This is a genomic window from Mycobacterium sp. P4_H6 (assembly GCF_056400845.1).
This window is the reverse complement of sequence record NZ_JBFUKN010000051.1, coordinates 1-43,628: the sequence shown is the minus strand read 5'-3', so window position 1 is coordinate 43,628 and position 43,628 is coordinate 1. Positions and strand designations below refer to the sequence as shown.

General features: G+C 66.8%; 42 protein-coding genes, 1 tRNA gene and 1 other RNA gene. 19 read left to right on the top strand and 25 right to left on the bottom strand.

Annotated elements, in window-relative coordinates; all coding sequences use genetic code 11:
• From egtA to AC1DTF_RS20375, 7 genes are all read right to left on the bottom strand, one after another.
• Positions 1–1,076: ergothioneine biosynthesis glutamate--cysteine ligase EgtA (gene egtA / locus AC1DTF_RS20405; protein WP_477475374.1), on the bottom strand; the 1,076-nt coding region annotated here is incomplete at its 3' end.
• Positions 1,077–1,170: 94 nt separating this feature from the next.
• Complete coding sequence (locus AC1DTF_RS20400) at positions 1,171–1,809, bottom strand: sensor domain-containing protein (RefSeq protein WP_477475373.1); 639 nt, start codon at positions 1,807–1,809, stop codon at positions 1,171–1,173.
• 36 nt (positions 1,810–1,845) lie between these two features.
• Positions 1,846–2,376 (bottom strand): hypothetical protein, encoded by a 531-nt coding sequence (locus tag AC1DTF_RS20395; protein ID WP_477475372.1) that lies wholly within the window; start codon positions 2,374–2,376, stop codon positions 1,846–1,848.
• 85 nt (positions 2,377–2,461) lie between these two features.
• Positions 2,462–2,911 carry a hypothetical protein gene (locus AC1DTF_RS20390; protein ID WP_477475371.1) on the bottom strand — a complete coding sequence of 150 codons (450 nt, stop codon included), beginning with the start codon at positions 2,909–2,911 and terminating at the stop codon, positions 2,462–2,464.
• Between the two features lie 52 nt (positions 2,912–2,963).
• Positions 2,964–3,977, bottom strand: a complete 1,014-nt coding sequence (locus AC1DTF_RS20385) for a DUF4185 domain-containing protein (protein ID WP_477475370.1) — start codon at positions 3,975–3,977, stop codon at positions 2,964–2,966.
• A 112-nt stretch (positions 3,978–4,089) separates the two neighbouring features.
• Complete coding sequence (locus tag AC1DTF_RS20380) at positions 4,090–5,124, bottom strand: aspartate-semialdehyde dehydrogenase (protein WP_477475369.1); 1,035 nt, start codon at positions 5,122–5,124, stop codon at positions 4,090–4,092.
• Complete coding sequence (locus tag AC1DTF_RS20375) at positions 5,124–6,389, bottom strand: aspartate kinase (RefSeq protein WP_057171028.1); 1,266 nt, start codon at positions 6,387–6,389, stop codon at positions 5,124–5,126. The genes AC1DTF_RS20380 and AC1DTF_RS20375 overlap by 1 nt, the downstream gene beginning before the upstream one ends.
• A 215-nt stretch (positions 6,390–6,604) precedes the next feature.
• On the opposite strand from AC1DTF_RS20375, the gene AC1DTF_RS20370 reads away from it, so the two are divergent.
• The 7 genes from AC1DTF_RS20370 (at position 6,605) to AC1DTF_RS20340 (ending at position 14,032) form a co-directional block, all read left to right on the top strand.
• Positions 6,605–7,858 (top strand): ammonium transporter, encoded by a 1,254-nt coding sequence (locus AC1DTF_RS20370; RefSeq protein WP_057171212.1) that lies wholly within the window; start codon positions 6,605–6,607, stop codon positions 7,856–7,858.
• A 127-nt stretch (positions 7,859–7,985) separates the two neighbouring features.
• Complete coding sequence (glnT, locus tag AC1DTF_RS20365; RefSeq protein ID WP_477475368.1) at positions 7,986–9,290, top strand: type III glutamate--ammonia ligase; 1,305 nt, start codon at positions 7,986–7,988, stop codon at positions 9,288–9,290.
• 11 nt (positions 9,291–9,301) lie between these two features.
• Positions 9,302–10,171, top strand: coding sequence for a class II glutamine amidotransferase domain-containing protein (locus tag AC1DTF_RS20360; protein WP_057171031.1), 870 nt, complete (start codon positions 9,302–9,304; stop codon positions 10,169–10,171).
• Positions 10,159–10,842, top strand: coding sequence for a protein glxC (locus AC1DTF_RS20355; protein ID WP_477475367.1), 684 nt, complete (start codon positions 10,159–10,161; stop codon positions 10,840–10,842). The genes AC1DTF_RS20360 and AC1DTF_RS20355 overlap by 13 nt, the downstream gene beginning before the upstream one ends.
• The gene (locus AC1DTF_RS20350) at positions 10,843–12,174 is read left to right on the top strand and encodes an FMN-binding glutamate synthase family protein (RefSeq protein ID WP_057171033.1); all 1,332 of its coding nucleotides are present in this window, start codon (positions 10,843–10,845) and stop codon (positions 12,172–12,174) included.
• Entirely contained in the window at positions 12,171–13,367 is a 1,197-nt protein-coding gene (locus AC1DTF_RS20345) for an NAD(P)/FAD-dependent oxidoreductase (protein WP_057171034.1), read from the top strand. Before AC1DTF_RS20350 ends, AC1DTF_RS20345 begins: the two co-directional genes overlap by 4 nt.
• Positions 13,368–13,384: 17 nt before the next feature.
• Complete coding sequence (locus AC1DTF_RS20340; protein ID WP_057171035.1) at positions 13,385–14,032, top strand: helix-turn-helix domain-containing protein; 648 nt, start codon at positions 13,385–13,387, stop codon at positions 14,030–14,032.
• A 142-nt stretch (positions 14,033–14,174) separates the two neighbouring features.
• Here the strand turns inward: AC1DTF_RS20340 and AC1DTF_RS20335 are convergent, their stop codons facing one another.
• The 6 genes from AC1DTF_RS20335 to AC1DTF_RS20310 all read right to left on the bottom strand — a co-directional run bounded on the left by AC1DTF_RS20335 (position 14,175) and on the right by AC1DTF_RS20310 (position 20,445).
• Complete coding sequence (locus AC1DTF_RS20335; protein ID WP_477475366.1) at positions 14,175–15,032, bottom strand: hypothetical protein; 858 nt, start codon at positions 15,030–15,032, stop codon at positions 14,175–14,177.
• A 349-nt stretch (positions 15,033–15,381) separates the two neighbouring features.
• A complete protein-coding gene (locus tag AC1DTF_RS20330) occupies positions 15,382–15,945 on the bottom strand; it encodes an Imm61 family immunity protein (protein ID WP_477475365.1) in 564 nt (187 codons plus the stop codon).
• A gap of 67 nt (positions 15,946–16,012) precedes the next feature.
• Positions 16,013–16,537, bottom strand: coding sequence for an Imm61 family immunity protein (locus AC1DTF_RS20325; RefSeq protein ID WP_477475364.1), 525 nt, complete (start codon positions 16,535–16,537; stop codon positions 16,013–16,015).
• Complete coding sequence (locus AC1DTF_RS20320; protein WP_477475363.1) at positions 16,534–19,332, bottom strand: glycohydrolase toxin TNT-related protein; 2,799 nt, start codon at positions 19,330–19,332, stop codon at positions 16,534–16,536. The genes AC1DTF_RS20325 and AC1DTF_RS20320 overlap by 4 nt, the downstream gene beginning before the upstream one ends.
• A gap of 4 nt (positions 19,333–19,336) precedes the next feature.
• On the bottom strand, positions 19,337–19,627 hold the full coding sequence (locus tag AC1DTF_RS20315) for a WXG100 family type VII secretion target (RefSeq protein ID WP_477475362.1): 291 nt from the start codon (positions 19,625–19,627) through the stop codon (positions 19,337–19,339).
• A complete protein-coding gene (locus tag AC1DTF_RS20310) occupies positions 19,627–20,445 on the bottom strand; it encodes a WXG100 family type VII secretion target (RefSeq protein WP_477475361.1) in 819 nt (272 codons plus the stop codon). The genes AC1DTF_RS20315 and AC1DTF_RS20310 overlap by 1 nt, the downstream gene beginning before the upstream one ends.
• A 231-nt stretch (positions 20,446–20,676) precedes the next feature.
• On the opposite strand from AC1DTF_RS20310, the gene leuA reads away from it, so the two are divergent.
• On the top strand, positions 20,677–22,482 hold the full coding sequence (leuA, locus tag AC1DTF_RS20305; RefSeq protein ID WP_057171041.1) for a 2-isopropylmalate synthase: 1,806 nt from the start codon (positions 20,677–20,679) through the stop codon (positions 22,480–22,482).
• Here the strand turns inward: leuA and AC1DTF_RS20300 are convergent.
• On the bottom strand, positions 22,368–23,063 hold the full coding sequence (locus AC1DTF_RS20300) for a class I SAM-dependent methyltransferase (RefSeq protein ID WP_082614575.1): 696 nt from the start codon (positions 23,061–23,063) through the stop codon (positions 22,368–22,370). The genes leuA and AC1DTF_RS20300 overlap by 115 nt on opposite strands.
• A gap of 73 nt (positions 23,064–23,136) precedes the next feature.
• Here AC1DTF_RS20300 and AC1DTF_RS20295 point away from each other — a divergent pair, with 73 nt between their 5' ends.
• Entirely contained in the window at positions 23,137–23,997 is an 861-nt protein-coding gene (locus AC1DTF_RS20295; protein WP_057171042.1) for a helix-turn-helix transcriptional regulator, read from the top strand.
• Here the strand turns inward: AC1DTF_RS20295 and AC1DTF_RS20290 are convergent.
• Complete coding sequence (locus AC1DTF_RS20290) at positions 23,984–24,973, bottom strand: DEDDh family exonuclease (RefSeq protein ID WP_057171043.1); 990 nt, start codon at positions 24,971–24,973, stop codon at positions 23,984–23,986. The genes AC1DTF_RS20295 and AC1DTF_RS20290 overlap by 14 nt on opposite strands.
• A 65-nt stretch (positions 24,974–25,038) precedes the next feature.
• The gene (locus AC1DTF_RS20285; protein WP_057171044.1) at positions 25,039–25,626 is read right to left on the bottom strand and encodes a TetR/AcrR family transcriptional regulator; all 588 of its coding nucleotides are present in this window, start codon (positions 25,624–25,626) and stop codon (positions 25,039–25,041) included.
• An 89-nt stretch (positions 25,627–25,715) separates the two neighbouring features.
• On the opposite strand from AC1DTF_RS20285, the gene AC1DTF_RS20280 reads away from it, so the two are divergent.
• The 3 genes from AC1DTF_RS20280 (at position 25,716) to AC1DTF_RS20270 (ending at position 28,756) form a co-directional block, all read left to right on the top strand.
• Entirely contained in the window at positions 25,716–26,753 is a 1,038-nt protein-coding gene (locus tag AC1DTF_RS20280; RefSeq protein ID WP_477475360.1) for an aldo/keto reductase, read from the top strand.
• A 78-nt stretch (positions 26,754–26,831) separates the two neighbouring features.
• Positions 26,832–28,052, top strand: a complete 1,221-nt coding sequence (locus tag AC1DTF_RS20275; protein WP_477475359.1) for a MurT ligase domain-containing protein — start codon at positions 26,832–26,834, stop codon at positions 28,050–28,052.
• Complete coding sequence (locus AC1DTF_RS20270; protein WP_477475358.1) at positions 28,049–28,756, top strand: type 1 glutamine amidotransferase; 708 nt, start codon at positions 28,049–28,051, stop codon at positions 28,754–28,756. The genes AC1DTF_RS20275 and AC1DTF_RS20270 overlap by 4 nt, the downstream gene beginning before the upstream one ends.
• Here AC1DTF_RS20270 and AC1DTF_RS20265 read toward each other — a convergent pair.
• The 3 genes from AC1DTF_RS20265 to AC1DTF_RS20255 all read right to left on the bottom strand — a co-directional run bounded on the left by AC1DTF_RS20265 (position 28,753) and on the right by AC1DTF_RS20255 (position 30,917).
• On the bottom strand, positions 28,753–29,874 hold the full coding sequence (locus AC1DTF_RS20265; protein WP_477475357.1) for a hypothetical protein: 1,122 nt from the start codon (positions 29,872–29,874) through the stop codon (positions 28,753–28,755). The genes AC1DTF_RS20270 and AC1DTF_RS20265 overlap by 4 nt on opposite strands.
• 94 nt (positions 29,875–29,968) lie before the next feature.
• Positions 29,969–30,580: a recombination mediator RecR gene (recR, locus tag AC1DTF_RS20260; protein WP_477475356.1), complete on the bottom strand. Its 612-nt coding sequence runs from the start codon at positions 30,578–30,580 to the stop codon at positions 29,969–29,971.
• Between the two features lies 1 nt (position 30,581).
• Complete coding sequence (locus AC1DTF_RS20255) at positions 30,582–30,917, bottom strand: YbaB/EbfC family nucleoid-associated protein (protein ID WP_057171050.1); 336 nt, start codon at positions 30,915–30,917, stop codon at positions 30,582–30,584.
• A gap of 152 nt (positions 30,918–31,069) precedes the next feature.
• On the opposite strand from AC1DTF_RS20255, the gene AC1DTF_RS20250 reads away from it, so the two are divergent.
• A complete protein-coding gene (locus tag AC1DTF_RS20250; RefSeq protein ID WP_057171215.1) occupies positions 31,070–31,777 on the top strand; it encodes an Rv3717 family N-acetylmuramoyl-L-alanine amidase in 708 nt (235 codons plus the stop codon).
• Here AC1DTF_RS20250 and AC1DTF_RS20245 read toward each other — a convergent pair.
• Positions 31,774–32,217, bottom strand: a complete 444-nt coding sequence (locus AC1DTF_RS20245; protein WP_477475355.1) for an SRPBCC family protein — start codon at positions 32,215–32,217, stop codon at positions 31,774–31,776. The two genes, AC1DTF_RS20250 and AC1DTF_RS20245, sit on opposite strands and share 4 nt — an antisense overlap.
• Before the next feature lie 70 nt (positions 32,218–32,287).
• Between AC1DTF_RS20245 and AC1DTF_RS20240 the strand changes: the two genes are divergently transcribed.
• On the top strand, positions 32,288–33,670 hold the full coding sequence (locus AC1DTF_RS20240) for an FAD-binding oxidoreductase (protein WP_477475354.1): 1,383 nt from the start codon (positions 32,288–32,290) through the stop codon (positions 33,668–33,670).
• Positions 33,667–34,971 (top strand): class I SAM-dependent methyltransferase, encoded by a 1,305-nt coding sequence (locus tag AC1DTF_RS20235; protein WP_477475353.1) that lies wholly within the window; start codon positions 33,667–33,669, stop codon positions 34,969–34,971. The genes AC1DTF_RS20240 and AC1DTF_RS20235 overlap by 4 nt, the downstream gene beginning before the upstream one ends.
• Here the strand turns inward: AC1DTF_RS20235 and AC1DTF_RS20230 are convergent.
• The 4 genes from AC1DTF_RS20230 to ffs all read right to left on the bottom strand — a co-directional run bounded on the left by AC1DTF_RS20230 (position 34,910) and on the right by ffs (position 39,545).
• Positions 34,910–36,016, bottom strand: coding sequence for a GGDEF domain-containing protein (locus tag AC1DTF_RS20230; RefSeq protein ID WP_477475352.1), 1,107 nt, complete (start codon positions 36,014–36,016; stop codon positions 34,910–34,912). The two genes, AC1DTF_RS20235 and AC1DTF_RS20230, sit on opposite strands and share 62 nt — an antisense overlap.
• Before the next feature lie 121 nt (positions 36,017–36,137).
• Complete coding sequence (locus tag AC1DTF_RS20225; protein WP_477475351.1) at positions 36,138–38,075, bottom strand: DNA polymerase III subunits gamma/tau; 1,938 nt, start codon at positions 38,073–38,075, stop codon at positions 36,138–36,140.
• Positions 38,076–38,102: 27 nt separating this feature from the next.
• On the bottom strand, positions 38,103–39,383 hold the full coding sequence (locus tag AC1DTF_RS20220) for an aspartate aminotransferase type Ic (RefSeq protein WP_057171056.1): 1,281 nt from the start codon (positions 39,381–39,383) through the stop codon (positions 38,103–38,105).
• A gap of 67 nt (positions 39,384–39,450) precedes the next feature.
• Positions 39,451–39,545: signal recognition particle sRNA small type (ffs, locus tag AC1DTF_RS20215), an RNA gene on the bottom strand.
• Positions 39,546–39,618: 73 nt separating this feature from the next.
• On the opposite strand from ffs, the gene AC1DTF_RS20210 reads away from it, so the two are divergent.
• From AC1DTF_RS20210 to AC1DTF_RS20195, 4 genes are all read left to right on the top strand, one after another.
• Positions 39,619–39,704 (top strand) — tRNA-Ser (locus tag AC1DTF_RS20210).
• Positions 39,705–39,776: 72 nt separating this feature from the next.
• Entirely contained in the window at positions 39,777–40,499 is a 723-nt protein-coding gene (gene lucA, locus AC1DTF_RS20205) for a lipid uptake coordinator LucA (protein ID WP_477475350.1), read from the top strand.
• Positions 40,500–40,604: 105 nt separating this feature from the next.
• The gene (locus tag AC1DTF_RS20200; RefSeq protein ID WP_477475349.1) at positions 40,605–41,627 is read left to right on the top strand and encodes a S1C family serine protease; all 1,023 of its coding nucleotides are present in this window, start codon (positions 40,605–40,607) and stop codon (positions 41,625–41,627) included.
• Between the two features lie 797 nt (positions 41,628–42,424).
• The gene (locus AC1DTF_RS20195) at positions 42,425–42,688 is read left to right on the top strand and encodes a hypothetical protein (protein WP_156409457.1); all 264 of its coding nucleotides are present in this window, start codon (positions 42,425–42,427) and stop codon (positions 42,686–42,688) included.
• A 6-nt stretch (positions 42,689–42,694) separates the two neighbouring features.
• Here the strand turns inward: AC1DTF_RS20195 and AC1DTF_RS20190 are convergent.
• Positions 42,695–43,628: DNA polymerase domain-containing protein (locus AC1DTF_RS20190; RefSeq protein ID WP_477475348.1), on the bottom strand; the 934-nt coding region annotated here is incomplete at its 5' end.

Here is a 43,628-nt window from a genome sequence, read left to right as displayed (position 1 = left end):
GCCGCGGCCCGCAGGCCCGGGTCCGCGAGCCCGGCCCGGGCCGCGAGGTCCCATTCACCGGAGACCGGTGCGGTGGCACTGGTGGCGATCTCGGCGGCAGCCGGGTTGTCCAACAACGTGGCCAAGGTGAACACCACGGCCGGCCAGATGTCGTCGGGCACGCTGTCCAGGTACCGGATCTCCAGCCAGCGGCGCGGCCGCACCGGCGGGAAGAGCGTGGTCAGGTGATATTCGAGGTCCTCTTCACCGGGAACACGGTCGTCCAGTGGCACCCGGCCGTCAGCCCAGTCGGCGTACGAGACGAACTCGGTCATCGGCACCGCGTCCGGTGTGCGCACCAGCATCACCGGGGCCCGAAGTGCGTAATGGGCCCAGTCGGCGGCCGGATCGTCGCCGTTGTCGCCCAGCACCGGGCCGCACCGCGCCGAGTCCAGCTGGCCCCAGACGCGTTGTCGGGAGCTGCGCCATCCGGTGAAGTGCCCGCCCAGCAGCGGCGAGTTGGCCGACAACGCGATCATGGTCGGCCCCAGGGCGTGTGCCAGCCGGACGCGGTCCGCCCAGCCCGCCCGCGGGCCGGCCTCGATGTTGAGCTGCACCGACGCGGTCGAGGTCATCATGGCTGCGCCGGCCTCGGCGGTTCCCGTCGCGGTGAAGAAGCTCTCCATCGCCTGATAACGCGCGCCGGGGTTGATGCGCTGCGCGGGCCGCAGCGGGTCGGCACCGAGCAGCACCAGGCCGAGGCCGTGTGCGGCGAAATGCTCTTTGAGCACCGTGCGGTCGGCGATCATCCCGACGATCGCGTCGGCGACACTGCCGGCCGGTGGGCCGGACAGTTCGACCGCGCCACCGGGTTCGACGGTGATGGCGCTGCCGCCGGGCAGCGCGGGTGCCGTCGCGATGACCCCGCTGAGCTCATCCCAGCCCGGGCGGCGCAGGGGATCGGTGATGTCGAAACAGTGCGCCTCGATCTCCAGGCCGACCTTGCCGACCGGACCGTCGTGCAGGCAGTTCGCCGCGATCGCGGCGGCCACCTGACCGGAGGCGCACTCCATATCGCGCGCGGCAGCGGTCGTCATGCGAACCACTCCTCCCCCGGATCTGGACGCTACGTGCTTTTGCTATTCAATCTTCCAGACAGGTCTGACATATTCCCAAGGGTTTTGTTCGCCCTTATTGCCCGAGGGTGTTCTGCATRGCCCCGGCCAGCACGTTGACCGCGGGCCCACCGTTGCCGGGTTGGCAGACTTTCGCCTGCAGCAGAACGTTTTCCCGCAAACGGGTCTGGGTGAAACACCTGCGGTCCGTGCCGCCCTCCTGTTTCACCCAGACCGCGTCGGTGGCGGTCGCCGCGCCGCCGGAGAAGGTCCACACCTGGTTGACCAGGTTGTCCAGATGCATCGTGGTGGTCTGCTCGGCGCATCCGGTGGTGCGGTCGGTGACGCGGTGATAGGCGCGGGTGGCCGCATCGTTGGTGGCGAAAACGCCGACCGCCTGTTTGACCAGTCGCGTCGAATCCGTGGCAGAGGTCTGCGCGACGGCGCCGTTGAAGGACGCCAGGTCCGGATCGGCGTACACGTCGGGGAGACCGATATCGGCCCAGTTGTTGCAGGCCGGGTTGTCGACGTAGAAGGTCTGGCCCGGGTTGGTGAGCTCGGCTTCCCACGCCAGCGGCGCTCCCACGATATTGCTGACCGAACCCTTCGGCAGGACCGCGTAACTGACGACGCCGGGATCAGACGGTCGGGCCGAGGCCGGAGCTGCGAGGGCCAGCGCCACTCCCACCCCGGCGGCCAGTGCAGTCAGCCGCATGGCTCGATCATGCCAAAACCGGCTGGCTTGCCAAAGCTAGAAGAGTGTCTGCGTGCAGTACGTCCGGGCCGGCGCGGGATAGGGCCATGCGTAGGAACCGGCGTTCGCCGGGCAGGCGGACTGGTCCTGGACGTCGAGACGCTGGGTGACCTGGACCAGCACACCGTCGTCGCGGTCATCGCAGGAGGCCTTCTCGACCAGCCCGATCGGCATTTCCATCAGGTAGCACTGGTTGGCGACGAGGTTGGGCACCAGGCACAGCCGGGCGGTCGACGGTTCGGCGTAGTCGGTCGGCACGTGCTGGTACTCGTTGGTCGGGCATTCGCCGGCGGCGTTGGTGGTGGCGCCGACGGTGTAGCTCGGGTCCTGGGCGCAGGACACCTCACTTGCGCGCACCGGATCCGGCGTCGGAGCCTCGCCCGCATCGATATCCACGCAATCGCCGACGGCGAAGATCGTCGAGGCGGCCACGTCAGGATCGTCTGCACGCAGGCTGCAGCCGGACAGGCCCAGCGATACCACGAGCACGGCGACAAACGCGGCAATGCGCAGCGGTCGGCGTGTCATGGTTAGCGACACTCTCACGAATGAGGTCAGAGTGCCAAGAGTTACGGATGATTCCTCACGCGCCCGCGAGGGTCCTCTTAGTGTTTTAGGGGCGCGGTGGCGTGGCCGGTGCGTTGCCGGGACCGGGGCTCTGCCCCTGCTGCGGGCCCTGGAAGCCCGGACCGAAGCCGGGGCCGCCTTGCGCTCCCGGTCCAGCGGGTCCGCCCGGTCCGCCCGGGAAGAAGATGTGCGGCGGCCCCATCGGCGGCCCGCCCCGGTGGAACATGCCGGACTCGCGGTCCGGTCCGCCGCGATGATGTCCGCCGCCGTCGGAGTGCTTACCCAGGATGAAACCGGAGAAGAAGATCACCGCGACGACGAAGGTGACGCCCGCGACGATGCCCACCCAGGCGGCGACCTGGGTGACACGGTTGTGCCGGGGTCGCTCCTCGGAGGGCACCACCACCGCCGGTGGCGGTGGTGCAGGCGGCGGGGGTGCTGCAGCGGCTGCCACGGGGGCCGTGGTGCTGGTCGAGTTGTCGGCTTCTTCGCTCATGGATTCATGATGCCGACGGGCGGCAATGTGCCGGCTGGTTAGAGCATGTGAATCAGCTATGAAACGGGTGCACCGCGTACTGGATCACCCGGTAGGGCGTGCCACCGCGGGGCGTGGTGTTCCACTGGCTGACGAATACCCGCAGGTCGTCCAGCGTCGAGGCCGGTGAGATGTAGCCGCCGTACGGCTGAGCCAGCCGGTTGTCCTGCGGTGCCGGCAGGTCCTCGGGCCGATCCGGCCATGGCGACCCGACCACGACCGTCGTCACCGGCGCGGCACCGAGCTGGGTCGGGTCGGAAGCGACCCGGACCTCCATGTTGCCGGTGCCGGCGTTGAAGTAGGACAGCACCGTCTTGCCGTCGATCTGGCGCACGCTCATCTCGCCCACCCGGTCCGGCCACAGCGGGGTCGGCTCCGCGCCCCATCCGTGCACCGACGACCAACCTTGCCAGGCGGCCCGGTCGGTGAAATCCTGCGGTGCAACGCGATACAGCGTCGCCGGCGCGCTGCGGTCGAAGTTGTCGGCCACGATGTACACCCAGCCACGCTCGGATTCCGGTGTGGGGATGGGGTCGTAGTAGCCGCTGATCTGGGACTGCCCGCCTCCGGCGAAATCGGCCGGGCGCTCCGATCCCGCGACCGTCGGCCAGTTGTCCTTCGCGGCATCGGCTTTCACCAGACGCGAGGTCGCCGGGCGGAGATTCTGCGTCGTGGTGACCAGCATGTAGTTCTCGCGGTTGATCGACACGATCCCGGCGGGAAGCTGCGATGCACCCACGGGCGTCGGGTCGGCCAGCAGCCGTGTCGAGGTGCCGGTCACGCCGGTGATGCGGATACCCGCTGGGGCGTCGATCGAGTCGGGGTCCACGTGCAGCGCGATCGGCGAGTACCAGCCGCCGAAGCCGACTCCCTGCCCCGCGAAACTGTCACCGCAGACCTGCAACAGCCGGGTCGGGAACTCCATGAACTCGCACAGGTCCGTGGCACCGATACCGTAATCGCCGGTGGCAGTGCCCGTTCCGGCTACCGGACCGAGCATGACGACCTGGCCGGGGTRCAGGAACATATCCGCGTGCGCGGGTGCCGAAAGGACCAATGCCGATACCACGGCCCCCGAAACTGCGTTCCGGAAGGTGGTTACTCGCACTTTTCCTTCTGGAATACAGTTTCGGCGTCGGTCAGAGCTGGGCGGCGAGCAACTCGGCAATCTGAATGGTGTTCAGCGCGGCACCTTTTCGCAGGTTGTCACCGGACACGAACAGGGCGAGGCCGCGACCTTCCGGCGCACCCGGATCCTGACGGATCCGACCGACCAGCGAATCGTCGGCACCGGCGGCAGCCAGCGGCGTCGGCACGTCCACCAGCGTCACGCCCGGCGCGCCGGCCAGCAGCTCCTGGGCCCGTGCCACCGAAAGCGGTTGCGCGAACTCGGCGTTGATGGACAGCGAGTGCCCGGTGAAGACCGGCACCCGCACGCAGGTACCCGACACCAGCAACTCGGGGATGCCGAGGATCTTGCGGCTCTCGTTGCGCAGCTTCTGGTCTTCGTCGGTCTCTCCGGAGCCGTCGTCGACGAGCGCACCGGCCAGCGGCACCACGTTGAAGGCGATCGGCGCGACGTACTTGACCGGTGCCGGGTAGTTCAGCGCCGAGCCGTCGTGCACCAGCTGCTCGACCCCGTCGATCACGGCACGCGCCTGTGAGGCGAGTTCCTCGACGCCGGCCAGCCCGCTGCCCGAGACCGCCTGGTAGCTCGACACGATGAGCCGGGTCAGGCCCGCCTCGTCGTGCAGCGGCTTGAGCACCGGCATTGCGGCCATGGTGGTGCAGTTCGGGTTGGCGATGATGCCCTTCGGGCGATTGGCCGCATCGCGCGCGAAGTTGACCTCGCTGACGATCAGCGGGACCTCGGGGTCTTTACGCCACGCCGAGGAGTTGTCGACGACGACGGCGCCTGCCGCGGCGAATCGTGGTGCCTGCACCCGCGACATGGTCGCGCCGGCGGAGAACAGCGCGATGTCCAGCCCGGACGGGTCGGCGGTCTCGCTGTTCTCGACCTCGACCTCCTGGCCCCGGAAGGTCAGCTTCTTACCCTCGGAGCGTGCGGAGGCGAAGAACCGCACCGAACTCGCCGGGAAGTTGCGCTCTTCGAGCAGTGCGCGCATCACCTGGCCGACCTGACCGGTCGCGCCGACCACACCGATCGAAACCATTAGATTCCCGTTCCCGCGTAGACGATTGCTTCCTCGTCGCCACCGAGACCGAAGGCCTCATGCAGCACGGCGACGGCGGTGTCGAGCTCAGTGTCCTTGATCAGCACCGAGATCCGGATCTCGGAGGTCGAGATCAGGTCGATGTTGATACCCGCTTCGGCCAGCGTCTCGCAGAACGTGGCGGTGACGCCCGGGTGGCTGCGCATCCCGGCACCGACCAGCGACACCTTGCCGATGTGATCGTCGTAAAGCACCTGGGTGAAACCGATCTCGCCCTGCAGCGAGGCCAGCTTCTGCACCGCGGACGGGCCGTTCTCCCGCGAGCAGGTGAACGTGATGTCGGTCTTGCCGTCCTCGATCTTGCTGATGTTCTGCAACACCATGTCGATGTTCACGTCGGCATCGGCGATCGCACGGAACACCTTGGCGGCGTATCCGGGTACGTCGGGCACACCGACAACGGTGACCTTCGCCTCGCTGCGGTCGTGCGCGACTCCGGTCAGGATTGCGTCTTCCATGGGGATGTCCTCGATCGATCCTTTGACGATGGTGCCTGGCTTATCCGAGTACGACGAGCGGACGTGTATCGGAACGTTGTAGCGACGGGCGTATTCCACGCAGCGCAGCATCAGCACCTTGGCGCCGCATGCCGCCATCTCCAGCATCTCCTCGAAGGAAACGCTGTCGAGGTGCCTGGCGTTGGGGACGATGCGCGGGTCGGCGGTGAAGATGCCGTCCACGTCGGTGTAGATCTCGCAGACGTCGGCGTCCAGCGCGGCGGCCAATGCGACCGCCGTGGTGTCCGAGCCGCCGCGGCCCAGCGTGGTCACGTCCTTGCTGTCCTGGCTGACGCCTTGGAACCCGGCGACCAGCACGATCAGACCCTCGTCCAGCGCCTCGCGCAGCCGGGTGGGGGTGACGTCGATGATCTTGGCGTTGCCGTGGGTGCCGGTGGTGATCACGCCGGCCTGGGAACCGGTGAAGGACCGCGCGTGCGCGCCCAACGACTCGATGGCCATCGCCACGAGCGCATTGGAGATGCGCTCACCCGAGGTGAGCAGCATGTCCATCTCGCGGGCGGGTGGTGCCGGGGAGACCTGGCGAGCGAGATCGAGCAGGTTGTCGGTGGTGTCGCCCATCGCCGAGACGACCACGACGACGTCGTTGCCGGCCTTCTTGGTCTCCACGATTCGCTCGGCGACGCGCCGGATCCGATCGGCGTCCGCCACCGATGATCCGCCGTATTTCTGCACGACGAGCGCCACTGTGAACCTCTCAACCAGCCGGGGATGTCCTGACAAGGATAAAGGGTGCGCGCATCCTCATTTACCCCTCCACCGCGATGACGGCCCCGTCACATGCAGAAACGTCCCAGAAACCGTTTACCCATCCGCAACGCGCTGATGCCATCCAGGTAACAGACGCGGAGGTTACTTCCAGTGGTCGGCCCGCTCGGGCCGCGCATCTGTAGGAGATGTTGATGGATACAGGAACCACGGCCTTCATACTCTGTTGCATCATCGGCCTCACGCTGATGATTCCCGGGCTGGCGCTCTTCTACGGCGGCATGGTCTCGGTCAAGAGTTCGACCAACATGATGATGATGACGTTCGGAGCGGTCGCGATCGTCGGACTGCTCTGGGTGCTCTTCGGCTTCTCGATGGTGTTCGGCACCTCGATGGGCGGCTTCGTCGGCGACATCACCGAATTCGCAGGCATGACGGATCTGCTCGAACCGATGACGACCATCGACGGGCTGCCGATCAGCCTGTTCGCACTGTTCCAGGCCCTGTTCGCGGTGATCACCGTCGCCCTGATCTCCGGCGCGGTCGCCGACCGGATGAAATTCGGCGCATGGATGGTCTTCGCGGCCGTCTGGGCAGTGCTCGTCTACTTCCCGGTCGCGCACTGGGTGTTCGCCTTCGACGGCGTTGTCACCGAGAACTCGGTGGGCGGCTGGATCGCCAACACTCTGGGCGCGGTCGACTTCGCCGGTGGCACCGCGGTGCACATCAACGCCGGTGCCGCCGCCCTCGCGGTGGCCATCGTGCTCGGCAAGTCCGCGATGTTCGGACAGCTGCGCAAGCCGCACAATGTGCCGCTGACGCTGCTGGGCGCGGGCATGCTCTGGGCCGGTTGGTACGCCTTCAACGGTGGATCGGCACTGGCGGCGGGCAATTCGGCGGCGATCGTCATGGTCACCACCTTCGTGGCGACCTGTGCGGCGGTGCTGGCCTGGCTGGCTGTCGAGAAGATCAAGACCGGTCACGTCACCGGCGTGGGCGCGGCATCCGGCGCGATCACCGGCCTGGTCGCCATCACCCCGGCCTGCGGTGCGGTCACGCCGATCGGCGCCATCTTCGTCGGTGGTATCGCCGGCGCCATCTGCGTGTACGCGGTCGGAGTCAAGGACAAGTTCGGTTATGACGATTCGCTGGACGTGGTCGGCGTGCACCTCGTCGGCGGTGTCGTCGGCACCCTGCTGATCGGTTTCTTCGCCAGCGAGGGCATGCCCAACGGCGTGAACGGCCTCCTCTACGGCGGCGGCATCGATCTGCTGTGGCGCCAGGCGGTCGCGGCCGGTGCGGTGATGGCGTACTCGTTCGTCATCGCCTTCGCGATCGCTTTCGCCATCAAGAAGACGATGGGCATCCGCATCTCCCCGGATGAGGAGGAGAAGGGCATCGACGCCAAGTTCCACCGTGATTCGGCATACGAGCTCGAATTCTCCTGATCTACCGATGATTCCCCGGTGGCCTTGGGTCGCCGGGGTTTCCTCGGCTTGCGTGAGTTTCATACCGTGATACTCTGTTTCTTACAAAGAGACGAGTCATAACAAGATGACGAAAGTTCTGGTAACCATGACCACCGATCTCGCCACCCTCGCCGAGCAGTCCGGCACCCGGTTCATCCTCGCCCTCTTCGTCGACCTACGCGGAAAGCCTTGCGCCAAGCTGGTTCCCGTCGAAGCCGTCGAACAGCTGGCCACCGAAGGCGTCGGTTTCGCCGGCTATGCAGTCGGCGCCATGGGCCAGGAGCCCAAGGATCCCGACCTGATCGCCGTACCGGACCCGGCCTCGTTCACCCCCATCCCGTTCATCAAAGAGGGTCTGGCGCTGGTGCACTGTGACCCGCACGTGGAGGGCAAGCCGTGGCCGTACGCGCCACGGATCATCCTGAAGAATCTCGTGCAGYAGGCTGCCGACGCCGGCTTCGAGCCATGGGTCGGGGCCGAGGTGGAGTACTTTCTGTTGCGCCGCAACGCCGATGGCGCTCTGGTCACCGCCGATGCAGCCGACACCGCCGCCCAGCCCTGTTATGACGCCCGCGGCGTCACCCGGATGTATGAGCACCTCACCGCGATCTCGACCGCGATGAATTCGTTGGGCTGGTCCAACTACGCCAATGACCATGAGGACGGCAACGGGCAGTTCGAGCAGAACTTCCAGTTCGCCGAGGCACTGGTGACCGCCGACCGGGTGATCACGCTGCGATACCTGCTGTCCATGATCGCCGCCGAACGCGACATGGTGGCCACCTTCATGCCCAAGCCGTTCGCCGACCGCACCGGCAGCGGCCTGCACTTCCACCTCTCGCTGACCAGCGCGGGCAATCCGGTGTTCCCCACCGACACCGATGAGCGCGGCCTGGGGCTGTCCGACACCGCCTATGCCTTCATCGCCGGGATTCTCGATCACGCCTGCGCGTTGCAGTCCGTCATCGCCCCAACGGTGAACTCCTACAAGCGAACCGGAGCCACCAGTACGACTTCGGGCGCATCGTGGGCGCCCCGCAAACCCAGCTACGGCGGCAACGATCGCACCCACTACATCCGGGTTCCCGACAACCAGCGCGTCGAACTGCGCGGCGGGGACGGTTCCGCCAACCCCTATCTGGCCATCGCCGCCGCCTTGGGTGCCGGGCTGGACGGCATCAAACGCAGTCTCGACCCCGGTGCCGTCGGCGCCCAGGGCCCCGCGAACCTGCCGCCCACACTGCTGCACGCGATCGACGAGTTGGACGCCGACCCGGTGATGACCGGAGTGCTCGACGCCGCCGGCGACGGGGTGGCCACGTATTTCGCCGGCATCAAACGCGAGGAGTTCTTCACCTACCACGGCACCGTCACGCCGTGGGAGGTCGACCAGTACCTGACAGCCTTCTAGAAAGGAACGCTATGTGCGGGATCGTGGGTTTGCACCTGCGCACACCTGAGCTTTATCCCCGACTGGGAGAACTGCTCAGCGGCATGCTCGGTGAAATGTCGGACCGGGGTGCTGATTCGGCCGGTGTCGCGGTGTACGGCGACCCGCTGTGGTCGCCGCCGGGGCGGGGCTGCGTGTCGGTGACCGATGTCGCCGTCGCACCCGACCTCGGACCCGACGTCGAGGTGGTGCAGGTGGATTCGACCTATCTGCTGTCGGCCGGCAGCTCCTCCGAGGAGCTGCTGGAACGGGTACGGCAGTCCTATCCCGAGGCACTGATCGCCGGCTTCGGCGCCGACCTTGCTGTGCTCAAAGGTGTCGGACATCCACGCGCGTTGACCGACGCGTGGGGCCTGTCCAAGGCCCAAGGTTGGCAGGGCGTCGGGCACACCCGCATGGCCACGGAATCGGCGGTGACACCGTCGGGCTGCCACCCCTACACCGTCGGGCCGCAACAGTGCCTGGTGCACAACGGATCCTTCGCCAACCATGCCACCATCCGCCGTGACCTGCGCCGTGCGGGTGTGGTCTTCGACAGTGAGAACGACACCGAGGTGGGTGCGCGGTTCGTCGCGCAGCAGCTGGCCGCCGGCCGTGATGTCGAGACCGCGTTGAAAGAGTTGTGCGCCACGTTCGACGGTTTCTACACCCTGCTGGTCTCCAATCACGATTCGTTCGCCGTGGTCCGTGACGCCATCGCCTGCAAGCCCGCCGTCATCGCCGAGACCACCGAATGGGTGGCCATGGCCAGCGAGTACCGCGCGCTCTCCGAGCTGCCCGGCGTCGAGTCGGCCAAGATCTGGGAACCCGAGCCGGAGGTGGTGTACGCATGGACACGCTAGTGCGATACGACTTGCGCACAACGCCGTTGCGCGAGGTGAACACCGCGCTGCACAAGCCCGGAGTCAAGGGCGAGTTCGTCATCGACCATCCCGACGGCGCGCACAACGTCGCGGTCGGCGTGAACGCGCCGGTGCATGTCACCGTCAACGGTCATGTCGGCTACTACGCGGCTGGGATGAACCAGCAGGCGGAGATCCTCATCAACGGCAACGCCGGCACCGGCGTCGCCGAGAACATGATGAGCGGCAGCGTGCGGGTCAACGGGAACGCCTCGCAGTCCGCGGGCGCCACCGCCCACGGCGGCCTGTTGGTCATCGAGGGAGACGCGGCCGCGCGCTGCGGGATCTCGATGAAGGGCGTCGACATCGTGGTGGGCGGCGACATCGGCCACATGAGCGCCTTCATGGCTCAGGCCGGGCGACTGGTGGTGCGCGGCAACGCCGGTGAGGCACTGGGCGACTCGATCTACGAGGCGCGCMTCTWCGTGCGCGGCKCGGTCGCCTCGCTGGGCGCGGACTGCGTCAAAAAGGACATGCGGCCCGAGCATCATGCCGAACTGGCCGAACTTCTTGCCGCGGCGGGGTTCACCGATGAGACCTCGGAGTACACCCGGTACGGCTCGGCCCGCAACCTCTACCACTTCCACGTCGACAACTCTGCGAGCTACTAGATGACTTCCACCGACGATCGGGCCCGCCGGGGTCTGCGCGAGTCCGCCACCTTCGACCGGCCCACCATCGCCGCGATCCAGCGTGCCGCCGAGACGGGTATCTATGACATCCGCGGCTGGGGCGCCAAGCGGCCGCTTCCGCACTTCGACGACCTGCTGTTCCTGGGTGCGTCGATGTCTCGGTACCCGCTGGAGGGTTACCGCGAGCGGTGCGGCACCGATGTGGTGCTTGGGGATCGGCACGCCAAACATCCTCTGCACCTCGACATCCCGGTCACCATCGCCGGAATGAGCTTCGGCGCGCTGTCCGGGCCGGCCAAGGAGGCCCTCGGTCGCGGCGCGAGCGAGGCGGGAACCTCGACCACCACCGGGGACGGCGGTATGACCCCCGAGGAACGCGGCCAGAGTAAAAACCTGGTCTACCAATACCTTCCGTCGCGATATGGGATGAACCCCGATGATCTGCGCAAGGCGGACGCCATCGAGATCGTGCTCGGCCAGGGCGCCAAACCCGGCGGCGGCGGAATGCTGCTGGGGCAGAAGATCTCTCCGCGTGTCGCCGGGATGCGTACCCTGCCCGAGGGCATCGATCAGCGCAGCGCCTGCCGCCATCCGGACTGGACCGGGCCCGATGACCTCACCATCAAGATCAACGAGTTGCGTGAGATCACCGACTGGGAAAAGCCGATCTATGTCAAGGTCGGCGCCACGCGCACCTATTACGACGTGAAGCTGGCGGTGCACGCCGGGGCCGACGTCGTGGTGGTCGATGGCATGCAGGGCGGCACCGCCGCCACCCAGGACGTCTTCATCGAGCATGTCGGCATCCCCACCTTGGCCGCGGTGCCGCAGGCGGTCCAGGCGCTGCAGGAACTGGATGTCCACCGCAAAGTTCAGTTGATCGTCAGCGGCGGTATCCGCAACGGTGCCGATGTGGCCAAGGCACTGGCGCTCGGCGCCGACGCCGTCGCGATCGGTACCGCGGCGCTGATCGCCCTCGGCGACAATCACCCCCGCTACGCCGCCGAGTACGAAAAGTTGGGCAGCGCAGCCGGTTTCTACGACGACTTCCAGGACGGCCGCGACCCGGCCGGGATCAGCACCCAGGACCCGGAACTTGCGGCCCGCTTCGACCCGATCGAGGGTGGCCGACGGCTGGCCAACTACCTACGCGTGCTCACCATGGAAGCCCAGACCATCGCCCGAGCCTGCGGCAAGGCCCACGTCACCCACCTGGAGCCCGAGGACCTGGTCGCGGTCACCATCGAAGCGGCCGCCATGGCCCGGGTGCCGCTGGCCGGTACGAACTGGATCCCCGGGGCCGGGTTGTGAACGAGACCGCGGACGTCGTCATCGTCGGTGGCGGTCTGGAAGGCGCCGCGGCGGCCTGGGCACTGAGCCAGCGTGGCGTCACCGATGTCTTTGTCGCCGAACGCAATACCGTCGGTTCCGGCATGACCGGCAAGTCCAGCGGCATCGTGCGCTGCCACTACGGGGTCAGCTCGCTGGCCGCGATGGCGGCGTCCAGCCTGGAGGTGTTCGAGAAACCCCAGCAGTTCATGGGCGATCACGCCACCGACATCGGATTCCGCCAGACCGGCTACGTCGTCGGCGTCGGCGCACCCAATGTCGAGGCCATGCGCAAGAGCCTTGCCGCACAACGCGCCGTCGGGGTACAGACCGAGGAGATCGGTGTCGACGAAGTCGCCAAGCTGTGGCCGACCGCCGATCTGAGCCCGTTCGCGGCGTTCGGGTGGGAGGCACGTGGCGGATACGGGGATGCCTACCAGACCGCGCAGGCCTTCGCGGTGTCGGCGCGGGCCGCCGGCGTGCGAATCCGGCAGGGCGCCAACGTCACCGACCTGCTCATCGACGGCGACCGCGTGACGGGGATCCGGCTGGACGACGGCACGGAGGTCTCGGCAGACACCGTTGTGGTCGCCACCGGGGCCTGGACGCAACCATTTCTGGCCCGCTACGGCGTCGACGTACCGATTCGGGTGGTGCGCGAGCAGATCGTCACCATCTCCCCCGGCCTGGATCTCGGTCCGGTGCCGGTGTTCTCCGATCTGGTCTCGCTGCAGTACGTGCGGCCGGAGCTGGGCGGGGAGATCCTGTTCGGCAACAGCGACCTCGCGCACTGCGAGGAGGCCGACCCGGACGATTACCTGAACCGCGCCACCGACGGCTTCGTGGAGATGACGGTCGACAAGGTCGGCACGCGCTTCCCCGGCCTAGCCGACGCGAGGATCACCGGCAGCTACGCCGGCTGCTACGACGTCACCCCGGACTGGAACCCGGTGATCTCCGCGGGCGGGCTGGACGGGTTGATCGTGGCGGCCGGGTTCAGCGGGCACGGCTTCAAGATCGCCCCCGCGGTCGGGCGGCTGGTCGCCGACCTGGTGACCGACGGTCGCAGCGCCGACCCGCGCATTCCGGAGACCGACTTTGCGCTCTCGCGGTTCGCCGATGGCACACTGCTCAAGAGCCCGTATCCATACGTGGGTGCCGGGGAGATGCGTTAGACGACAGGGGGCCGGCCGTGAGTGACGTTCCGCTGCTGCGCAACCAGTCCGGAACGGCTCGCGAGCGGGATCCGCACGAGCCGGTCGAGGAACTGGAGTTCGAGGCGGCGATCGGCCGCAATGTGCGCCAACTGCGCCAGCAGCACGGGCTGACGGTCGCGGAAATGGCGGCCCGGGTCGGCATCTCGAAGGCGATGATGTCCAAGATCGAGAACGCGCAGACCTCGTGCAGCCTGTCCACCCTGGCGCTGCTGGCCCGCGGCCTGGACGTGCCCGTGACCAGCCTGTTCCGGGGTGCGGACGTGGAACGCCCGGCCGCCTTCGTCAAGGCCGGCACCGGCGCGGAGATCGTGCGCAACGGCACCAAGCAGGGCCACGAGTACCAACTGCTGAGCTCATTGCGCGGGGAGCACAAGCGCCTCGAGTGCCTGCACGTCACGCTCACCGAGAAGAGCCAGACCTACCCCTTGTTCCAGCATCCCGGCACCGAGTTCATCTATATGCTCGAAGGGGTGATGGACTACAGCCACAGCCGGTCGGTGTACACCCTGCATGCCGGCGACTCGTTACAGATCGACGGGGAGGGCGCGCACGGGCCGGTGGACCTGGTCGAGCTGCCCATCCGGTTCCTGTCGGTGATCGCGTTCCCGGACTCGCAGGTGTAGGTCAGTCACCCGGGTGTGCCGCGGTTTCATCCGGGCTGCTGGATCAGTCGGTGACCGCGTTCGCGGCGTCGGCAGGACGTCGGGTGGATAGGCCGTTAGTTCGTTTCGGATCAACAGCACGAGCGTCAAGAGACGTCTCGGTTCATTCGCGTCGCACCTCCTCAACGACAATGTCTTCGAAGTCCTCTGGAGCGAACAATCCGGTCCAGCACATGTGTTGATCACCTTTCAGACCGAGTTGTTTGGCCACGTTAGGGGCGCCCACGAAATCGACACTGACCTGCCCATCGGAACGTTGCGACTGGATTGAAACAGAGTGTCCAGCGACTACTCCGGTCACCCGCATATGGACTATTTCGTCGACGGACGTTCTCGGGACTTTGGCCCATGTCTTGTACGTCCGAGTTTCTCGTCGACCGGAGGCCCCTCGCTGAAGAACGTCAGGTATCTCGACTTCGGGATCGGCTTGTAGCGCCACCCAGTCATCGCTGCTGAATGCGATTGGATACCGCTTCGCTCGGTAGACCGCGACCGCCCCGGTTGACGGCACCTCAATGAAGTCGTCCACTTTGGCCGGTTCCGGACCGTACACGGCGAGGACTCCCATGCAAGCTTCGTCGTAGTAGGCGTCGATACAAGATCTGACCCGGCCTAACGGCTTTGCATAGCTCTCCGGCCCGGTCGGAACGAAGGAGACTGGGCCGTCGCACGGCAAGGCCGGACGCGGCGTAGCGAATCTGGTCAGCGCACTCCACTTCTCCGAATCGCCGAGCAGTCCGAATTCATTCGGCGCCTCAGCCGGACCGATCATGCAGCCGATTTCGCCCGCGGCCTCCCACATATAGATCTGGAGCTTGCAGTTCAATCCCCGGAAATAGCAGATTGCGAGATGACGGCCCCCTTCATCAACTCCGTCGAAGACACCATCAAACACGAGGTTGAACTTGGCCAACGTCGCGCCAATTTTACGGTGCACTTCGCCCTCGAATCCTGAAGTCACTGTTACCGTCCCGAGTCGACGGATAATGTCCCAGACAAGAGTTGGCTGTAAGTCAACCGACCAAGTAGATGGAAGCACGCGTCGGATTCAGTCTCCAGGCAGGCAAGGTTGTTTTTCGAACCTCGCTCGTACCAGTAGGTCTCCCACCTGCCATCATCGGCTTGCTCTATACACCAGCAAAATTCCGCGTGCCCGCCTAGCGCCAACACGTCGCCAGCAATCGCAATGGCGTCCAGCGCTTTGGCCAGTTCATTCAGGTCCACGAACATCTCTATTCAGCCATTTGGACTTCATCGTTTTGGTGGAGGCCCGCATGCTCACTCCAGGCGAGCGGGCACAAGCCCACGCCCTAATTCTCTCTGACCGTGAACAACGGTTGCCCAGACGGGTTCAGATACGAGGACTTGACTGCCTCAACGGTCGATGCGAGATAGTAAGAGAGACAAACCAACTCCGCTGTACCGGCTATCCGGCCAGACGTGGTCAGTGCAATTGCCGAGCCCTTGGCATCGACTAGCGCCAGGTTTTCTCGTTCATCAAACGTCGCGGTCCCCAGGCTGTATCCGCCGACCGCGTCATCGGCCGAACGCGGATATTTCAAAACCGGCAATTTGAGTGAACTTCGCAGGGACAAGCCGAACTTTCCGTAGAAGTACAGTTCGATCAAGTGCATGGACTCAGCGGCAAACTCGAGTGTCTCGTCGGACATCCGCTCGGAAGATGTCACGCAGAACCACCCGCTTGCATGGCCGCCGACGAAGTAACGGATCTCGCCGTGGCTAGCCCAGATAACGGTTCTTCCATCGTCGTCCACATTGTCACGCAGAGGGGGCTGCGATCCCTGATTGACCTCGTAGCCAGCCCGAGTTGCCCAGTCCRCCAAGTCATCAGACACCTCTACAACGACAGTCATCGGCGTATCCCTATACTTTTCGCTCAGTTCGCTACAACCCGGCACCGACAAGCGAACTCGGACTATCTCAATGAGTCCTGTACTGCCCTTCACTCAACAACGGCGATCCTTCTTCATCAAGGAAGGCCTGCTCCAGTTCAACGATTGTGAGCTGTAGGTAATGCGACAATGGAACAAGAACCAGCATGCTCAATGTCTTGTCTCGCGCCATCGCTACAGGACCTTCGCCGTCTCGGCTCAGCGTCCGAAAACCATCGGACATCTCGTCGAGGTGATAGCCAGTAGCCAAGTCCGACGATTTGTAGKGCAACCGCAGGAAGGGCAGCGCCGCTTCATCGCGAATTGTCACACCGAACACCTCTACCAAGTGATGCTCCAGAACTTCTCTTGAAGAGGCGCGGAGCATGAAGCGCTCATCCTCGCCGCGGCTCGCAAAGCTGAGTTCCCACCAGCCGTCCTGCCGCTCTCGGACGTAATAGCGATTCTCGCCACCTTCTGAGTACAGAACCAGCGCGTCGGCATCGTCGGTGGAGTGGTACCCCGCACGCTGTGCCCATGCGGTGATTTCGGATGACAATTGAGGAGGTGTCATTGCAGAATCCCTAGTCCCTTCAGACGCGGTATCAGTACCGCGTTGCCGTCAGCGTCGAGAATACGAACCTGCGTGCCTCCGCCGTCGCGACCAAACGCCGGCGCCACTTCTGACACTTCAACCGTCCATCCATCGGGCAGGTCGCCAGACATGCCGAACTGGTGATAAGGCTGCGTCAAGCTGTAGATGGGCAGAGACCTTTGCTCAAATGTTGCAGGAATCCCGTCTGGCATGACGGCTAGATAGTCGCCTTCAAACTTTCCGATCCGGTCGACCTCCAGGTYGCCGTCCGGCGTGCCGAAGTCACGGATAAACGCATCCAATCTGTCGTACACCAGCCTGGTCTCTGGAACCGCGCCTGCATTCGGCGGCCAGTTCTGCCAATGATCGCCATTAGGTCCACTCTTGTTATAGACGGACTCGTATTGATCCTGTGAAAGCGGGCTTCCGTCATCATCTCGGCCCCACGGCGCATCGGGATCAGAGATCAGACCCCGGACCTCCGGCGCGATGACGTCCGGGTAGTCGCCATAGGTCCAATGCTCATCCAACGGGTGGCGCCCATAGTCAACGTCGATCTCGTCGTTGTCTAGACGATGCCACCCGTCGCCACGTAGCGCATCGGAATGGAGCGGGTTCGAATGGCCGCCGACGTCTCCATCCGATGCCGCCGCCTCTGGTGCCGCGCCACTTACACCGGAAGAGTCAGAGGTCCCAGAGTTACCTCCGTCATCCTTCGATTGTCCGCCGCCATCATTCGGCGGATGTCCAGTAGGCGCTTCGTTCGCGGGATCGCTCTGCTTCAGATCAGGTTCGGACAGCGATCCGTCACCGCTGGTGTGGTGCGGTGAACTGTCAGTGTTGGACGATCCACCTGTCGGACTCGATGCCCGATCGTCGGGTGACGGTCCGCCCGACCCACCACCGCTCGCGGAAGACCCGCCACCCGGACCATCCCCGCCGCCCGCGGGACCAGCCCCCGAAGGCGACTGGCTCGGCCCACTCGAACCGGAAGAATCACCAGGCGAGCTCATCGACGGGGACAACGGCGCGCCGCCCGACGGCTTGCTGGGGCCGTCACCACCGCTCGAACTGGGCGAACCACCCGTCGGGACAGGACCGTTGGACGACGGACCCCCGCTGCTGCCGCTCGGACTCGGCGAGCCTCCCGTCGGCGCGGCACCGTTCGACGACGAACTACCCGGCCCAGCACCGCCTCCGGACTGGCTCGGTCCCGAACCGTTGGTTGACGGCCCGGTCGGCGCAGGGCCGCCACCGGAGCCGGACACCGGCGAGGTCGGCGATGTCGGGGTGGGGCTCGACGGACCACCGCCTGGGCTGTTCGGTCCCAGCACCGAGCCTGGAATTCCGGGCGGCGGGGTGAACTCCGGGATGTTGGGCGCGGCAGGCGCATCGGGAAGTTCGGGTGCATCCGGCACCCGGTTGCCACCCAGTCCCGGCAGACGGCCGAGCCCCTCCAGTCCCCCACCGTCGAGCAGACGACGGGTTGCGGCCAGTCCCTTCGCGACCGAACCGCCCTTGGCCAGCGCACCCCCGGGAATGAACAGCGATCCGATGTTGCCGAGAGCCTCACCGACGCCGCGTGCCGGATTGTCGCCGGTGATCTCATCCCAGGCGATGAACTCGCTGCCGGACTGAAGAAGGACGTCGTCGATCATCGTCGGATCCTTGGCGATCATGATCGCGGTGTCCGCCAGGCCCTTCCAGGTGTCGGGATCGGCGAGGGCCACGGTGCCCGAAACGAGGCCGATCACCGCGATCCCTAGGCCCGCCTGCAGGTCGGTGGAGATCTTGACGGCGTCGGCCAGCGCGTTGCCGACATCGTCGCCGAAAGCCCCCACCAGGACGGGTCTTATCCACTTCTGGAAAGAGTCGGCTGCCTCGCCCAGCAAGGTCTGTAGCTCGGAGAGCAACCCGAGGACACCCTGAACCTGATTCTGGAAGTTCTCCAGCACATTGCCGACGTCTTCGGCGATCTCGCGCAGGACCTTGTCACCGTCGCCGCTGAGTAACCCGGTCACGGTGTCCCAGAGGCCGTCGAGCGAAAGCCGGTCCAGCAGGTCGCGGATGGAGTCCTGGGTCTCCTGTACGCCCTTGGCGAAATCGCTTATGGTGGTGGCCATCTGGTCGCCGAAGCTGGCCAGCTTGGTCGCGCCGTCACCCAGATCCTTGAGGGCCTTGTTGATCTGCTCGACCTCGGGGATGTTCTGAGCCCCTGCAGCGGCGGCGGCCCCGGCCAGTGCGGGCTCGAACACTTTCAGACCCCGACCGATGTTGGCCCATTGCGCCGCAGTCAGATTCATCATCGAGGCGTTGCCGGTGGGCCATGTCATTGCGGCCCCGAACAGTGGAATCATGTTCAGGAACGGCTGGATCATCCACCATTTCGACGGCGGAGGAACGATGCTTCCGTTGGGTGCGTAGGGCGCATCGCCCGCCGTGGTCTCCGCCTGCTCACCGCTGACACTGCTCGACGGTCCCGACCCACCGGCGGTCGATGCGGCGTCGGCATTCTTGTAGTTGAAGCCCGTCGCCTCCAGCAGCAGGCCGACGCTCTTGAAGGCGTTGGCCAGCTGCGCCAGTTGCTTCCCGAATTCGTCGGCCTGGCGGCCGTAGGAGATCCCGAAGTTCAGGCCCGCCGGATCCGTGCCGGACGCGATGCCGTCAGACAGTGTCTGCCCCATGGCGTCCGACAGCGCACCGAGTTGGGCGCCAAGAGAGCCGACCTGTTTCCCCGCATCGATGAGCGCCTGCGGTTCTACTTCAATCCGCACGCGATCAGCCCGCCCACATCTTCTCGTTCTTGTCCACGGCGTCGGTGTAGTTCTTGTGCGCGTTTTCGGCGACCTTGCGCAGCGCCTCCAACGACGTCCTCATCTGCTCGGCGCCGTCCTCCCACTGCTGCTGGGACTGCTGCTGAGTTTCGGACGCCTGACCCTCCCAGTTGGCACGCAGAGCGGCCATCGCCCGATCGATCTCCTCCAGCACCTCGTCCACCTCGCGGCCGAACTGCGCCATGTGATCGATGGCACCCTGCAGCTGCGGAAAATCCACCACCAGCTTCGTCATCAGAGGCTCCTACCTGGTGTTGCCTCCGGCCCGRACGTCCCGGCACCCTCGCGGAGTGTCTCGACCGGCGCCGGGCCCGCCGGCGCCTCGCCGCCTTCCGCACCTGCGGGTGCCTCAGCGGGCTCCGCCGCGGACTCGGTCTCCTGAGCTTCCTGTGCCTGCTCGGCCTCCGCGGCGGCCGCTTCGGCCTGTTGCGCCACCTGGGTGGCCAGCTGCACCGCTTGCTGGGCGGCCCCGGCCGCCATCGTCCCGGCCTGCATCAACCCGCCGGCGATCTGACCGGCGAACTGCGCGGGGATACCGGCCGCCTGCGACATCGGTGCCATCGCCTGGCCCAGATTCATCTGATCCGCCAGACCGGACGGTGAGCCGGTCGAACCGCCGGTCTGACCGCCGGCGGCGTTCTGCTCGGCACCGGAATCCCCCGCGGCGGGAGCGGTTGCTCCTGCCGGGGCGCCGCCGCCGGACGGGCTACCACTTCCCCCACCCGTGCCCGATCCGGAGCCGCCACCGCCCTGCATGGTCGACCCGAGCGCGCCGCCGGCCTGCTCATCGGCTGTCTCGTAGTTCTGGGCCGCCGCTTGCAGGGCATCCGACATGGTCTGCAGTGCCCGCACCACCTGGCCCGCGCCGTTGTGCCACTGCTCCCAGTACTTGTCGAAGGCCGTCGCCGCCTCGCCCTTCCAGCCGGACGCGAGCAGGTTGCTGGTCTCCAGGTCGACCGACGAARGCCCATCCTGCAGACGCTGTCCCGCGCCCCGCAAACGGTCCGCTGCCAGGTGCAGCTCCGAGGTGACAACCTCGACCGACTCGCCCATCCGACCCCCGAATTCGTAGCTTCTCTAGCACCCTAAGCCGGGTTCGGGACCCCGACTTGCACCAATTCTGGGCGGCCGTTTTGGCCTTGAACCCACCCGGAGTACAGTTGCCTGCGTGCAGCGGGTGCTCCTTCTCGGACGCCGCGACGGGGTCTGATCCAGACTGGCCTCCCGTCGCGGGTATTCGCGATGCGCCGGTCTGAATCCCCCAATAGACCCGGAGCCAACATCATGACCACCCCAGATATCTCATCTGACGCCTTCTCCTCCGTCCGCGCGATCAGCACCCCGGCCGGACCCCGCAACCCCGGCCAGCCCTCGTGGAACACCCAGCGCGCATCCTCGATGCCGGTGAATCGGTACCGCACCTTCGCCGAAGAGGTCGAGAACGTCACCCTGACCGATCGCACCTGGCCCGACAAGGTCATCGACACCGCCCCGCAGTGGTGCGCGGTGGACCTGCGCGACGGCAACCAGGCCCTGATCGACCCGATGAGCCCCGCGCGCAAGCGCCGCATGTTCGACCTGCTGGTCCGGATGGGCTATAAGGAAATCGAGGTCGGCTTCCCGTCGGCCAGCCAGACCGATTTCGACTTTGTCCGCGAGATCATCGAGCAGGGCGCCATCCCCGACGACGTGACCATCCAGGTGCTGACCCAGTGCCGACCCGAGCTGATCGCGAAGACCTTCGAGGCGTGCGCGGGCGCACCCCAGGCGATCGTGCACTTCTACAACTCGACCTCCATCCTGCAGCGCCGGGTGGTCTTCCGCGCCGATCGCGAAGCGGTGAAGAAGATCGCGACCGATGGCGCCACCATGTGCGTCGAGGAAGCCAAGAAGTACCCGGACACCAAGTGGCGCTACGAGTACAGCCCGGAGTCCTACACGGGTACCGAGCTGGAATACGCGGTGGACGTCTGCAATGCCGTTGCCGAGATCGTGCAGCCGACTCCCGACGTACCGCTGATCGTCAACCTGCCGGCCACCGTCGAGATGGCCACCCCGAACGTGTACGCCGATTCCATCGAATGGATGAACCGGCATCTGGCACCGCGGGACAGCATCATCTTGAGCCTGCACCCGCACAATGACCGTGGAACTGCCGTCGCTGCAGCCGAATTGGGCTATCAGGCCGGGGCGGACCGCATCGAGGGCTGCCTATTCGGCAACGGTGAGCGCACCGGCAATGTCTGTCTGGTGACGCTGGGCCTGAACCTGTTCAGCCGTGGCGTCGACCCGCAGATCGACTTCTCCAACATCGACGAGATCCGCCGAACCGTCGAGTACTGCAACCAGCTGCCCGTGCACGAACGCCACCCCTACGGTGGCGATCTGGTGTACACCGCGTTCTCCGGCAGCCACCAGGACGCCATCAACAAGGGCCTGGATGCGATGAAAGTCGCTGCCGACGAAGCGGATTCCGACGTTGACGACATCCTGTGGCAGGTGCCCTACCTGCCGATCGACCCCAAGGATGTCGGGCGCACCTATGAGGCCGTCATCCGGGTGAACTCGCAGTCCGGCAAGGGCGGGGTCGCCTACATCATCAAGGCCGATCACGGTCTGGCGCTGCCGCGGCGGCTGCAGATCGAGTTCAGCCAGGCCATCCAGCAGATCACCGACGGCGAGGGCGGCGAAGTGTCGCCCAAGGAGATCTGGGACGTCTTCTCCGAGGAGTACCTGAAGCCGATCGTTCCGCTGGAGCGGATTCGGCAGAAGGTCGATGCGGCCGAGGAAGACGGCGGCACCGACACCATCACCGCAGTGGTGAAGGTCAACGGTGAGGAACGCGAGATCGTCGGTGCCGGTAACGGTCCGCTGGCCGCGTTCGTGGACGCGATCGGCGCGGTCGGCTTCCAGGTGAACGTGCTGGACTACTCCGAGCACGCACTGTCGGCCGGCGAGGAGGCGCAGGCCGCGGCTTACGTCGAGGCCTCCATCGGCGGCAAGACGGTGTGGGGTGTCGGTATCGCCACGTCCATCACCACCGCCTCGCTGCGCGCTGTGGTCTCCGCAGTGAACCGCGCGGCGCGGTAGAAGCCCGCCTTCCCCGCGAACCGAAGCTGCCGGGTGCCGAGTTCGGCCACCTCGAAACCGATGCTGCACAACAGTTCCGGTAGACCGTCATCGTGCACGTCAACGATGTGCATGCTGCCGCCCGGACGGAGCACCCGGTAAGCCTCGCGCAGTGCCTCGGCCTTCACGTCGCGGTCGAGGTGATGCAGCATCATCGAGCTCAGGACCCGATCGAACGATTCGTCGGCGTAGGGCAGCCGTTGCGCGTAGACCTGCTCGAAACGAACGTCGGCGGTTCGAGCGATCTTTCGCCGGCCCCGCGCCAGCGCCCGGGGGTCCGGGTCGGTGGCGGTCACGTGCGCGGTGGGCTGCAGCCGCATGATCCTCGTGGTGAGGTTGCCGGTACCACAGCCGATTTCGAGGACCTTCACCTCACCGAACAGTTCGGCCTGCCCGGCCAGCGTGTCATAGCCCGGCGACATACCGAACACCCGGGTCATCAGGTCGTAGAGGGGCAGCAGCAGGTCGTTGCCGGTGGCGGGAAGGTAATCGTGCGTGTTGCCCATCCGCGCGGTGATGAAATGTGGATGATCTTTCGTCATGCCTACCATCGTCTAACCAGCGACGGCAGATGTGTTGACCGATCTTCGGCGCAACTAGGACTATCTTTGGTAGATGGCAGCACCGGCCCGACTCGCCCGCCACCGCGACGGCGTACCGGTCTACGCCTACGCCGTCGGACTCGACACGCCACCGGTATCGCTGATCCGTCTGCGGGCCGGAGAACTGCCCGAGTCCCGGCCGCATATCCACGACTTCCCAGCACTGACCTACTTCCCGGCTTGCGGCACCGTGTTCGTCGCGGCCGCCGGCGAAGCGGTCGACCCCACCCGGGTGGGCTCCCGGTCCGACGCGACCGGGGTCTTCTTCGACCCCGCCGCACTCGGTGCCGGCGCCCGCTCACCCTGGCCGACCTGGCGAGCCCACCCGCTGTTGTTCCCGTTCCAGCATGAGCACCGCGGCGGCATGCTCGAACTGCAGGTGCCTGTCGACCGAAGACCGTTCTGGGACAATGCCATCGAGTCGATCAGCACCGAACTCGGCACCCGCCGGGACGGCTACCGCCAGGCGGCACTGGCACATCTGACCCTGCTGCTGATTGACCTGGCYCGCCTCGCCGACGACGTCGTCGACGATCTGGCTGTGCGCGGCACGTCGGTGGTCGCTGAGGTCCTTGCTGTGATCGAGCGTCGTCTCGCCGAACCACTGTCGCTGCGCGAGGTGGCCGATGAACTCGGCCTCACTCCCGGCCACCTGACCACCGTGGTGCGCCGACGCACCGGGCGCACGGTCGGGGACTGGATCCTCGACCGCAGGATGTCCGAGGCGCGGGTGCTGCTCGCCGAGACGGACCTGCCGATCTCAGAGGTCGCGCGCCGCGTCGGGGTCCCCGACCCCGGGTACTTCGCGCGACTGTTCGGCAGGGAACATGGTGTGACGCCGCGCCGTTGGCGGGCCGGCGTCAGAACAGTGTGAACTGGTCGCCGTCCCCGGTGGTGTCGGTGAACTCCTCGACATCGGTGCCACCGACGGCCTGCCCGATGAGCGCCATGAACTCGGCATCGCCCATCAGCGGGATGCCCTGCTCGACCGCCTGATAGCCCTTGCCCTGTTCTGGTGCGGGGTCATTGCACACCACCAGGGAGGTCTGCTGATCGACGTTCTCCGCATAGGCCAGGCCGGCATCGATGATCCGCTCGATGACCTCTTCGTGGGTGTGCGTCATCTCCGCCGAGAGCGCGATGCGCATGCCCTGTACCAGGGGGCGTCCGGCGACGTAGAGCCCCGGGTTCAGGTGGTCGCAGGGCATCCGTGCCGCCAGCACCTTCAGCGGACGCAGCTCGTCGTGGGTGATCTGACCGTTGGGCCAGATCCGGCGGCTCACCGAGCGGATCGGCAGCCACGATTTGCGCTCCCGCGCCTGCACCAGCGCGGGCTTGAGGATCTGTGCGAGCACCAGGGCATCGTCGAGCGCATCGTGTGGGCGCAGCTGGGTGGCCCCCCAGTGCCGGGCCAACGTCTCCAGACGCAGGTTCTCGGTACCCAGATTGAGCCTGCGGGCCAGTTCGACCGTGCACATGACGGTGTCGACCGGCAGTTGGGCGCCGACGAGTTCGGCCTCGGCGGCCAGGAACGCGTAGTCGAACGCGACATTGTGCGCGACCAGCGTCCGGCCGTGCAGCACCTCCATGAGCTGCGCTGCGATATCGCCGAACGTGGGCTGGCCCTCCAGCATCTCGGCGGTCAGGCCGTGCACATGGGTGGGGCCGGGGTCGACGCCGGGGTTCAGCAGGGAGGAGACGCTGTGCTCGACGCTGCCGTCGTCACCGACAGCCAGTGCGGCAACGCTGACGACACGAGCCTGGCCCGGCCGGAACCCGGTCGTCTCCACATCCACGACGGCCCACCCGGCGCCCGCGTCGGCCGCCGGTCGGCCCCAGCACTGGCTCATAACCCGAGGATGGCACGGTGGTCTGACAACACCGGATCGCAGCGGCGCGTGTCGGCCGCCGAATTTCACCGGGTGAAGACGCCGGCCGCCACCGCAGCCAGCGTGGCAGCGGCTGCGCGATCGGCATCGGCCCGGCGCAGTGGTGCCGTATCGGTCAGTAGGCGGTAGTACAAGGGCGCGGACAACTGCCGGATCACCTCGGCAGGGTCGGTTCCCGCCGGCGCCTGGCCGCGAGTGACGGCATCCGTGACGATCGGTGCCATCTCCTCGACGCGGATCCGATAGAACCCCGCCAGCGCCTCCGCAGTGCGGACATCGCAGGTCCCGGCCGCAAGGATCGCCTTGAACAGGCTGCCCTGTCGACGGTCGGCCAGGGTCCGTTGGATGAGCCTGGCCACGCTCAGCAGATCCTCTTGGAGACTTCCCGTGTCGGGGCGGCGCTGCGAGGTTTCGGCCATGTCCACGAGCAGATCGTCGACGATGGCGCTCACTGTCCCCCAGCGCCGGTACACGGTGGACTTACCCACGCCCGCCCGCTCGGCCACCGCGGTCAACTCCAGTGCCACCAGGCCCGACTCGATGAGTAGATCTGCGGCAGCGGTCAGCACGGCCGCGCGTACCGCTGCTGTCCGCCCGCCGGGCCGCGTCGTCACTCCTCGATCTTAACGGGACGGGAGTGTCTTTAAAGCCCATCTGATGCTAGCGTTCCTTAACAGGAACATCGTCCCCTTAAGGAGTGGATATGGAATACCGGAACGTCGGTGCATCAGGTCTGGTCGTATCCGAGTTGGCTTTCGGCGCTGCCACCTTCGGCGCGAGCGGCGAGTTCTTCGGCGCCTGGGCCGGTACCGACCTGCAGGAGGCCCGCACCATGGTGGACATGTGCCTGGACGCCGGGGTGACCCTGTTCGACACGGCCGACGTCTATTCCGACGGTGCCTCCGAGTCGGTACTCGGGGCCGCCTTGGAGGGGCGCCGCGATTCTGTACTCATCTCGACGAAGGCGGCGCTCCCCACCGGGGCGGGCCCGGACGACGCGGGCACCTCGCGGCGGCGCCTCATCACCGCCGTCGAGAAGGCGCTGCGCCGATTGCGCACCGATCGCATCGACCTGTTCCAGCTGCACGCCTACGACCGCGCGACGCCGATCGGGGAAGTAGCGCAGACACTCGATACCCTTGTGACACAGGGCAAGATCCGCTACACCGGAGTATCCAACTTCGCGGGGTGGCAGCTGATGAAATCCCTGTCGGCCGCCGACGCCTTCGGGCGCGTGCGGTTCGTGGCACATCAGGTGTACTACTCGCTGATCGGCCGGGACTACGAGTGGGACCTCATGCCGCTCGGCCTCGACCAGGGCGTCGGCGCGATCGTGTGGAGCCCGCTGGGTTGGGGGCGGCTGACGGGGCGGATCAGGCGCGGCACCGAACTGCCGGCCGTGAGCCGACTGCATGCGACCGCGGCCGCCGGACCGCCGGTCGACGACGATGTGCTCTTCGCCGTCGTCGACGAGCTCGCAGTCATCGCCGAGGAGACCGGCCGATCGATTCCGCAGATCGCCCTCAACTGGTTGCTGCGCAGGCAGACCGTCGCGTCGGTGATTGTCGGCGCCCGCAACCCCGCTCAGCTGAGCGACAACCTGGGTGCCGTGGGCTGGTCTTTGAGCGAGGAGCAGGTGGCCAGGCTCGATGCCGTCAGCGCCCCGGTGCCGCCCTATCCGCACTTCCCCTACGTACGCCAGGCCGGGTTCGCGCAGCTGAACCCGCCGCTGTACGCCTGAGCAAGCTCGACGCGGTGGCGGACCCGGCAAGCAGCACCGGATCGCGGCACCGCGTGTCGGGCCCCTAAAATTCGCAGGATGGTCACTCCTCGAGGGCGGCTGGCGCTGGGCGCCGGGGCCGCCGCACGCTGGGCCTCCCGGGTGACCGGCCGTGGCGCCGGGGCGATGATCGGCGGTCTGGTGGCGATGTCGATCGACAAATCGATCCTGGGCCAGCTCGGCAAGAACCGACGCGCGGTGGTCGTGACCGGCACGAACGGTAAATCGACGACCACCAGGATGACGGCGGCGGCGCTGGCCACGCTGGGCCCGGTGGCCACCAATGCCGAGGGCGCCAATATGGACGCCGGGCTGGTGGCCGCGCTGGCAGGTGCCCGCCAGGCCGAGCTCGCCGCCCTGGAAGTCGACGAGATGCACGTCCCGCACGTCAGCGACGCCGTGTCGCCGGAGGTGGTCGTGCTGCTGAATCTGTCTCGCGATCAGCTCGATCGCGTCGGTGAAATCAATCACATCGAGCGCACGCTGCGCGCCGGGCTGGCCCGCCATCCCGACGCGGTGGTGATCGCCAACTGCGATGACGTCCTGATGACCTCGGCGGCCTACGACTGCCCGAACGTGGTGTGGGTGGCGGCCGGGGGCAGCTGGGCCGGGGACTCGGTGAGCTGTCCGCGCTCCGGAGAGATCATCGTCCGCGACGGTAACCACTGGTACTCCACCGGCACAGATTTCAAGCGACCCACGCCGCAGTGGACCTACGACGACACCGATATCCATGGCCCCGAGGGCTTCACGCTGCCGATGACGCTCGCACTGCCGGGCGCGGTCAACCGCGGGAACGCCACCCAGGCCGTCGCCGCGGCGGTGGCCCTGGGCGCCGACCCGGCCGAGGCGGTGGCCGCCGTGTCGACCGTCGATGAGGTCGCGGGCCGGTACCGGACCGTCAAGGTCGGTGACCACACCGCGCGTCTGCTGCTGGCCAAGAATCCCGCCGGCTGGCAGGAGGCTTTGTCGATGATCGACAAAGACGCTGCGGGAGTGGTCATCTCGGTGAACGGCCAGGTCCCCGACGGGGAGGATCTGTCCTGGTTGTGGGATGTCCGGTTCGAGCATTTCGAGCGCACCCAGGTGGTGGCGGCAGGTGAGCGCGGTACCGACCTGGCGGTGCGCCTCGGTTATGCCGGTGTGGAGCACACTCTGGTGCATGACACCCTCGCCGCGATCGCGTCCTGCCCGCCCGGACATGTCGAGGTGATCGCCAACTACACGGCCTTCCTGCAACTGAACCGGAAGGTCTCATGACCGTCCGGATCGGGCTGGTGCTGCCCGACGTGATGGGCACCTACGGTGACAGCGGCAACGCGGTCGTGCTGCGACAACGCCTGCTGCTACGCGGGATCGACGCCGAGATCGTGGAGATCACGCTGGCCCACCCGGTGCCCGACTCGCTGGACATCTACACGCTGGGCGGCGCTGAGGACTACGCCCAGCGGCTGGCGACCAAGCACCTGATCCGCTACCCGGGCCTGCAGCGCGCCGCCGTGCGCGGAGCCCCGGTGCTCGCGATCTGCGCAGCCATCCAGGTGCTCGGGCACTGGTATGAGACCTCGGCCGGTGAACGCGTCGACGGTGTCGGTCTGCTCGATGTCACCACCGCACCGCAGGAGAGCCGCACCATCGGGGAGGTGTCGGCGAAGCCGCTGCTGAGCGGTCTCACCCAGCCCCTGACCGGCTTCGAAAATCACCGGGGCGGAACGGTTCTCGGACATGACGCCGCGCCACTGAGCGCGGTCACCAAGGGCGCGGGCAACCGCGCGGGTGACGGTTATGACGGCGCGGTACAGGGCAGTGTGCTGGCGACCTATCTGCACGGGCCGTGCCTGGCGCGCAATCCGGAACTGGCCGACCATCTGCTCACCCAGGTCGTCGGTGAGCTTCCGGCGCTGCAGCTGACCGAGGTGGATCTGCTGCGCTCCGAGCGATTGGCGGCGCCGCGCCGGGTCTAGCCTGCGACCAGCGCCCGCAACCGGTCACGCACACCGTCGAGCTCGGCGCGGGCACCCCTGATGCGGCGGCTGACGGCCTCCGGATCGGCGAACATCTCCGCGAGGTAGCTCTTGATGGCACCCGGATCCTGCGAAGGCAGGTCGAACCCTCCGGGTTTGAGCATCCGGACGGCCTTCTCAGTGGTCCAGTTCGACAGGGCCAGCGGTATCGCACCCTCGGTCGCGGCGATGATCAGGGCGTGCAACCGGTCGCTGACCACGATCGCGGAATCCCGGTACATGGTGCGCATCAAGGTTTCCCACTCGCCGTGGGTCTCGTCGCGCATCAGGATGGCCGGCGTTCCGGGATGCAGGATCTCGGCCAGCTTCTCCATGGTCTCGCGGTCGCGGCGCACCTGGCTGTACACCTGGATCCGCAGCCCGTGCATATGGGCGATCTCCCGGATCAGCGCGATCTTGTCCTCGGTCAGGACATCGCGGTCCGAGCGCATGGTCACCGCCAGCACCTTGCGCTCCGACGGGGCCGGGCCCAGACCGCCGGACGGATCGGGCCCCTCTCCGAAGGCCCAGTCCGGAGCGACATCGCCGACCTGGAATGAGTTGCGGGTGTTGGCATCTCGCCACGCCACCACCGGCATATTGCGCCGCGCGATCCGCTCCAGTGGCGGCACGTCGACCTCTTCGCGGACCACGCGGGACCCGCCTTCTGATTTCTTGCCGACCGACGCCATCCGGACCCCGGCACCGACCTGGACCATGGCTCCGCCGCGACTCTTGGCTCCGAGCGCCCCGATGAGGGTCCACCAACCCCAGTAGCGCCGGAAGCGCTCGGGCATGAGGATCTCACCGGTCGGCATGACCAGGATCGTGCGGGCCGCGGCGGAACTGCCCAGCGCCCGGACCAGCCAGCCGGCCGCCGTGTCGTATTGCTTCTCGCTGCCGTCGAGCCCGATCGCGGTCACATAGTCATCGGAGTTGGGATCGAAGTCCTTGCGGCCCACATGTACGTGCAGTTGCGCGCCGTCGATGTTCTGGAAGGTGCGGAGTTGGCCGCGCCGCAGGATCGAATCGCCGATGTTGTCACTCTGCCCCCAAGTCGAAAGGAAGACGCGAGTCACCTTCACCGCCCTTCAGAAAACTTTGYGCCGTCAAGCAAAAACAGCAAACCTCCCGTCATCCGGGAGGCAGTATACAAATTGACGACTATGTCATCTAGACCATAGCGCGGCGGCCCGCGAGCGCACGTCCTAACGTCAATTCGTCGGCAAACTCCAGGTCACCGCCCATGGGCAGACCCGACGCGATGYGGCTGACGGTCAATCCGGGGATATCTCGCAGCATCCGCATGAGGTATGTGGCGGTCGCTTCACCCTCGGTGTTGGGGTCGGTAGCAATGATGACCTCGGCAACGTCGACACCGTCGACCCGTTCGCCGATCCGGTTCAGGAGTTCACGGATGCGCAGTTGGTCCGGGCCCACCCCGGACAGCGGATCCAGGGCCCCACCCAGCACGTGGTACCGGCCGCGGAACTCGCGGGTGCGTTCCACCGCCTGGATGTCCTTGGGTTCCTCGACGACGCACACCAGGGAGGCGTCGCGGCGGGCGTCCTTGCAGATCCGGCAGCGTTCCTCGTCGGAGACGTTGCCGCACACCGCGCAGAACGTGACACCGTCGCGGATCCGGCCGAGCACCGCGGTCAGCCGGTCGATATCGGGTGGCTCCACCGACAGCAGATGGAACGCGATGCGCTGGGCGCTCTTGGGCCCGATACCCGGCAGCTTGCCGAGCTCGTCGATCAGATCCTGTACCGGTCCCTCGAACAATTCAGGTACCCGGCAGTCCGAAACCACCCAGGCCGCCGGCCAACGGCCCGAGGCGGGTCTGGGCGAGGATGGTGACCTGCTTGGCGGCATCGGCGAGCGCACCGACGATGAGGTCCTGCAGCGTCTCGGGATCGGACGGGTCGATCACCTTCGGGTCGATGGCCACCGCTATGACCTCACCGCTGCCCTTCATGGTGACCTGCACCAGGCCGCCACCGCCCTGACCGTGCACCTCGGAGTTCGCCAGCGCCTCTTGCGCCTCCATCAGCTGCTGCTGCACCTGCTGCGCCTGCGCGAGCAGCGCGGACATATCGGGCTGACCACCACCGGGTTGCATGACTGTCCCCTCTTGATTGCGACCTGGTCTCGACTTCATTTCACTCACGAGTCCGAGACGATTTGCTCTTCAACAGTAGCCGTCACCGCGACTACCGTGGCGGCGTGCACGTCCCCTCCAGCTTGCGTGTCGGCGCCATCACAGCGGCGACGATGCTCGTCGCCGCCAGTCTGTCCGCCTCGGCCGCCCCGCTCGCCGGCGCCGCGCCCAACACCATCACCGGAAAGATCGTGTTCCTCGATCCGGGCCACAACGGTGCCAACGATGCGTCCATCAGTCGCCAGGTTCCCACCGGCCGGGGCGGCACCAAGGACTGTCAGGCCAGCGGCACCACCACGGAGTCCGGCTATCCCGAGCACACCTTCAACTGGGATGTCACGCTGCGGGTCCGGGCGATCCTGGACGCCAACGGTGTCCGCACCGCGCTGTCACGCGGAAACGATGACGCACTCGGGCCGTGCGTCGACGAACGCGCCGCCATGGCCAACGCCCTGCGCCCTAACGCCATCGTCAGCATCCATGCCGACGGCGGCCCGGCCACCGGCCGCGGATTCCACGTCCTGTACTCGGACCCGCCGCTGAACACCGTGCAGGCCGGCCCCTCAGTGCAGTTCGCGCAGATCATGCGTGACCAGCTCAAGGGGTCCGGGGTCGTACCGTCCACCTACATCGGCTCGAACGGGCTCAACCCGCGCTCGGACATCGCCGGGCTCAACCATGCGCAGTTCCCGTCGGTGCTGGTCGAACTGGGCAATATGAAGAACCCGGCCGACTCGGCGCTGATGGAGTCCGAGGCCGGACGCCAGAAGCTGGCCGAGGCCGTGGCCCGGGGCGTCGCGACCTGGCTTGCCAACAGCTAGGGAGCCGTTTCGAGTTCCTTCTTCAGGTTGCCCAGCACCTCGTCCTGGATCTTGCGCAGGCCCAGCGGGGCGAACGTCTTCTCGAAGAAGCCCTTGATACCGCCCGCGCCCGTCCACGAGGTCTTGACGGTGACGGTCGAACCGGTGCCTGCGGGCGCCACCGTCCAGTTGGTCACCAGAGTGGAGTTGGCGTCCTTCTCGATGACGGTCTTGCCTGCCACGTCGACACTGGCCTTCACGTCGCGCGAGCGGGACTCGGTGGCCTGCAACTTCCAGGCGACCACGGTGCCCGCGCCCTGCCCGCCCTCGAGCACGGAGTAGTTGCTGTAATGCGACGAGAGGATCTTGGGCCGCACCGTCTGGTAGTCGGAGACCGCGGCGAGCACAGCTTCCGGTGCGGCATCTATCAACACAGTGCTGGAAGCGCTGACCTGTCCCATGAGTGAAAAACTCCTGTCATCACGTGTCGGTGCGGTCGCGGCTTCGGCGACCGAGGACTAGCGTATATGTGTGTCTGTTGTGGCAACTGACGCACAAGCTGTACACGGGGCGGGCGTGCAGCGACTACTCGACAGTTATCGAGCCATCCCCCCGACAGCGACTGTGCGACTGCGCAAACCCACGTCGAACCTGTTTCGGGCGCGGGAGAAGATCGCTGCCGAAGGTCTGGACACCTCGGGCCTCACCGGCGTCATTGCGGTGGACCCCGCGGCCCGCACCGCAGATGTCTCGGGCATGTGTACCTACGAGGATCTGGTGGCCGCCACGCTGCCGTACGGCCTGTCCCCGCTGGTGGTCCCACAGCTCAAGACCATCACCCTCGGCGGCGCGGTCACCGGACTGGGCATCGAATCGGCCTCGTTCCGCARCGGCCTGCCGCACGAATCGGTACTCGAACTCGATATCCTTACCGGTACAGGCGAACTCGTCACCGCAAGCCGAGACCTTCACCCTGATCTCTTTCATGCCTTCCCGAACTCCTATGGCACGCTCGGCTATTCGGTGCGCCTGCGGATCGAGTTGGAGCCCGTCCAGCCGTTCGTCGCGCTACGCCACCTGCGTTTCCACTCGCTCGAAGAGATGGCGGCCGCGATGGACCGCATCATCGAAACCCGCGGCTACCAGGGTGTGCCCGTGCACTATCTCGACGGTGTGGTGTTCAGCGCCCAGGAGAGTTACCTGTGCCTCGGCTTTCAGACCGACACCGCGGGACCGGTCAGCGACTACACCGGCCACGACATCTACTACCGGTCCATTCAGCACGCCGACGGTGAGCGTCACGACCGCCTCACCACCGCCGACTACCTGTGGCGCTGGGATACCGATTGGTTCTGGTGTTCACGGGCTTTCGGCGCCCAGCATCCGGTGTTGCGCAGGCTGTGGCCGCGACGCTACCGGCGCAGCAGCTTCTATTGGAAGCTCATCGGCTACGACCAGCGGTTCGGTATCGCCGACCGGATCGAGAAGCGCAACGGCCGGCCGCCCAGGGAACGGGTGGTTCAGGACGTCGAGGTGCCGCTGGAGAACTGCACTGCGTTCCTGCGCTGGTTCCTGGACAATGTTCCCGTCGAACCGATCTGGTTGTGCCCGTTGCGGTTGCGCGACGACGGCGCGCAATGGCCGCTGTACCCGCTGCGGTCGGGTCACACCTACGTCAACATCGGCTTCTGGTCCTCGGTGCCGGCCGGCCCCCGACCCGGACACACCAACCGGCTCATCGAACGCAAGGTCTCCGAACTCGACGGCCACAAGTCGCTGTACTCGGAATCCTTCTACAGCGCCGAGGAGTTCGGCGCTCTCTACGGCGGCGAGACCTACCGGTCCGTGAAGAAGGCCTACGACCCCGACTCCCGATTGCTCGATCTGTATGCGAAGGCGGTGCAGAACCGATGACCACTTTCAAGGACCGTGCCGAGCAAAGCAAGCTCAGCCTCGCCGAGGTGCTCGAAGCGTTCACCTCCGGCAGACTCCCGCTGAAGTTCACCGCGTACGACGGCAGCACATCCGGACCGGCTGACGCTGCGGTAGGGCTGGCGCTGACGTCCCCCCGGGGCACCACCTACCTGGCCACCGCGCCGGGTCAGGTGGGCCTGGCCCGTGCCTACGTCGCGGGCGATATCGAGCCACTGGGTGTGCACCCCGGCGATCCCTACGACCTGCTGCGCGCGCTCGCGGACAAGAAAGCGATCAAGCGACCGCCCGCGCGGGTGCTGGCCAATGTCATCGCATCGATCGGGCTGGAGCACCTCGTCCCGATCGCGCCACCCCCGCAGGAGGCGCTGCCTCGCTGGCGACGGATCCTGGAAGGGCTGCGGCACAGCAAATCCCGGGACGCCGGCGCCATCCACCATCACTACGACGTGTCGAACGCCTTCTACGAAATGGTGCTCGGCCCATCGATGACCTACACCTGTGCCTGCTATCCGGACGAGCACGCCACGCTGGAAGACGCCCAGGACAACAAGTACCGGCTGGTGTTCGAAAAGTTGCGACTGCAACCCGGCGACCGTCTGCTCGATGTGGGATGCGGCTGGGGCGGCATGGTGCGCTACGCCGCCCGTCGCGGTGTCCAGGTGCTGGGTGTGACCTTGTCGGCCGAGCAGGCCGCGTGGGCGCAACGCGCGATCGTCGATGAAGGTCTGTCCGGCCTGGCCGAGGTGCGCCACGGCGACTACCGCGACATCACCGAATCCGGCTTCGACGCGGTGTCCTCGATCGGGCTGACCGAACACATCGGGGTGGCCAACTATCCGTCCTATTTCGCTTTCCTGCAGGCGAAGATGCGGGTGGGCGCACTGCTGCTCAACCACAGCATCACCCGGCCGAACAACCGGGCCGATGCTTCCGCCGGCTTCTTCATCGACCGCTACGTCTTTCCCGACGGGGAGCTGACCGGATCGGGGCGCATCATCGCCGAGGCCCAGGACGTCGGTCTCGAGGTGCTGCACGAGGAGAATCTGCGCATGCACTACGCGCTGACCCTGCGCGACTGGTGCCGCAATCTGGTCGAGCACTGGGACGAGGCGGTCGCCGAGGTCGGCCTGCCCACCGCCAAGGTGTGGGGTCTCTACATGGCCGGGTCCCGGCTCGGTTTCGAGTCCAACGTGGTTCAGCTGCACCAGGTTCTGGCGGTCAAGCTGGACGATCGCGGCCATGACGGCGGGCTGCCGATGCGGCCGTGGTGGGCTCCGTAGCGTAGACCGCACAGGCCGCGCCGCCCGACCGCTTGGCGTCGTACATTGCCGCGTCGGCGTGCCTGAGTACGTCGTCGACGGCGAAATGGGCGTCCGCCGAAGGCATCGTGGCGATCCCGAAGCTGACACTGAACTCCCCTGCCCCGCCCCGCACCCTGGTCAGCCCGGACACCCGGTCCACCAGCTCCGAGATGGAGCCGCGGTCACCGAGGAACGAGACGAGCGCCAGCTCGTCCCCGCCGATACGCGCGGTGATCTCGTCGTCGCGTGCGACGTCGCGCAACAGATCTGCCAGTGTCACGAGCGCGGCGTCACCGGCTGCATGGCCGCCATCGTCGTTGAGTTGCTTGAACCGGTCGATATCGCAGACCGCCACCGCGACTGTGGTCGACCCGCCCTGCCGCAGGGCGGACGCCACGGCCGAGTACATACCGCGCCGGTTACGCAGTCGGGTCAACGAGTCGTAGTGCGCCGAGCGCGCCGTGGTGAGGATGGCGCGCCTGCCCAGTTCGATCAGGACCGAGCTGATCAGCGGAACACCCACCGCCCAGGTGAACGCCGGCATGAAATAGATGAAGAGCTCGACCACCGAATGGTCTTCGAGGACGGCCCGGACCACGATCCCGCCGATCAGAAGAGCGCTGAACGCGCAGTGCAGCCTCAATATCTGGGTGCCCAGGATGAACCCGGCGAAAATGCCGATCAGACCGACGTACGACGTCATCGAGAGCCTGGCCGCCGGGGTCGCCATGGTGACGGCCACCATCGCACAGGCGAGGTCGGCCCAGACGACGAATGCCACGGATTGGGCGAAGGACGGCCACGGAGCACGCCACCAACACACCCCGATCACGACGGCGGAGATCAACACGGTGCCCTGGACAGACCGCGCCGTCACCCCGGCAGGGCCCTCGGGGTGAAGCTGCATCACGCCGCCCAGGACGGCCAATCCGATGCACCCCAGACCGGCGACCAGCATGAACACCCGCATGAAGTGGCCCGCGCGCAGCGAGTTGGTGGCGAAAACATACTCACGTCTACCCACGCGCGCCCCTGATTCGTAGCAATGACAAGAACATCACTCTAGCGGGCGTTCGAGGCTTTTTCGCTAATCACGAAGGCGGATTACAGACCGTCATCGTGTCATCACAGCAAACAGCTGGACTTCATCCTCGGTCGATCCGCTTGGCGCCCAGCTCGGTCTGCAGCAGTTCGATCGCCACTTCCTCCGGGTCGCGGCGCACCACTTCTGAGGTGTCGCTGTTGGCCTCGGCCAGCATGCGTTCCTCTTCGGCGCGCTGATCCTGGCGGGGGGCGGGACCGGCGTCGGACGGGACCGGCTCGCCGGAGTCCGGCACGCAGCGAACCTGCCAGTTCACCCCGAGCGCGTCCTTGAGCGCCTCGCGGATCACCTCGACATTGCGCGGCTCACTGAGCCGCTTGGCCAGCGGAGGTGCCCGGTGGCTGAGCACGAGCGTGTCACCGTCGACCGCCCGCACGATCGCATCGGCCAGCATGGCGTTGACCGGCTTACTCCGGCCGTTCACCTTCTCCCGCACGGTGTCCCACATGGCGCGGACCGCAGCGGCATCCGGTTGACCGACAGCGGCAGGCGCGGCGGGCGGCGGCGTGGGGACGGGCGCGGGCGCCGGAGCGGGTGACGGTTCCGGTTCGGGTACCGGCACCGGACGCGGCGGCGGCACGGGTTCCGGAGCGGGCGTGGGCACCGGCGGCGTCACCGGCTCGGGAGTCGGCACAGGTTGCGGGACGGGCTCGGGCTCCGGCGCCGGAGCGGGCTCCGGTGTCGGCAGCGGCCTGGGCTGGGGCACCGGGGCGGGTGTGGGTTCGGGTGTGGCCTCGGCCGCCGCCTGGGCCCGGCTGGCCCGGACGAACTGTTTTGCCGGCGCCGACGCGGCCGGCGCCGGGGCGGACCCATCGGACGGGATGGCCATGTCCAGCCGCGTCTCGATCCGCTCGATGCGTTGCAGCAGAGCCGATTCTGTGTCGTGGGCCGACGGCAGCAGCAACCGGGCGCAGACCACTTCCAGCAGCAGTCGCGGTGCGGTGGCGCCGCGCATCTCACCGAGGCCGGCATGCACCACCTCGGCGTAGCGCGCCAGCGTGGCCGAGCCCACCTTGGCGGCCTGTTCACGCATCCGGTCCAGCACGCCGTCCGGGGCATCGACCACGCCGCGGTCGGCGGCGTCCGGAACTGCTTGCAACACAATGAGATCGCGGAACCGTTCCAGCAGGTCGGTGGCGAACCGGCGCGGGTCGTGTCCGGCGTCGATCACCGATTCCACCGCACCGAACAGCGCCGCGGCATCGCCGGCGRCCAACGCGTCGACCGCCTCGTCAATCAGCGCGACGTCGGTGGCCCCCAGCAGCGACAGCGCGCGCTGGTAGACGACGTGGTTGTTGTCGGCCCCGGCGACCAGCTGATCGAGCACCGAGAGACTGTCGCGCGGTGACCCGCCGCCGGCCCGGATCACCAGCGGGTAGACCGCGTCCTCCACGGTGACACCCTCGTCACGACAGATCCGTTCCAGCAGGGTGCGCATCGTCTTGGGCGCCAGCAGCCGGAACGGGTAGTGGTGGGTGCGGGACCGGATGGTGGGCAGCACTTTTTCCGGTTCGGTGGTGGCGAACACGAAGATCAGGTGATCCGGCGGCTCCTCGACGATCTTGAGCAGCGCGTTGAAGCCCGCGTTGGTGACCATGTGCGCTTCGTCGATGATGAAGATGCGGTAGCGCGACTGGGCCGGCGCGTAGAACGCACGGTCGCGCAGTTCACGGGTGTCGTCGACGCCACCGTGGCTGGCGGCGTCCAGTTCGGACACGTCAACATTGCCCGGGCCGTTGGGCGCCAGCGCCACACAGGAGTTGCACACCCCGCACGGAGTGGGGGTGGGACCCTGCTCGCAATTGAGCGAGCGGGCCAGGATGCGCGCCGAGGAGGTCTTGCCGCAGCCACGCGGCCCGGAGAACAGATACGCGTGGTTGATGCGCCCCGCGGACAGCGCCGTCGACAGCGGTGCGGTGACATGCTCCTGGCCGACGACCTCGGCGAAGCTTGCGGGTCGGTACTTCCGGTAGAGCGCCACGCTCAGCAGGGTACCGAGCGGGGGCGACTAATCACGAGCCAGCAGCGACTCGGTGGCCGCCAGCAGTGCACACGTCGACAGGCCGTCGATGGCCGCGCGCAGGTCTGACTCCGGCGGGAAGCTCGGTGCGATCCGGATGTTCTTGTCGTCCGGGTCTTTTCCGTACGGGAAGGCCGCACCCGCCGCGGTGACGGCGATGCCGGCGTCCTTGGCCAGCGCGATGGTGCGCCGCGCCGTGCCGGGCCAGACGTCCAGGCTGACGAAGTAGCCACCCTTGGGGTCGGTCCATGACGCGATCTTGGAGGCGTCCAGCCGGTCCTGCAGAATTTCGGCGACGAGCGCGAACTTCGGCGCCAGCAGGTCGCGGTGGCGCTGCATGTGCCGCCGGACACCGTCGGCGTCACCGAAGAAACGCAGGTGCCGCAGCTGGTTCACCTTGTCGGGGCCGATCGACTTCTTCCCGGCGTGCTTGAGGTACCAGGCGATGTTGTCCGCCGAGGCCCCGAAGAAGCTCACCCCGGCACCGGCGAAGGTCATCTTCGAGGTGGAGGCGAACACCAGTGGCCGGTTGGGGTTTCCCGCGGCCGCGGCGAGTCCGAGCACATCGATCGGCTCGACGAACTCGGGGGTGATGGTGTGCACCGCATACGCGTTGTCCCAGAACAGCCGGAAGTCCGACGCCGCAGTGCGCATCTGCAGCAGCCGGGTGACCGTCTCCGGTGAGTAGGTGGTGCCGGTCGGGTTGGAGTACACCGGCACGCACCACATGCCCCGGACGGCCGGGTCGGCGGCGACGAGTTCCTCGATGAGGTCGACGTCGGGGCCGTCCTCACGCAGCGGCACGGGCATCATCTCGATGCCGAAGCTCTCGGTGATGGCGAAGTGTCGGTCATAGCCCGGCGAGGGGCACAGGAATTTCACGCCCGGCTCCTGCGACCAGGGCCGCGGGGAGTCCACGCCGCCGTGCAGCAGGGAGAAGACCACCGCGTCGTGCATGAACTCCAGGCTGGCGTTGTTACCGGCGATCAGATTCTGCACCGGGATGTCCAGCAGCTCACCGAAGATGGCGCGCAGCTCGGGCAGGCCGTGCAGGCCGCCGTAGTTGCGGGTGTCGGTGCCCTCACCGTCGCGGTAGTCGTCGCCGCCGGGAAGGTCGAGCAGGCCGTTGGACAGGTCCAGCTGCGTGGCCGACGGCTTACCGCGGGTCAGGTCGAGGCTGAGCCCCTTGGCCTGCAGCTCGGTGTAGTTGCGCTGTTGCTGTTCATGCTGAGCCGTCAGTTCGTCGCGGCTCAGTGACTCAAACGACACGGCGGACCTTTCACGCGAAGCCGCGAACACACAGGTTGTTCAGGAAAGCGGGTTGCTCCCCCAAAACATAAGGGGACCCCGCGCACCCGCCAGAGCCCATTGACCCTTGCTGCCTTCCGGCCCTGGGGGAGTTCACAGGATGGACGCCGCGCGGGGTCCGAGTGCCGAGTGTAGTACCCCGCCTCACTACGGAGGGTGGTCGGGCTTCTCTCGTCGGTCGGCTACCATTGCCGACGGAGGATTCGCCTAGTGGCCTATGGCGCTCGCCTGGAACGCGGGTTGGGTTAATAGCCCTCAGGGGTTCAAATCCCCTATCCTCCGCAGTTGGTCCGGGGCGTGACCGCAGATCCATCCGGTCACGCCCCGGGACCACGAACTCGTTCTAGGAGGAGTATGCGGCGCGGTATCGCATCGCTGTGGCACGCGTCATCGCTGGTACTCGCCGGGGTTCTGTTTTTCCTCTTCGTGCTTCCGCGTTGGTTCGAGCTGACCGGACAGTGGCCGGGCACCCTGGGCACCGCGCTGCGCATCGTGTGCGGCGTGCTGGTCGGCCTGACGGCGCTGCCGGTGGTCGTGACCCTGACGCGTACCCGCAAGCCCGAGCTCGGGACGCCGGCCCTGGCGCTGTCGCTGCGCGTCTGGTCGATCGTCGGGCATATCGCGGCCGGGGTGCTGATCACCGGTGCCGCCATCAGTGAGATCTGGCTGGATCTGGATACCGCCGGCCAGTGGCTGTTCGGCATCTACGGGGCTGCTGCGGCGATCGCCCTGCTGGCCGCCTTCGCTTTCTATCTGGCCTTCGTGGCCGAGTTGCCCCCGCCGCCGCCGAAGCCGCTCAAGGTGAAGGCCGAGCGGCAGAGCCGCGGCGACCGCGATGCGGACGCGGCGGCGACCGCCGATGCGCCTGCCGAGGACACGGCCGAGGCCACCGACGGTCCGGATTCCGACGAATCAGCAGAAATCGAGTCTGCCGACACCGAGGACGAGCCCGCGTCGACCGAGGACGCCGAACCCGTCCAGGAAACCACCTCTGACGACGGCAAACTGCGCAATCACCGGCCGTCGGGGAAGGCCCGCCGGGGCCGTACCCGCGGTGGCGTCGCCACCGAGAACTGACGCGTCCAGCGTCAATTACGTCGACAGTTCGCCTCCTCACAGTCACTATTGAGGGAACTCCCAGTCTGTATCGAGGGGGAACCTCTGGCGCTCGGAAGGCGGCGAATGCGCAAGGTCCACTCTCGGCGGTGGCTCACCGCCCTGGTCACCGCCGTCGCTGCCGTCCTGCTGGTCCCTCCGGTGACCGCGGTCGCCGACCCGGGTGATCTGTCCTGGGCTGCCGATCAGGTCGAGCCGGCGGTCGTGCGCCTGGACACCGTCGTCGATTACCAGCATGTGCTGGGCACCGGTACCGGTTTCGTGATCGATGGCGGGGGTCAGGTGCTGACCAACTACCACGTGGTCCAGGGCGCCGATGTGATCACCGCGGTGGTGGGCGGTCGCTCGTTCGGCGCCGATATCGTCGGCTTCGACCGCGGCCGCGACATCTCGGTGCTGCAGTTGCGCGGCGCCGGCGGGCTGCCGACGGCCGCGTTGGGCGACTCCGGCCGGATCGTGATCGGCGAGCCCATCATCGCGCTCGGCAATGCCCGGGGCAGCAACAGCCCGCTGACCCGCGAAGCCGGCACCGTCACCGCACTGGGCCGCACGATCAGTGCCGAGGACGAGCTGACCGGTTCCAAGACCGAGATGACCGGACTGTTCGAGATCGCCGCGCCCGTGCGGGCGGGTGACTCCGGAGGTCCGGTGGTCAACGGCGCCGGGCAGGTCATCGGCGTGACGACCGCGGCGACCGTGAACTTCCAGACCGACCCCGGCGGTGAAGGATTCGCCATCCCGATCAACGACGCGATGGCGATCGCCAATCAGATCCGCTCGCGGACACCGTCGGACACCGTGCACATCGGCCCGCCGACCTTGCTGGGAGTCGGGATCAGCAGCGCCGAACAACACGAGGCCTTCCCCGGCGTCATCGTGCGCGAGGTACTGCAGGGTGGCCCTGCCGAGTTGGCCGGGCTGGCCAACGGTGACGTGATCCTGACCATCGACGAGACCCCGATCGAGTCGGCGGCCGATCTGACCCGCGTACTCGACCGGCACTACCCGGGCGATGTCATCGGCTTGACGTGGATCGACAGGGCCGGCCAGCAGCGCACCGGCAAGGCGGCGCTGACGCCCGGCGACTGAGCATTTGCTGAGCGATCGCTCAACAATGCGCAGCGGTGTCTGAAGGCCGCCTGCCGCCGCGACGGAGCCCGCAAGGGACCGTCCGCGCGCGCCGATGCGGAAATTCACCAACTTCCCGCTCAGACGTCAATTGGATTCACAGGGCGTTGCTCGTTGTCACGTCGGCGACTCGTGTGACCCGCCTTACATCCAACCGGTAGCTGAGGCGGCAGACACTTTGCCGTCATCGGGCGACCGTCGGCCCGGCCAGTGGTTTCGGTACCGAGATCAGCCGGGTCTCCACGGATGACTCGATTCGCGGCGGGTCGGACACCCGCGGCGCGGACGCGCCGCCCCCGGGGGCGCCCCGTCCCAGCCGTGCACCTGTGCGAATGCCCGCATATTCGTCGTAATGCTCAGTGCGGCAACGGTTATGGCCTCGTCAACGCCGAGGGGCACACGGCAGGCGCAACGGACCCACCGGCGCACCGCACGGGACCGGCCCCAAATACCTACGGACCGGTTCTCGGCACCGGACCGCACCGGCCCCACACCACCTCGCGATCACTGGAGCAGGGTGCGCGACGCCCTCCAATACGTGGCCCACAGGGAGTTAGCCGGGGCTAACTTCCGGGCTCTTCTGGCAACCGACTGTGAGGTTGCTGGCGGACTCAAAAGGTCTTTGACCTGGCAAATGTCGGCAAACCCGGGGCCGCGTGGGGGCTTCCGCCAAGATCAGGCGGAGGTTACATTTAGCTGAACATCGCGCCCAGGCATGTGCATCACACGCCCCGCTGCCGATGAAGTGGGGAGACACCGTGGTCCAGACAACTGTCATCGCGTACCTGATCGGCTGGGTGGTCAGCACCGCCGTCGTCTACGTGACGAGCCGGCGCCTCAACGATCCCCGCAACCCCGCTCCGCACATCCTGATCCTCAGCGCCGTGGCCGGCGCACTGTGGCCGATGCTGCTGCTCGGGGCGGTCGAATTCAGCTCGCTGGTGGCCTGCTCCAATGCCGCCTCGCACCTGAAGGCCGACGGAGCCGAACTCGTCGGCGCCGGTGTCGTGCCCCTGCGCTGAAACGCTTCAGTCAGCGATCCGCTTACCGTCGGCATCCCAGTGCTCGGCGACCTTCTTGCTCGGCTGTACCCGCGGTGGTTCGCCCGGCATCTTCGGATAGCTGGGCGGGTACGGCAGATCACCCAGGCCGCGCTCCTCGTCGGCCTTCACCATGTCCAGTAGCAACTCGATCGACTGCGCATCCTCGTCGATACCCGCCCATGGGTCGGGCCGGCCGGCAATGAAGTCGGGCACCGTGGAGATCGTGTAGTCATCGGGATCGGCGTCGCGCAGCTCGTCCCACGTCAACGGCGTCGACACCGTGGCGATCGGGGTTTTGCGAGCCGAGTAGGCCGACGCGAACGTGCGGTCCCGGGCGTTCTGGTTGTAGTCGATGAACAACCGCTCTCCCCGCTCCTCCTTCCACCACGATGTCGTGACGGCTTCGGGGGCGCGCCGCTCGATCTCGCGGGCCAGCGCGATGCCGGCGCGGCGCACCTCGATGAAGTCCCAGTCGGTCGCGATCCGCAGGAAGACGTGGACACCGCGGCCACCCGAGGTCTTCGGATAACCCACCAGGCCGAGTTCGTCGAGCAGCGGTTTGAGCACGTCCACGGCGACCTCACGGGCCTGCGCGAACCCGGTACCCGGCTGTGGGTCCAGATCGATACGCAGTTCGTCGGGATGCTCGGTGTCCGGGCAGCGCACCTGCCACGGGTGCAGCGTCACCGAGCCCATCTGGGCGGCCCAGGCGATGGCGGCCGGATGGGTGATCTTCAGCGCGTCGGCGGTGCGCCCCGAGGGGAAGGTGACGGTGCAGGTCTGCAGATAGTCGGGGTGCTTCTGCGGAACCCGCTTCTGGTAGATCTCTTCACCGTCGATGCCATCGGGGAACCGCTGCAGGTGAACGGGCCTGTCCCGCAACAGCTTCACCATGCGGTCGGCGACGGAGAGGTAATAG

Excerpts from the sequence above, each read along its gene's own strand:
- AC1DTF_RS20395 (WP_477475372.1), bottom strand. The coding sequence starts at position 2,376 with ATGACACGCCGACCGCTGCGCATTGCCGCGTTTGTCGCCGTGCTCGTG.
- AC1DTF_RS20390 (WP_477475371.1), bottom strand. The coding sequence starts at position 2,911 with ATGAGCGAAGAAGCCGACAACTCGACCAGCACCACGGCCCCCGTGGCA.
- AC1DTF_RS20380 (WP_477475369.1), bottom strand. The coding sequence starts at position 5,124 with ATGGTTTCGATCGGTGTGGTCGGCGCGACCGGTCAGGTCGGCCAGGTG.
- AC1DTF_RS20370 (WP_057171212.1), top strand. The coding sequence starts at position 6,605 with ATGGATACAGGAACCACGGCCTTCATACTCTGTTGCATCATCGGCCTC.
- AC1DTF_RS20360 (WP_057171031.1), top strand. The coding sequence starts at position 9,302 with ATGTGCGGGATCGTGGGTTTGCACCTGCGCACACCTGAGCTTTATCCC.
- AC1DTF_RS20350 (WP_057171033.1), top strand. The coding sequence starts at position 10,843 with ATGACTTCCACCGACGATCGGGCCCGCCGGGGTCTGCGCGAGTCCGCC.
- AC1DTF_RS20315 (WP_477475362.1), bottom strand. The coding sequence starts at position 19,627 with ATGACGAAGCTGGTGGTGGATTTTCCGCAGCTGCAGGGTGCCATCGAT.
- leuA (WP_057171041.1), top strand. The coding sequence starts at position 20,677 with ATGACCACCCCAGATATCTCATCTGACGCCTTCTCCTCCGTCCGCGCG.
- AC1DTF_RS20300 (WP_082614575.1), bottom strand. The coding sequence starts at position 23,063 with ATGACGAAAGATCATCCACATTTCATCACCGCGCGGATGGGCAACACG.
- AC1DTF_RS20290 (WP_057171043.1), bottom strand. The coding sequence starts at position 24,973 with ATGAGCCAGTGCTGGGGCCGACCGGCGGCCGACGCGGGCGCCGGGTGG.
- AC1DTF_RS20280 (WP_477475360.1), top strand. The coding sequence starts at position 25,716 with ATGGAATACCGGAACGTCGGTGCATCAGGTCTGGTCGTATCCGAGTTG.
- AC1DTF_RS20275 (WP_477475359.1), top strand. The coding sequence starts at position 26,832 with ATGGTCACTCCTCGAGGGCGGCTGGCGCTGGGCGCCGGGGCCGCCGCA.
- AC1DTF_RS20270 (WP_477475358.1), top strand. The coding sequence starts at position 28,049 with ATGACCGTCCGGATCGGGCTGGTGCTGCCCGACGTGATGGGCACCTAC.
- AC1DTF_RS20255 (WP_057171050.1), bottom strand. The coding sequence starts at position 30,917 with ATGCAACCCGGTGGTGGTCAGCCCGATATGTCCGCGCTGCTCGCGCAG.
- AC1DTF_RS20250 (WP_057171215.1), top strand. The coding sequence starts at position 31,070 with ATGCTCGTCGCCGCCAGTCTGTCCGCCTCGGCCGCCCCGCTCGCCGGC.
- AC1DTF_RS20245 (WP_477475355.1), bottom strand. The coding sequence starts at position 32,217 with ATGGGACAGGTCAGCGCTTCCAGCACTGTGTTGATAGATGCCGCACCG.
- AC1DTF_RS20235 (WP_477475353.1), top strand. The coding sequence starts at position 33,667 with ATGACCACTTTCAAGGACCGTGCCGAGCAAAGCAAGCTCAGCCTCGCC.
- lucA (WP_477475350.1), top strand. The coding sequence starts at position 39,777 with ATGCGGCGCGGTATCGCATCGCTGTGGCACGCGTCATCGCTGGTACTC.
- AC1DTF_RS20200 (WP_477475349.1), top strand. The coding sequence starts at position 40,605 with ATGCGCAAGGTCCACTCTCGGCGGTGGCTCACCGCCCTGGTCACCGCC.